38 protein-coding genes (2 of these 38 cut by a window edge) are annotated in these 57,671 nt (G+C 71.8%); 6 read left to right on the plus strand and 32 right to left on the minus strand.

Annotated features, from left to right (window positions below; genetic code table 11):
* The 11 genes from ACZ4WQ_RS42230 to ACZ4WQ_RS42280 all read right to left on the minus strand — a co-directional run.
* A protein-coding gene (locus ACZ4WQ_RS42230) for an HAD-IIIC family phosphatase (protein ID WP_311721778.1) crosses the window boundary here: on the minus strand, positions 1-955 show its 5' portion. The gene continues 71 nt to the left of window position 1, outside the view; the window shows 955 of its 1,026 coding nt (coding positions 1-955); the start codon lies at positions 953-955; its stop codon lies beyond the left edge, outside the window.
* Positions 952-2,067 carry an acyl-CoA dehydrogenase family protein gene (locus ACZ4WQ_RS42235; protein WP_398372940.1) on the minus strand — a complete coding sequence of 372 codons (1,116 nt, stop codon included), beginning with the start codon at positions 2,065-2,067 and terminating at the stop codon, positions 952-954. The genes ACZ4WQ_RS42230 and ACZ4WQ_RS42235 overlap by 4 nt, the downstream gene beginning before the upstream one ends.
* Positions 2,067-2,330: an acyl carrier protein gene (locus ACZ4WQ_RS42240; protein WP_358843065.1), complete on the minus strand. Its 264-nt coding sequence runs from the start codon at positions 2,328-2,330 to the stop codon at positions 2,067-2,069. The genes ACZ4WQ_RS42235 and ACZ4WQ_RS42240 overlap by 1 nt, the downstream gene beginning before the upstream one ends.
* Positions 2,331-2,367: 37 nt before the next feature.
* A complete protein-coding gene (locus tag ACZ4WQ_RS42245; RefSeq protein ID WP_398372938.1) occupies positions 2,368-3,372 on the minus strand; it encodes a 3-oxoacyl-ACP synthase in 1,005 nt (334 codons plus the stop codon).
* 1 nt (position 3,373) lies between these two features.
* Positions 3,374-10,279, minus strand: coding sequence for an amino acid adenylation domain-containing protein (locus ACZ4WQ_RS42250; RefSeq protein WP_398372936.1), 6,906 nt, complete (start codon positions 10,277-10,279; stop codon positions 3,374-3,376).
* Between the two features lie 14 nt (positions 10,280-10,293).
* Positions 10,294-19,854 (minus strand): amino acid adenylation domain-containing protein, encoded by a 9,561-nt coding sequence (locus ACZ4WQ_RS42255; protein WP_398372934.1) that lies wholly within the window; start codon positions 19,852-19,854, stop codon positions 10,294-10,296.
* Positions 19,855-19,987: 133 nt separating this feature from the next.
* Positions 19,988-21,025: a guanitoxin biosynthesis L-enduracididine beta-hydroxylase GntD gene (gene gntD, locus ACZ4WQ_RS42260; protein ID WP_398372932.1), complete on the minus strand. Its 1,038-nt coding sequence runs from the start codon at positions 21,023-21,025 to the stop codon at positions 19,988-19,990.
* A 15-nt stretch (positions 21,026-21,040) separates the two neighbouring features.
* Positions 21,041-22,168: a beta-ketoacyl synthase N-terminal-like domain-containing protein gene (locus tag ACZ4WQ_RS42265; protein WP_398372930.1), complete on the minus strand. Its 1,128-nt coding sequence runs from the start codon at positions 22,166-22,168 to the stop codon at positions 21,041-21,043.
* The gene (locus ACZ4WQ_RS42270) at positions 22,165-23,376 is read right to left on the minus strand and encodes a beta-ketoacyl-[acyl-carrier-protein] synthase family protein (RefSeq protein WP_361182084.1); all 1,212 of its coding nucleotides are present in this window, start codon (positions 23,374-23,376) and stop codon (positions 22,165-22,167) included. The genes ACZ4WQ_RS42265 and ACZ4WQ_RS42270 overlap by 4 nt, the downstream gene beginning before the upstream one ends.
* 46 nt (positions 23,377-23,422) lie before the next feature.
* Positions 23,423-23,698, minus strand: coding sequence for an acyl carrier protein (locus tag ACZ4WQ_RS42275; protein WP_311721769.1), 276 nt, complete (start codon positions 23,696-23,698; stop codon positions 23,423-23,425).
* Positions 23,699-23,771: 73 nt separating this feature from the next.
* Complete coding sequence (locus ACZ4WQ_RS42280) at positions 23,772-24,578, minus strand: AfsR/SARP family transcriptional regulator (RefSeq protein ID WP_311721767.1); 807 nt, start codon at positions 24,576-24,578, stop codon at positions 23,772-23,774.
* A gap of 255 nt (positions 24,579-24,833) precedes the next feature.
* On the opposite strand from ACZ4WQ_RS42280, the gene ACZ4WQ_RS42285 reads away from it, so the two are divergent.
* Entirely contained in the window at positions 24,834-25,460 is a 627-nt protein-coding gene (locus ACZ4WQ_RS42285; protein WP_398372927.1) for a class I SAM-dependent methyltransferase, read from the plus strand.
* Between the two features lie 21 nt (positions 25,461-25,481).
* Here ACZ4WQ_RS42285 and ACZ4WQ_RS42290 read toward each other — a convergent pair whose 3' ends face one another.
* The 6 genes from ACZ4WQ_RS42290 to ACZ4WQ_RS42315 all read right to left on the minus strand — a co-directional run bounded on the left by ACZ4WQ_RS42290 (position 25,482) and on the right by ACZ4WQ_RS42315 (position 33,317).
* The gene (locus tag ACZ4WQ_RS42290) at positions 25,482-26,486 is read right to left on the minus strand and encodes a glycoside hydrolase family protein (RefSeq protein WP_385338553.1); all 1,005 of its coding nucleotides are present in this window, start codon (positions 26,484-26,486) and stop codon (positions 25,482-25,484) included.
* 25 nt (positions 26,487-26,511) lie between these two features.
* Complete coding sequence (locus tag ACZ4WQ_RS42295) at positions 26,512-27,798, minus strand: transporter (protein WP_398372924.1); 1,287 nt, start codon at positions 27,796-27,798, stop codon at positions 26,512-26,514.
* A gap of 3 nt (positions 27,799-27,801) precedes the next feature.
* Positions 27,802-28,353, minus strand: a complete 552-nt coding sequence (locus ACZ4WQ_RS42300) for a hypothetical protein (RefSeq protein ID WP_311721763.1) — start codon at positions 28,351-28,353, stop codon at positions 27,802-27,804.
* Positions 28,350-30,482, minus strand: coding sequence for a hydantoinase/oxoprolinase family protein (locus ACZ4WQ_RS42305; protein WP_398372922.1), 2,133 nt, complete (start codon positions 30,480-30,482; stop codon positions 28,350-28,352). Before ACZ4WQ_RS42305 ends, ACZ4WQ_RS42300 begins: the two co-directional genes overlap by 4 nt.
* 85 nt (positions 30,483-30,567) lie before the next feature.
* A complete protein-coding gene (locus ACZ4WQ_RS42310; RefSeq protein WP_311721760.1) occupies positions 30,568-32,166 on the minus strand; it encodes an FAD-dependent oxidoreductase in 1,599 nt (532 codons plus the stop codon).
* A 41-nt stretch (positions 32,167-32,207) separates the two neighbouring features.
* Positions 32,208-33,317, minus strand: a complete 1,110-nt coding sequence (locus ACZ4WQ_RS42315) for a LacI family DNA-binding transcriptional regulator (protein ID WP_398372919.1) — start codon at positions 33,315-33,317, stop codon at positions 32,208-32,210.
* A gap of 242 nt (positions 33,318-33,559) precedes the next feature.
* On the opposite strand from ACZ4WQ_RS42315, the gene ACZ4WQ_RS42320 reads away from it, so the two are divergent.
* Positions 33,560-34,045, plus strand: coding sequence for a VOC family protein (locus tag ACZ4WQ_RS42320; RefSeq protein WP_311721758.1), 486 nt, complete (start codon positions 33,560-33,562; stop codon positions 34,043-34,045).
* Between the two features lie 7 nt (positions 34,046-34,052).
* Here the strand turns inward: ACZ4WQ_RS42320 and ACZ4WQ_RS42325 are convergent, their stop codons facing one another.
* The 8 genes from ACZ4WQ_RS42325 to ACZ4WQ_RS42360 form a co-directional block, all read right to left on the minus strand.
* Complete coding sequence (locus ACZ4WQ_RS42325) at positions 34,053-35,333, minus strand: ABC transporter substrate-binding protein (protein ID WP_398372917.1); 1,281 nt, start codon at positions 35,331-35,333, stop codon at positions 34,053-34,055.
* Between the two features lie 185 nt (positions 35,334-35,518).
* Positions 35,519-37,837, minus strand: coding sequence for an alpha-xylosidase (gene yicI, locus ACZ4WQ_RS42330; protein WP_311721756.1), 2,319 nt, complete (start codon positions 37,835-37,837; stop codon positions 35,519-35,521).
* 1 nt (position 37,838) lies between these two features.
* Positions 37,839-39,257, minus strand: a complete 1,419-nt coding sequence (locus ACZ4WQ_RS42335) for a GH1 family beta-glucosidase (RefSeq protein WP_398372914.1) — start codon at positions 39,255-39,257, stop codon at positions 37,839-37,841.
* Between the two features lie 105 nt (positions 39,258-39,362).
* Positions 39,363-40,178, minus strand: a complete 816-nt coding sequence (locus tag ACZ4WQ_RS42340) for a carbohydrate ABC transporter permease (RefSeq protein ID WP_311721754.1) — start codon at positions 40,176-40,178, stop codon at positions 39,363-39,365.
* Between the two features lie 5 nt (positions 40,179-40,183).
* Complete coding sequence (locus ACZ4WQ_RS42345) at positions 40,184-41,137, minus strand: carbohydrate ABC transporter permease (protein WP_311721753.1); 954 nt, start codon at positions 41,135-41,137, stop codon at positions 40,184-40,186.
* A gap of 8 nt (positions 41,138-41,145) precedes the next feature.
* Positions 41,146-42,378: a sugar ABC transporter substrate-binding protein gene (locus ACZ4WQ_RS42350; RefSeq protein WP_398372911.1), complete on the minus strand. Its 1,233-nt coding sequence runs from the start codon at positions 42,376-42,378 to the stop codon at positions 41,146-41,148.
* A gap of 256 nt (positions 42,379-42,634) precedes the next feature.
* Entirely contained in the window at positions 42,635-43,708 is a 1,074-nt protein-coding gene (locus ACZ4WQ_RS42355; RefSeq protein ID WP_398372909.1) for a LacI family DNA-binding transcriptional regulator, read from the minus strand.
* Between the two features lie 149 nt (positions 43,709-43,857).
* Entirely contained in the window at positions 43,858-44,436 is a 579-nt protein-coding gene (locus ACZ4WQ_RS42360; protein ID WP_311721750.1) for a Dps family protein, read from the minus strand.
* A 238-nt stretch (positions 44,437-44,674) separates the two neighbouring features.
* Here ACZ4WQ_RS42360 and ACZ4WQ_RS42365 point away from each other — a divergent pair, with 238 nt between their 5' ends.
* Genes ACZ4WQ_RS42365 through ACZ4WQ_RS42375 form a run of 3 tightly spaced genes read left to right on the plus strand, consistent with a single transcriptional unit; the run spans position 44,675 to position 47,983 of the window.
* Positions 44,675-46,042: a dihydrolipoyl dehydrogenase family protein gene (locus tag ACZ4WQ_RS42365; protein WP_398372906.1), complete on the plus strand. Its 1,368-nt coding sequence runs from the start codon at positions 44,675-44,677 to the stop codon at positions 46,040-46,042.
* A gap of 50 nt (positions 46,043-46,092) precedes the next feature.
* Positions 46,093-47,265: a low temperature requirement protein A gene (locus ACZ4WQ_RS42370; protein ID WP_398372904.1), complete on the plus strand. Its 1,173-nt coding sequence runs from the start codon at positions 46,093-46,095 to the stop codon at positions 47,263-47,265.
* On the plus strand, positions 47,246-47,983 hold the full coding sequence (locus tag ACZ4WQ_RS42375) for a YoaK family protein (RefSeq protein ID WP_398372902.1): 738 nt from the start codon (positions 47,246-47,248) through the stop codon (positions 47,981-47,983). The genes ACZ4WQ_RS42370 and ACZ4WQ_RS42375 overlap by 20 nt, the downstream gene beginning before the upstream one ends.
* Before the next feature lie 64 nt (positions 47,984-48,047).
* On the opposite strand, the gene ACZ4WQ_RS42380 is transcribed toward ACZ4WQ_RS42375, so the two are convergent.
* The 6 genes from ACZ4WQ_RS42380 to ACZ4WQ_RS42405 form a co-directional block, all read right to left on the minus strand.
* On the minus strand, positions 48,048-49,058 hold the full coding sequence (locus ACZ4WQ_RS42380; RefSeq protein WP_398372900.1) for an AraC-like ligand-binding domain-containing protein: 1,011 nt from the start codon (positions 49,056-49,058) through the stop codon (positions 48,048-48,050).
* 81 nt (positions 49,059-49,139) lie between these two features.
* Positions 49,140-49,943: a carbohydrate ABC transporter permease gene (locus ACZ4WQ_RS42385; RefSeq protein ID WP_398372898.1), complete on the minus strand. Its 804-nt coding sequence runs from the start codon at positions 49,941-49,943 to the stop codon at positions 49,140-49,142.
* A complete protein-coding gene (locus ACZ4WQ_RS42390) occupies positions 49,936-51,189 on the minus strand; it encodes an ABC transporter substrate-binding protein (protein ID WP_398372896.1) in 1,254 nt (417 codons plus the stop codon). Before ACZ4WQ_RS42390 ends, ACZ4WQ_RS42385 begins: the two co-directional genes overlap by 8 nt.
* 149 nt (positions 51,190-51,338) lie before the next feature.
* On the minus strand, positions 51,339-52,109 hold the full coding sequence (locus ACZ4WQ_RS42395; RefSeq protein ID WP_385338600.1) for an alpha/beta fold hydrolase: 771 nt from the start codon (positions 52,107-52,109) through the stop codon (positions 51,339-51,341).
* Between the two features lie 90 nt (positions 52,110-52,199).
* Positions 52,200-55,007: a helix-turn-helix transcriptional regulator gene (locus ACZ4WQ_RS42400; RefSeq protein WP_468022819.1), complete on the minus strand. Its 2,808-nt coding sequence runs from the start codon at positions 55,005-55,007 to the stop codon at positions 52,200-52,202.
* A gap of 280 nt (positions 55,008-55,287) precedes the next feature.
* Complete coding sequence (locus tag ACZ4WQ_RS42405; RefSeq protein WP_398372891.1) at positions 55,288-56,013, minus strand: alpha/beta fold hydrolase; 726 nt, start codon at positions 56,011-56,013, stop codon at positions 55,288-55,290.
* Between the two features lie 381 nt (positions 56,014-56,394).
* On the opposite strand from ACZ4WQ_RS42405, the gene ACZ4WQ_RS42410 reads away from it, so the two are divergent.
* On the plus strand, positions 56,395-57,231 hold the full coding sequence (locus ACZ4WQ_RS42410; protein WP_311721739.1) for an alpha/beta fold hydrolase: 837 nt from the start codon (positions 56,395-56,397) through the stop codon (positions 57,229-57,231).
* A gap of 179 nt (positions 57,232-57,410) precedes the next feature.
* Here the strand turns inward: ACZ4WQ_RS42410 and ACZ4WQ_RS42415 are convergent, their stop codons facing one another.
* Positions 57,411-57,671, minus strand: partial view of an adenine phosphoribosyltransferase gene (locus ACZ4WQ_RS42415; protein WP_311722335.1) — the 3' end only. Its footprint extends 297 nt past the window's final position; only the last 261 of its 558 coding nucleotides appear in the window; the start codon falls outside the window, past its right edge; the stop codon is at positions 57,411-57,413.

Below are 57,671 nucleotides of genomic sequence, written 5' to 3' on the forward strand. Positions count from 1 at the left end.
GCCGGTCGCCGGCCCGGTCCACCACGTCGAAACCGGCGAACCGCAGGGTGACCAGCATGATCCGGTTCACGCTTGTCGGTACGAACTCGGCCCTCGGGCGGCGGCCCGCCGCCAGCGCGCGCCGCACCAGGTGGTCGAGCAGCACCGCGCCGACGCCCCGCGAGGTCACCCGGCAGGACATCAGCAGCAGCTTCAGCACGCTCTCCGTCGCACCGATCTCGCTGATCGCCAGCCCGATGGTGCCGTACGGGCCGAACCGGTCCGTGAGGCTCGCGACCAGCACCTCGTGGTCGCCCGAGGCGCAGAGCCGGCGCAGCTCCGCCATATCGGCGGTCCAGCCGGTGGTGTTGAGCTGGTGCGTGCGTACCGTCAGTTCATGGGCCCTGGCCAGGTCGTCGGGGGTGGCCGGGCGGAGGGTCAGGACCAGGTCGAGGGAGGCGAGGAAGTCCGTCGCCGGCCCCGTGTGGTCCTCCTCCGCGGAGCGCCGCTCGGCCTCGACGCGGTACATCGTCCGACGCTGCCGGGACTCGGCGGTGACGAACTCCGGCTGGAACTCCCCCAGATCCGGAAGCCGCCCCGCCTGCTCGGCCGGGTAGCAGCGGACCATGGGCAGCGCCGCGGCGACCTCGGCACGCTCGACGGGGTCGTTGTCCACGAAGGCGAGGGTGTCCAGACCGATGCCCAGGGTCTCGGCGATCCGGCGGACGGCCGCGCTCTTGGCGCCCCAGCCCACCTCCACCACGGTGAACAGGTCGTCCAGGCCGTGCCGCCGGAGATGCGCGGCCGCGACCTCGTGCTCGCCCCGGCTGGCGACGGCGTGCAGGATGCCGCGCTTGTCGAGCGCGGTCAGGGTCTCGACGGCGGCGGATACGGGCACGGGGTCGTCGCCCTCCAGGACGACGCCGTCCCACAGGGTGTCGTCCAGGTCCCACACCAGACACTTGACGGTACTCACTCGCGAGGGCCCCCTTCTCCGGCCGCACGGCGCAGCAGATGGTCGGCGATATGCAGTTCGGACACCTCGTCGGAACCCTCGATGATCCGCATCACCTGTGCGTCCCGGAAGAACCGCCCGGCCCTGCTGTCCGGCGCGCACCCCGCCGAGCCCATCACCTGTACGGCGCGCCGGCTCACCGAGGCGGCGGCCCGGGCCGCCGCGTACTTGGCCATCACGGTCCGGGAGATCGCCTCGGGATCCCCCTCCCGCCGCAGCCGTGCGGCGACCCGGCACAGCTCGCGCGCCGCCTCGGTGTCCACGGCGGCGCGGGCCAGCGCCCCGCGGACCAGTTGGTGCTCGGCCAGGGCCACTTTGGCCTGGGTCCTGGCCGCGGCGTGCGCGGTGGCGTCGGCCAGGCACGCCTCGGCCATCCCGAGGCACCCCCAGCCGACGGTGAACCGTCCGTGGTCCAGCGCCGTCCCCGCCACATGCGAAAGGCCGAAGCCCGGGGGCGCCACCAGATGGTCTCTCTCCACCCGGACCGCGTCGAACCGTAGGTGCGCGATACGGGCCGCCCGCATACCCAGCTGGCCGCTCACCGGCTCACGTGTCACCCCGGGCCGGTCGGCCTCGACGAGGACCATGGCGGGACGGCCGTCCAGCCGGCCGAGGACCAGATAGACGGTGGCGAGCTCGCCGAAGGTGATCCACCGCTTGACTCCGGTGACCGTCAGCGCATCGCTCTCCGCGCCGATCCGCGTCTCGACGGCCGTCAGATCGCTGCCCGCCCCCTGCTCCGTGGCGGCGAATCCGGCGAGCTGGTCCCCGGTGGCAAGCCGCGGCAGCCACTCCGCTTGCTGCGCAGCGCTGCCCCAGCGGGCCAGCGCGGCCGCGACCATGCCCTGCACCGTCACCAGGCCGCGCAGCGCGCTGCATACGGAGCCGAGCCGCGCGCACAGTTCGCCGAGCTCCAGCGGGGTGGCTCCGCGGCCGCCGTAGCGCTCGGGCACATCGAGGCCGAGCAGCCCGGCGGCGGCCAGGTCCCGCACGGCCGACTCAGGCAGCGCACCGTGCAGGTCCCAGGCCGCGGCCTCGTCCCGCAGTGCCGCGAGGTCCGGCAGCGTGCGCATCAGGCCGCCGTCTTGCGGAGCACGAAGTCGGTGAGCCGGCTGACCGTACGGAAGTGGTCGAGGTCCAGGTCCTCGACGCCGACCTCCAGGCCGAACCGCCGCTCCACGAACGTGACCAGCTCCAGCGCGAAGAGCGAGTTGACCAGGCCCAGGGCGAAGTAGTCGTCGTCGGGTCCGATGGGCTGCCGGGCCCCGGCGGTGAGAAACGCCGTCAGCTCGCTGCTCACCTCGCCCGCCGCCGGCCGGCCAGTCTCCGTGCCCATCCGTTCTCCTCCCTACGGTTCCGTGTCCCTGCCGGTCCTACAGGTAGTGCGACGTGCCGCCGCCGTCTCCGTGCTCGACCAGCAGCAGGCTCCAGGCCGCCACCGGGCTGACGTTGATCAGCACCGCGCGCTCCCCCTCGGCCAGCGCGCCCGACTCGATGGCCGACATCAGGTTCAGCAGCACATCGCCCGGCCCGAGGTGTCCGTAGCGGCGCAGATTGCCCGCGCACACCCCGGCCAGCTCGACGCCGAGCGTCTCCTCGGTGAAGCGGAAGGAGCCGAGCGACAGGTTCTGGCTGAGGTGGCAGCCGACGTCGGCGGGGCGCATGCCGTTGCGGTCGAGCAGCGCGCGGTGCAGCTCGCGCAGGTGGTTGCGGGTCTCGATGGCGAGCTTGAAGGAATAACTGCGCACGTCCGCGCAGTCCTCGCGCCAGTCGGCGGAGGGGCGGTCGCGGTAGTCGACCGTGAAGAGGTTCCAGTAGTCGCCGTTGGTGCGCTGGGCCACGTCGAGCAGCCGGAGCGGTCCGCGCCGGGACACCAGTACGGCCTGGCCGCCGTCGCCGCTCACGGTGACCGGGTGGCGGTAGCGGCGCGGCGTGGCGGGCTTGCTGCCGTGGGCGATGAGCACGTTGTCGAGCGTGTCGTCGGCGGCCAGCAGCCCGCGTGCGGCCAACAGCGCCGGACCGATCGAGGCGCAGCCCAGGCCGCCCACGGAGAAGGTCAGGGCGCGGCGGGCGCCGAGAAGAGCCTGGAGCCGGGTGGCCTCCGAGCTCATCAGGGTCTCGGGCGAGCGCGCGTCGATGACGATCAGCGCGTCGAGCTCGTGCGGGCTGAGACCCGCGTCGGCCAGGGCACGCGAGGCGGCACCGGCCGCGAGCTCGGTGGCCGACAGGTCGTCGGCGCGGATCTCGTCGATGCCGAGCTGGAGACAGGTCTCCGCCTCGGCGGCGGGCAGCTCGTCGAGCTCCGGCAGGTCCGGGACCTTCAGCGTCCGTTCCGGCAGATAGTGGGCGACGGCCCGCAGGGCCACGGTCGCGGCCATCTCACCCCTCCCGCCGTACGCCGGGCAGTTCGGGCGCCACGCCGCTCAGCTCGCCGAACGCCTCGGCGAGGTGGTCGGCGAACACGGCCATGCCGGCGGCGTCGAGCCGCCCGTTGTAGACCAGCGTGATGTCCAGGACGCCGTCCACGACCGCCGTGACGACCACGATCGGCTGGACCTCCAGCAACGTCCGCTGCTGGGCGGGAAGCGGCGCCTGCCTGATCCGAAGGGCCCCGTCACCGACCTTGATGGCGTCGACGCCGCCGACCTTGTGCTCCACGAGCACCATCGGCTCCGCCAGCTCCCGCAGCCGTGCGACGGCGGCGGTCCGCGGGCTCAGCGTGCGGAGGATGCCGAAGCCGACGCCGTCGTGCGGGACGGCGCGCAGCGTGTCGACGACACCGGGCAGCGCGTCGGGGACGCGGGCGCCGGGCTCCACGGGGAGCAGCACCGGGAAGGAGTTGGTGAACCAGCCCAGCGACCTGGACCGGTCCGACGGCCGGTACGGGTTCGGCGAGCCGTGGCCGACGGTGCACAGAAAGGCGTGTGGCTGCCCCCGCCACCGGGCCCACGCACAGGCCACGGCGGCCAGCGCCGCTTCCCGGCTCGCCGGGCCCGAGACGGTGAGCGGGGCCGCGAACGCGTCGGCGGGCACCCGCCTCTGGATGACACCGGGCTCGGCGGACGACTCCGCCACCGCCTTCGCCTCAGGAAGGTCGTTCCCCTCCTGGCCCGCGCGGAGCACGCTCGTCCAGTAGGTGAGCTCGCCCGCGAGCTGGTCGGACTGGGCCATGGTGTGCAGCCGCTGGGCCCATGCGCGCCAGGCGGGCGGGCGGGTCTCGCGGCGCGGCGCGCCGGTGGCGGCGATGTCCGCCAGGGCCCCGTTGAGGTCCTCCAGCAGGGGGACGGTCGAGATCTCGTCGTAGGCGAAGTGGTGCACCACGAACAGCAGAACCCCGGGGTGGTGCGGGCCCCGGCTGTAGAACTTGGCCTGGAGCAGCGGGCCGCGCGCGAGGTCCAGCTTGTCGATCAGCTTGTCCATGTCGGCCTTGAGCAGGGCCAGTTCGTCCTCCGGGCCCATCGGTGGCAGCACGGTGGTCTCCAGCAGCTCGGCGTGTTCCGCTGCCGCACACTCCGCGCGCCAGCCGAGGCCGTTGTGCAGAAAGCGGTACCGCAACGGCTCCTGGAGCGCCACGAGATGGACCAGCGCCGTACGGACGGCCTCGGCCGCCACGCCGGGCGCGACCTCCAGGACCTCGACCGTGACGAAGTCCGTGGGCGCCTCGTCCCGGCCGTCCAGCAGGCGGTGGACCAGGGGGGTGAGAGGGAGGGGGCCAGAGGGAGCGGGGTCGTGCGGGCCGGTGTCCGCCGGGGCCTCGAGCTGTGCGCTGCCCGCCACCCCCGCACTCGCACTCGCACTCGCGACCTCGGCGAGGCCGCGCAGCGTCGGGTGGCGGAGCACGTCTTGGGGCGTGACCGAGACGCCGGCGCGGGCAGCCCTCGCGGCGACCCCGACGCTGAGGACGGAATCCCCGCCGACCTGGAAGAAGTTGTCATCGGGCCCGATGCCGTCGCGGCTGAGCAGCTCGGACCAGATCCGGGCCAGCACCCGCTCGGTCTCGGTCGAGGACAGGGCAGGGTGAGGGAGTTCGGCAGGCGGCATGGTCGGCTCCTGGGATTCCTGGCTCAGGCTGCGGCGGTCGATCTTGTTGCCGCCGGAGGTCTTGGGCAGGGCGGTGTGCGGAACGACGCGCGCGGGGACCATGTGCGGCGGCACCCGCTCGGCCACGGCGGCGAGCAGCTCGGCCTCGCCCGGCAGCGCCTCCCCCGCGATATGGGCGATCAGCCGCAGCGAGCCGGACGCCTGTCGCTCGGTCACGACGAGGGCCTCGCGCACACCCGGATGCGCCACCAGGGCCCGTTCGATCTCCGCGGGTTCGATACGGAATCCGCGCAGGGAGATCTGGTTGTCGGCGCGACCGTGCACGGTGAGGGTGCCGTCCGGCCCGCGGCTGGCCAGATCGCCGGTTCGGTACATCCGCGAGCCCGGTGCGCCGAACGGGTCGGCCACGAAACGGGCCGCGGTGTGGCCCGGCCGCCGGTGGTAGCCGCGCCCCACGGACGCGCCCGCGATATAGAGCTCGCCGGTATCCGCCGGGCGGCCGCGCTCGTCGAGGACATAGGCGTCGGAGCCCGCGATCGGGTGGCCGATGTCCGGGGCCGCGCTGCCCGATGCCGAGACGCGGGAGCAGGTGCACAGGACCGTGCACTCGGTCGGCCCGTAGAGGTTCAGCACCTCGAACGGCAGCCGGGCGGGCGGCCGTACGCGCAGCTGGTCCCCGCCGGTCCCCAGGGTGCGCAGCGCGAGTCCGGGGACGGGGGTGTACTCGCCGAGCAGCAGTTCCGCCCTGGGCGTGGGCAGCATGAGCACGGCGATCCGGTGCTCCGCCAGCCAGCTCAGCAGCTGCGCGGGGGTCTGGTTCTCCGGGAGGAAGTGGAGGGTGGCGCCGTGGTAGAGGGCGCCCAGGATTTCCATGACGGCGGCGTCGTATCCGGCGGCCGAGGACTGCGCCACCTGGTCCGAGGCGGACATCCGCAGCTGGTCTCCGTACCAGCGCAGCAGGGTGAGGAGGCCGCGGTGCTCGATCTCGCAGCCCTGCGGTCGGCCCGTCGAGCCAGAGGTGTACGCGATGTAGGCCAATCCCCCGGAAGTCTCCGGGGAGGCGTTGTGGCCGCTTTCGCCGCGGTCCGGCAGTACGGTCACGTCGTTGCCCTCGACCATGACCGGGGCCCGCAGTTCGCCCAGGATCGCGGCCCTGCGTGTCTCGGGGGCCAAGGGGTCGAGGCAGACGAAGGCCGCGCCGAGGGCGTGTGCGGCGAGCCAGCCCACGGCCAGGTCCGGGCCGCGTTTCGCGTACACCGGGATCAGTGGGCCCGCGCCGGATTGCCGCAGCCGCCTGGCGAGTTCCTCGGCGCGGCTGATCAGCTCGCCGTACGAGATATGTGTCCCGGCATCCACCAGGGCGGTTCGCTCGGGGGCGCGCTCGGCGTGCCGTCTGATGACCTCCCACGCCGGGTCCGGATGCGCCGTGGGATCAGTGCCCCTGCGGGGCGCGGCATCGCTGATCGGGCTGTCCGGGTCCGCCAGCGCCGCGGCGATGATGTCCTGGTGGAGTCGGAGCAGTTCGCGCATGGTGGACTCGTCGAACAGGTCGACCGCGTACTCCAGATAGCCACGCATCGGCTCGTCGTCCTGGTCGCCGATCCCGAGCGTCAGGTCGACCTTGGCGGTGCCGGGGGCGATGCCGTCGGTGCTGTCCTCCTCGAGGGGCGCGACTGTGACACCCTCCAGCTCCGCCGGGTGGGTCGCGGTGTTCTGGTGCGAATAGGCCACGGTGAACAGCGGGTGCCGGGACGCGTCGCGCGGCGGCTTCAGCGCGGCCACGATGTCCGCGAACGGCACCTCCTCGTGGTCCAGCACCCCGGCGACGGTGGCTTTGCAGCGCCGGACCAGCTCGCGGAACGTCATCCCGCCGTCGACCCTCGTACGGAAGGGCAGCGCGTTGTTGAAGTAGCCGATCAGCTCGTGGGTCGCCGGGTTGAGCCGTCCGGAGGTGGCGGAGCCGACCACGATGTCCTCGTGGCCCGCCCACAGATGCAGCAGCGCGTCGAAGACGGCCAGCATGGTGACGAAGGTCGTCACCCCCTCCTGGCGGCTGAACTCCCTGATCCCCTCGGTGTCTTCCGGGCTCAGCGCGAATTTGATCAGCGCCCCGGCGTGGGACTCCACCTCGGGGCGCGGCCGGTCCAGTGGCAGTTCGCGCGGGCGGAGATCCGCGAGCTGCGCGCGCCAGAACTCCAGGCCGCGCTCCCGCACCCCGGAGTCCAGCCGCCTGCGCTGCCAGGCCGCGAAGTCGGCGTACTGGACGGGCAGTTCGGGCAGGTTGGGGGGTCGTCCGGCCAGGCGTGCGGCGTAGAACTCGGCCATGTCGCGGAAGTAGATCCGGGGCACCCAGCCGTCGAAGACGCTGTGGTGCCAGGTGCACAGCAGCAGATGGTCCTCATCCGAGACGGCGAAGAGGACGGCGCGCACCAGCGGGCCGCGCGCCAGGTCGAACGGCGTGGTCGCCTCGGCCGCCGCCAGCTCCCGCAGCCGCTCCTCCGGGTCCGCCGCCCCGCTCAGGTCCACCACCTTCAGCTCCGGTTCCGGCACATCGGCGTGCACCCACGGCACGCCGTCGGCGTCGGCGGCGATTCGGCTGCGCATCACCTCGTGCCGCCGCGCCAGGTCGGCGATCGCGCCGCACAGGGCCGTACGGTCCAGGGGGCCGTGCAGGCGCAGATCGAGGGGGATGTTGTAGAGGGGGGTGCCCGGGGCGAGCTGGTCGATGTACCAGAGCTGCTCCTGGCCGACGGACGGGGGCAGCGGGCCTCCGTGCTCGCGCGGCAGCAGCGGAATTGTCCAGTCCGTGTTCGCGTCGTCGGCGCCGCGCCGCCCGCCGATCAGGGCCGCCAACTCGCTGACCGTACGGTGCTCATAGAGGTCGGTGAAGGTCAGCTGGACGGCGAATCTGCGCTCGACCTCGCGGAGGAGGCTGATGCCGGCGATGGAGGTGCCGCCCAGCGCGAAGTAGTCCGAGTCGGCCTGGATGCCCGGGGCCTTGAGCATCCGCTGCCACATGTCCGCGATGGACTGCTCGATGTCCGGGTTGTCCGGTGTGCTGGTGGAAGCCGCAGGAAGTTGACGGCTTCGACCGCTTTCGCCGCTCTGGGGGCCGCGGGGCGCCTCCTGCGTGCCGTACCAGCAGGGGACGGGCTCGAAGGGGTAGGTCGGGGCCTCGATGCGGCGGACGCCGGCGCCCGCGTGGTGCGCGCGCCAGTCGAAGGTCGCGCCCAGTTCGTACAGCCTCGCCATCGCGCCGAGGACCCCGCCGTCCGTACCGTCGTCCGACAGCAGCCGTACGAGCGGCAGCTCGGGCGCCTCGGTGGCCATCGCCCGCGACAAGGCGCCGCCCGCGCCCATCTCCAGCAGCACCGCGCCCTCGGCGAGGAAGCCGCGCACCGCGCGTCGCAGGCCCTCCTGGTCGACCTCGGCGGTCGGGGGCGTGTCGGCGGCCAGCCGGACCGCCTCGTCCTCGCCGATCCGGTCCCGGAGCAGCCGCACCACCAGGTTCCCCGGCCCGGAGCCGACCATCCGGGAGGTCTTCAGGCCGAGCCCGCTGACCAGCTCGTACAGCGCGCGGTGCCGGAGCAGCCGCCCCGTCTGCTCCGGGTCCAGCGAGGGGAACGCGGAGCAGAGCCGGATCCAGGTCGCGTCGTCCAATTCCGTGTCGCCGGAGAACAGAAGCACCACCGGGACCTCGGGGGCGACGGGCCGGTCCGGCGGTACGGCCGTGCGCAGCGCCTCGGCCAGCTCGCGGGTGTCGTGCGCGGTGCGGGCCCAGCGGAACGGGTGGTCGTCCCGGCCGGTGTTCAGCGCGAACGCGACCTCCGGCAGGGCGTGTTCGGTGGCCTCCAGGAACTCCGTGAGACGGGCGGCGTAACGGGCGAGCGCGGCGGGGGTCTTCGCGGAGAGGGTGACCAGGTGCGGTGCGCCGCTGAGCGCTTCCGCCCCCGGCAAGGGTTCCGGCGCCTCCTCGATGACGGCGTGCACATTGGTCCCCGTCAGCCCGAACGAGCTCAGCCCGGCCCGCCGGGGCCCCTCCTCCGGCGCCGGCCATGGCGCCGTCTCCGTCCGTACGTTCAGCAGGTCCGCGAACTCGATCAGCGGATTCGGCGTGCTGAAGTGGACGGTCGGATAGAGCGCCGTGTGGCGCAGTGCGGCCAGGACCTTGAACAGTCCGGCCATGCCCGCCGCGTGGTCCAGATGCCCGACGTTGCTTTTCGCAGCGCCGATGTCGAGCGGCGCACCGGGCCGTCCGCCGCTCGCCGCGAGGGCCTGGCGCAGCCCGTCCGCCTCGATGACATCGCCGAGCGGGGTGCCGGACCCGTGGCACTCGACACAGCCCGCCGTGCCGGGGCCGGCCCCGGCGTCCCGCCACGCCTCGGCGATGACGGCGGCCTGGGCGCTCGCACTGGGGGCGCTCATGCTGGTGGCCCCGGCGCCGTTGTGGTTGACGGCGACCCCGCGCAGCACGGCGTGGATGTGGTCCCCGTCGGCGAGCGCCTCGGACAGCCGCTTGAGGACGACATAGCCGCCGCCCTCCCCGAGCGTGGTGCCGTCGGCCTTCGCGTCGAACGGGCGGCACACGCCCTCCTGCGAGAACAGGCCGAGCAGTGGGTCATGGGCCCGCTTGGGCTGCAACACCGACTCGACCCTGAGCCCGCCGGAGACCGCGAGGTCGCACTGGCCCTCGCGCAACTTCTCGACAGCCAGCGCCAGCGCGCTCAGGCTGCCGCTGCACGCGGTGTCGACCACCAGCGCGGGCCCCGCGAAGTCGAAGAGATACGAGATACGGGCGGCCAGCGCGGCCGGTATCGAGCCGAGGATCTGCTGCGGGTCGTCCTCCGCGTACAGCCGCGCGTATGACGGCTCCGGCGCGCTGACGATCACGGCGGTGCGGGAGCCGCGCAGCGTGGCGGGGGCGTAGCAGGCGTTCTCCAGCGCCTGGTGCACCAGCTGAAGGGTCAGCCGCTGGTGGGGGTCCATCAGTTCGGCCTCGCCCAGCGAGATGCCGAAGAAGGCGTGGTCGAACAGGTCGACCCGGTCCAGATAGCCCAGGGCCTGATAGTCGGTCCCCGGGTGGCCGCCCGCGTACCGGATCCGGTCGGCGTCCGGTGGCCGCACGCTGTCCCGGCCCGCGGCGAGGTTGCCGTGCAGCCGCTCCAGCGTGTCCGCGTCCGGCAGCGCGAACGCGATCCCGGTGATCGCGACAGCTTCTCGGCTCTCGCGGCCGTCTCGGCCCATCCGATGCCCCCGTCTCACAGTTCGTAGTCGCCGTCGGAGTCGTGGTCGTTCCCGTACGGGGCGCCGTCGTGCCGGTCGCCGTCGTCCGCGTGCCCGGCGCGGCGCAGATCCAGGCGGACCGCCATCCCCTCGATGGTCGAGTGCTCCAGCAACTCGGCCATGCTCAAGGCGGGCAGCCGGTCGGCGAGCTGGATGAGGGTGAGCGAGGAGCCGCCCGCCTCGAAGAACTTCTCCCGGATCCCGACCCGCGCCCTGCCCAGCAGCCCGGTCCACGCCTCGGCCACGGTCCGCTCGCTGTCGGTGCGGGGCGGCAGATACGCGGGGTCCACCGTGGCGTCCGGCGAGGGCAGGGCCTGGCGGTCGACCTTGCCGTAGAGGTTCAGCGGCAGCCGTTCCATGGGGACGAACACCGTCGGAATCATCTGCTCCGGCAGCCGCGCCGCCAGGTGCTCCCGCAACTCCCCCGGCCCCGGTCCGGCCACGTCGGTCGCCTTGCTCACCACATACGCCACCAGGTGCCGCCCCGCGCCCTCCCCGGCGGCGACCACACACGCCTGCGCCACCTCGGGGTGCCCGGTGAGCGCGGCCTCCACCTCGCCGAGTTCCACACGCACGCCGCGCACCTTGACCTGGTCGTCGGACCGGCCGACGAAGCGGAGGGTGCCGTCGGGGGCCCAGCGCACCAGGTCGCCCGTGCGGTACATCCGCTCGCCCGGCTCGCCGAACGGGCAGGCCACAAAGCGCCCGGCGGTCAGCCCGCCGCGGCCCAGGTAGCCGCGCGCGAGGCAGTCCCCGGCGAGATGGAGCTCGCCGACGGCGCCCACCGGTACGGGCCGCAGCCACGGGTCCAGCACAAAGCACCGGGTGCCCGCGGCGGGCCTGCCGAGCGGCGGGGTGGCGGGCCCGGACAGCGGCGCGCTCATCACCGTGCATACGGTCGCTTCGGTCGGCCCGTAGCCGTTGAGCACCCGCCCCCTGCGCGACCAGCTCTCCACCGTCTCACCCGGCAGCGCCTCGCCGGCAGCGAACACGGTCACCCCGGGTACGGACGCGGCCGGCATGGTGGCCAGGACCGCGGGCGGTGCGACCAGATGGGTCACCCCGCGCTCCCTGATGAACCCGGTCAGCGCCGGCAGCGGCCCCGGCGGGGCCACCACGACGGCGCCCCCGGTGAGCAGCGGCGCGGCGAGCTCGAAGAACGCGCTGTCCCAGCCGGCCGAGAGCCACTGGAGCACCCTGCTGCCGGGCCCGATGCCCCCGTTCTGCTGCCCGGTGGCGGCCAGATTCGCGATGCCGCGGTGGGTGACAACGGTGCCCTTGGGACGCCCTGTGGAGCCGGAGGTGTAGATCACGTAGGCGGCGTTTTCGGGGTGGGCCCGCACCTTCGGCGCCGCCGTGTCCGGACGTCCGTCCGCCGCGCCCGTTCCGTCGAGGTCGAGGCTGAGGTCGAGGTCGAGGTCGAGGGTGAGCACGGGCACGCCCGGATCCCACCCGGAGTCCGCGGGCAGCAGCACCAGCGCGGCGCCCGCGTCGGCCAGCATCCACGCGCGCCGCTCCGCGGGGTGCGCCGGCTCGAGCGGCATCGTCGCCGCACCGGCCTTCCACACCGCCAGCTGGGCCGTCACCATGGCGACGCTGCGGGGCAGGCACAGGCCGACGATCGACTCGGGCCCGATGCCGCGAGCGGTGAGCGCGTGGGCCAGCCGGTCGGCCCGTCGGTCCAGTTCCGCGTACGTCACCTGCTCGGCGCCGTCGCCGCTCAGCAGGGCGAGCGCGTCCGGGCCGCGGCGGGCCTGCTCGGCGAACAGGTCCTGGATGCAGCCGAGGGGGACGGGGGTGAGCGGGGACCGGGTCCAGTCCCCGAGCACCTGCCGCCGCTCCTCGTCGGGCAGCATCGGCAGGTCCCCGACGCTCCGGTGCGGCTCCTCGGCCATGCCGCGCAGCACGGCCCGCAGTTGGGCCGCCAGCCGCTCGATGGTGGCGGCGTCGAAGAGCTCCGGGTCATAGCCCAGTTGCAGCACCAGCTCATCGCCCGGGTACGCGATCAGGGCGAGCGGATAGTTGGTGCTGTCGTCGCCGTCCAGCTCGACCACGCGCACCGCGTCGTGCTGGACGTCCGTCGGTTCACCGGGGTAGTTCTCGAACGCGACCGTGCTGTCGAACAGCCGGGTCCCGGCGGGCACTCCGCTGTGGGCCTGCTGCCGCGCCAGCGGATAGTGGCCGAACTCCCGCGCCACCGCCTGTTCCTCCTGGAGCCGGGCCAGCCAGTCGAGGGTGTCGGCCGCGGGGTCGACGGCGACCCGTACCGGCAGGGTGTTGATCAGCGGCCCGCTGATCGTCTCCACGCCGGGGACGGCGGTCGGGCGGATGGACACCGCGGCGCCGAACAGCACCTCGTCCACTCCGGCGTGCCGGGCCAGCAGCACCGCCCAGGCCGCCTGGACGACCGTGCCGACGGTGAGCCGGTGGCGCCGCGCGAAGTCTCCGATGTCCGGGGTGCCCGACAGCCGGAGGTCGAACGTCCGGATGTGGCCGCCGACCGGCCCCACGGGACGGTCGTACGGCAGCGGCGTGGGCGTGTCGAACCCGGCGAGCGCCTCCCGCCAGTACGCCTCGGCGGCCTCGTCGGCTCTGCCGTCCTGCCCGTGCAGCCACTCCACATAGTCCCGGAACGGCCTGCACACGAGGGGTTCTGGCGCCTCCCCCCGGGTGAGCGCGGCGCAGGCGGCGAGGGCCGCGTCCACGGTCCTGGTCAGGCTCCAGCCGTCGAAAAAGAGATGATGTGTCGTCAGCAGTACGTGCGCCCTGCTGTCCGACAGCCGCGAGATCGTCACCCGGAAGGGGATCGGGCTGCGCAGATCCAGCCCCTCGGCGCGGTCCCCGTCCTCCAGTCGGCGCAGTCGCGCACGCTGCTCGCCCGGCGGCAGCGACCGCAGGTCGTGGTGTGTGATCCGGGGCTCCGCGCGGTGCACGACCTGCACCGGCTCGGCGAGCCCGGACCAGTGCACCGTGCTGCGCAGTACGGGGTGCGCCGCCACCACCCGCCGCCAGGCGGCATCCAGCGCCCGCGGGTCCGTGACCCCGTCGATGACGAGCGTGAACCGGCGGCCGTAGACATCGAGCCGCTCGCCGCCGCTCAGCGAGTGGTACAGCATCCCGGACTGGAGAGGCGTCAGCGGATACACGTCCTCGACCGCGCGGCCGTCGCCGACCAGCGCGTCGACCTGTGCCTGGTCCAGCGAGGCGAGCGGATAGTCCGAGGGGGTACGCCCGCCGCTGCCGGGCGCCAGGCAGTGGGCGGTGAGCGCGCGCAGCGCGGCGAGCGTGCCGTCGGCGAGTCGCCGGATCTCCGTCTCGTCGTAGGCGGCGCGGGAGTAGTCCCAGGTGAAGATAAGTTCGCCGCCGGTGGTCTCGGCCGTCACCTCCAGCTCGAAGGGCCGGATCTCGTCCGGGTGGATGGCGTCGGTGAGCGGGAACTCCCGTCCGCTGTAGAAGCCACCGTGGGTGTCCAGGGGCGCGAACTGGCCGAGATAGTTGAAGTTGACGTGGGGCCGGGGCCCGTTCGGGGAGCCGTTCCGGCCCAGATAGCGCAGCGCGTCATGGCCCAGGCCGTGCCGGGGCACGGCCCGCAACTGCTCCTTGACGACCTTGAGGGCCGGGCCCCAGTCGGCGGCGTCCACCGCGTCTGCCGTATCAGCCATATCCGGCAGCTCGATGGTCACCGGGAACTGGGTGGTGAACCAGCCGACCGTACGGGAGATGTCCACCCCGTCGAAGAGCTGCTCCCGGCCATGGCCCTCCAGGTTGATCGCGACGGGCCCCGGGCCGAGCGCCCGCGCCAGCGCGGCCAGCAGGACGTCGTTCGGCCGGGTGCGGTAGGCGACGGGCACCTGGCGCAGCAGCGCCGCGGTCTCGTCCCGGCTCAGCCGGGCGGTCACGACCGCGCTGGTGCTGACGTCGGCGGGGGCGGCCATGCCCGGTGGCGGGGCCTGGACGGCGGTCCAGTAGGGCAGTTCGCCGTCGAGTCCGCCGGAGGCCACGTACTCGTTCAGCCGCCGCGCCCAGTCGGGGAACGACGTGGTCTTCGGGCCGAGGTCGATCGGGGTGCCCTCGGCGGCCTGGACGTAGGCGGTGCGCAGATCGTCCAGCAGGATCCGCCAGGAGACCCCGTCGACGACGAAGTGATGGACCATCAGCAGCAGTCGGGGGCTGCGCGCCGGGCCGAGGTCGATATAGACGGCCTTCAGGAGCGGCCCCGCGCGCAGATCGAGCGCGGCCTCGGCATGTGCGATGACGGTCGACATATCGGGGGACGGGGACGGGTCGTCGGCCAACTCGCCGCAGATCTGGAAGACGTCGCCGTCCCCCTCGGCCTCCACCTGCGCGATCCGCAGCCGCCAGGCCCCCTCGTCCCCCTCGGCATCGGCTCGTTCGGCCCGCGTCCGCAGCGCGTCATGGTGGGCGACGACCGCGTGCACGGCCGCCCGTACGGCCGTCACGTCCACCCCGGCGGCCAGCTCGACGCAGCGGGGCATGGTGAAGCGGTCGGGGCACGCGGTGATGTTCTCGAAGAACCAGTGCTGGATCGGGGTGAGCGGGAACGGCCCGAACACGGAGGCGTCGGACGCGTCCGCTGCCGCGGACGTATCACCGGAGGCACCGGGCGCGCCGGACTCGACGGACACCACGTCGGCCAGCTCGCGGATCGTCTGCCGCTGGAAGATGTCGCGCGACGCGATCCGCAGCCCTTCCCGGCCCAGTGCGGCGACGACCTGGACACTGAGGATCGAGTCGCCGCCGAGGGCGAAGAAGTTGTGGTCGATCCCGGGCCGTTCGACGCCGAGGACCGCCGTCCACGCCCGGGCCAGCATCCTTTCCGTGCGGGTGCGCGGCGCCGCGAAGCGGGTTCGGGCGGCGGGCAGCGCCGGATCCGGGAGGGCCGGGCGGTCGACCTTGCCGTTGCGGTTGACGGGCAGCTCGTCCAGCACCACGAAGGCGGACGGCACCATGGGCGCGGGCAGCACCTCCGCGACAAAGCGCCGCAGGGTCTCGGGGGTCGGCCGCCCGTCGGCCGACTGCCCGTCGGCGGCGACATACGCCACGAGGCGCTCGTCCCTGACCACCACCGCGACGCCACCCACCCCGGGGTGGGTGCCCAGCACCGCCTCGATCTCGCCCGGTTCGATCCGGAAGCCCCGCATCTTCACCTGCTGATCGACCCGGCCCCGGAACTCCAGCACCCCGTCGGCCCGCCGGCGGACCAGGTCCCCCGTGCGGTAGAGCCGCTCGCCGGGGACGTAGGGATCGGCCACAAAACGTTCGGCGGTGCGGCCGGGACTGCCCACATACCCCCGCCCGACTCCGGACCCGCCGATGTACAGCTCCCCGTCCATCCCGACCGGCACGGGCCGCAGATAGGGGTCGAGCACCTCGATGCGGGCGCCGTTGACGGGCCCGCCGATGGGCACGGCCCCGGCGACCGTGCCCGGGTCCGTGCCCGCGGGCAGCAGGTGCGCGGTGGACATGACGGTCGTCTCCGTGGGCCCGTACGCGTTGACGAACGTGCGCCCCGGCAGCCAGCCCGCCGCCAGCTCGGGCGGGCAGACCTCGCCGCAGGCGAGGACCGTTTCAAGCGCCGGGACCTCGTCCGGGGCGACCGTGGCGAGCAGCGCGGGCGTCAGCAACAGCAGCGTCACGCCGTCGCGGCGCAGCTGCTCGGCGAGGCCGAGGGTGCCGTCCCGTTCGCCCGCCTCGCTCAGGCACAGGGTCGCGCCGGAGAACAGCGGCGTCAGGGCCTGCCACAGCCCGCAGTCGAAGCAGATCGACAGATGCAGCAGCGTCCTGGTGGCCGGGCCGAAGCCGAACATGCGGCGGGCGTCCTCGGCGGCGAGCGCCAGGGAGCCGTGGGTGATCATCACGCCCTTGGGGCGGCCGGTCGAGCCCGAGGTGTAGAGGACATACGCCAGATTCGACGGCCCCACCTCGGTGCGCGGCGGCGCGGCCGCCCGTGCCGGCGGCTCGGCCCCGCCCGGATCCAGGCAGGTCACGGTCGTATCGCCGGGCAGCACATCGTGGAGCGGCTCGCGGGTCAGCACCACCCGCGTGCCGGTGTCCGCGAGCAGCAGCGCGAGGCGCTCACGCGGATACCCGGGGTCCAGCGGCACCATCACGCCCCCGGACTTGAGCACGGCGAGCAGCGCCACGATCAGGTCCGGGGAGCGCTCCAGACAGATCCCGACGGGTGTCTCGGGGCCGACCCCGCGCGCCACCAGCCGGTGGGCCAGCCCGTTGGCGCGTTCGTCCAGCTCGCGGTAGGTCAGCTCCGTCCCACCGTGCAGGACGGCGAGCTGCTCGGGGGTGCGCCGCGCCCACTCCTCGAACTGCTCATGGGCACCCCCGGACGGCCGTTCCCGGGACGAGGGCAGGGGCGGCGCGGAGAGCGCGGACGACTCCCGGCCGTCCCCGCCCATCGGCAGCAGCCGCAGCGGCCGCTCGGGATCGGCGGCGATCTCCGCCAGCAGCGCGGTCAGCTGAGCGCTGAGCCGTCGCACCGTCGCACCGTCGTAGAGATCGGTGTTGTAGTTGGCGTACAGCCGCAGCTCATCGCCCCGTTCGCGGAACTCCAGGGTCAGGTCGAAGTTGGCCGCGACCGTGGGAAGTTCGAGGTCCTCCGCGGTCAGCCCGGCGAAGTCCGGCTCTCCGGCGGGCGCGTTCTGCATCACCACCATGGCGCTGACCAGTGGCGAACGGGCCGGGTCGCGCTCCGGTGCCAGCGCCCGCACCACCCGCTCGAACGGTACGTCCGCGTGCGCGACGGCATCCAGCAGCGTGTCCCTGACCTGGCCGAGGAAGTCGCCGAAGGCCTGCCGCTCGTCCACCGTCGAGCGGATCACGACCGTATTGACGAAGTACCCGACCAGATCCGCCCACTCGGCCCGGCCCCGGCCCGACTCGGCGGTGCCGACCGCCACATCGGCCTGGCGGCAGTGGCGGGAGAGGAGGAGCTGGGCGGCCGCCATCAGCGTCGTGAACAGGCTCACCTGCCGCGCCCTGCTGAGCTCCTTCAGCCGGCCGGTCACCTCGGCCGGAACCGTGGCCCACTCCGCGGCACCCGCGGTGCCGCGGGTGGCGGGGCGCGGCCGGTCCGTGGGCAGCTCGGTGGGCGTCAGCCCGTCCAGCCGCGCACGCCAGTAGTCGAGCCGGCGATCGGCGTCGGCGCCGACCAGGTGTTCGCGCTGCCAGCGCGTGAAGTCGGCGTAGCGGGCGGCGAGCGGGGGCAGCTCGGCGGGCTCGCCGCGCACGGCGGCGGAGTAGCAGTGGGCGAGCTCCGAGAGCAGGACCTCGTTGGCCCAGCCGTCGGTGATGAGGTGGTGCATCGTCAGCGCGAGGACGTGTTCCTTGTCGCCGAGCCGTATGAGCAGGGCGCGCAGCGGCGGCGCCGCCCGCAGGTCGAAGACCGTGCCGTACTCTTCGCGCAACACCTGCTCCAGCGCGTCCTCCACGGATGGACCGGCATCGGTGTCCCGCAGGTCGACGGACTCCAGCGCCACCTCGCCCGGCGCCACCACCACCTGCGCACCCTGCCCGTCGACCTTCTGGAAGGTCGTACGGAGCGCGTCCTGCCGCGAGACCACCTCGGTCAGCGCCTTCCGCAGCGCCGCGACATCCAGCAGGCCGGTCAGCCGGAGGGCCTTGCCGATGTTGTACTCGGCGCCCGGCTCGTAGTCGTGCAGAAACCACAGTGGCTGTTGCGCGAACGACAGCGGCAGCCGCTCGTCGGCGCCCGCCCCGGACGGCGGCGCGCTCCGTACGGGCGGCCCGGCGGGCTCGGCGGGTGCCAGCACGGCGGCCAGCTCCGCCAGCGTCGGCCGGTCGAACAGGGCGCGGTACGGCCACCCGACGCCGAGCCGGGACCGGGCGAGGGCCGCGGCCTGGATGCCGATGACGGAGTCGCCGCCCAGGTTGAAGAAGTTGTCCTCGGCGCCCACCCGTTCGACGCCCAGCACCTCGGCCCAGATCCCGGCGAGCGCCCGCTCGGCGTCGGTGCGCGGCGGAACATACGCCGCCCCCCGCTCCGGCGCGGGCAGCGCACGCCGGTCCAGCTTCCCGCCCGGCAGCAGCGGAAGCCGGTCGAGCACGACGAACGCCGCGGGGACCATATGCGCGGGCAGGCTGTCGGTGAGAAAGACCCGTAACGCGTCGCCGCTCGGCCGTACGGGCGCGCCGTCGCCCGTCTCCGGCTCGACGTATCCGACGAGCCCCTGCCTGCCCTCCTCCCCCGCGGTCACGGCGGCGCGCCGCACCCCGGGGTAGCGCAGCAGGACGGCCTCGATCTCACCGGGCTCGATCCGGAAGCCCCGGACGCTCAACTGCTCGTCCGTACGGCCCAGATACTCCAGGTTTCCGTCGTCCCCCCACCGCACCAGGTCCCCGGTCCGGTACATCCGGGCCCCGTCCGGCGCGAACGGGTCGGCGACAAAGCGCCCGGCGGTCAGCGCCGCACGCCCGTGATAGCCGCGGGCGACCCCGCTGCCGCCCAGATACAGCTCGCCCTGCTGCCCGTCCCGCACCGGTCGCAGCCCGGAGTCCAGCACATAGGCGGCCGTACGCGCGAGGGGCCGCCCGATCGGCAGATACCGGCCCTGGACGGCCCGTACGGCCTCGGGTGTGGGGCGAGGGAGCAGCGCGCAGGAGTCGATGGTCGTCTCGGTCGTCCCATACGCGTTGACCACGACCGTGTCGGGATGCAGCCGCCCGGCGAGCTCCCGGTAGTCCCGGGCGGCCCAGCCCTCCGAGCCGACCGACAGCAGCCGCAGCGGCGGCATGCCGCGCCCCGCCCGCCCTGCCTCCCGCACCAGCTCCGTGGCGAGCCCCGGCATCGTCTCCACGGCCGTGCCCCCGTGCCGCTCGACCAGCTCCAGCAGCCGCGCCGGCTCGGTGACCGCCTCATCGGGAGCGATCACCAGAGCGCCACCGGCGAAGACGGAGCGCAGCATGTCCGCGAAGAACAGGTCGACGGACAGGCTGGTGACCGAGACGAAGCGCAGCGGCTCCGCGCGCAGCCCGTACAGCTCGTCCCAGGCCGCCCAGATATGGGCCAGCTGGCGGTGTTCGACGGCGACGCCCTTGGGCGGTCCTGTGGAACCGGAGGTATAGATGACGTAGGCGAGATCCTCGGGGGCGGGACGCGCCGCCGACGGCGCCTCGGCCTCTCCCCCGGCCCGGGCACCGGCCGTGTGATCCATCACCGTCAGCCCGGCCAGCCCGTCGAACAGCCCCGCCGTCCCCGGCTCGGCCACCACCACCCGCACGCCCGCGTCCTCGGCCATCCACCGCAGCCGGGCCCTCGGGTGTGCCGGGTCGAGCGGCACATAGGCCGCGCCGGACTTGAGTACGCCGAGCACGCCGACGGCCATCGCGGCGCCACGCCGTACGCTGAGGCCCACCAGCCGCTCGGGACCGGCTCCACGCTCGGTCAGGGCGTGGGCCAGGACGCCGGCCCGCCGGTCGAGCTCGGCGAACGACAGTTGCTCGTCCTCCGCGATGACCGCGGGGGCGTCCGGTGTGCGTGCCAACGTTTCCGCGAACAGGTCTAACGGCGCTCGCAAAGATCCTCCCCCGTCGCCTCACCGGCCGTTGCACGGACTTCATGTTTTCGCACGGCGTCAGGCCGCGGAAGATTTTTAAGTTGTGCGGTAAACAGCCAGGTCAACCGGACAGGAATGCCCGAGCGGTGCGCCGGGTGGCCGTGACGCCCGCGTCGGCCATCCGCCGCAGGTCGCGGGTCACACTCACCCGTTTCAGCCAGCGATCCGTACCGTCGAACCGCGGCCGGAAGGACCTGCGTCCATGGACACAGCGCTGGTTGTCCAGGAACAGGTAGTCCCCCGGCTCCAGGGCCAGGTCGCCGAGGTGCCGGCCGATCTCCTCCTTGAGCTCGTCCAGCGCCGCCCGCGCCTCCGGATCGTCCCCGGAGACGACGGTGAAGTCGGCGTCGACGCACAGCGACTGGTTGCCCGCCGGCCCCGCCAGGATCCGCGCCGGCGCCGGATCCGCCCATGCGCCGGCGTCGTCGCTGCCGGTGGGGCTGTGCGAGGTGTCGGGCAGGTGGTGGAAGCGCGGCATGCTCAGTACGGACCGGGTCCGCTCGGTCAGCCGCAGCGAGCGCAGCTCGGTGAGCGTGGTCGGCACCCGGTCCGGATTGCGCAGGCAGGCCAGCCCCAGATAGTGGGCCCGGTGCGGGTGGAAGGCGTCCTCCGTGTGCCAGCCGAGTTCGGCGGAGCTGCTCGCGCTGGTCTGCGAGCTCTGCGCGTACTCACTGGGCACCACATCGTGCACCAGGCGCCCGGCCTGCTGGGTCTCCCAGCCGAACACGTCGCCGAGCAGCACGCCGAGCAGCACCAGGCAGATCTCGGGCACCAGCGCCGGCTCCCTCGGCCGGCGTTCGAACTCCGCCGGAGTGGCGCCGAGTTCGTCGTCGCGCAGCCGGTGTCCGCGGACACGGAACGCGCCGATGTCGTCGCTGAACCGGACCCGTTCCAGCCACTCGCGCAGGCCGTACGGCAGCCGCTGGGCGTGCAGGCGCGCGTTGGCGATGAAGCGCGGGTCCTCCACGCTGTCATAGGTCCCCGCGACCTCGGCGGCCACCTTGTCCAGCAGCTCGCTTTCGGCCGCGTCGAGCCGGTAGACATCGCTCGGGTCCTCGACGGCCCTCTCTCCCGGCCGCGCGTCCTGGCTGTTGGGCATGGCCTCCTCTTCTCCTCAGGCGGGACGCCCGAGCAGGGCGCAGCCGACCGTGCCGTCCCGATCGATGCCGGTGACCAGGGCCAGATCCGCGGGCTCTGACCAGTGCCGCCCGGCGGCCAGGGCCGCCGACAGCTGTAGCCCCGCGGACGCGGCGAACGCGTCGCCCAGCAGCGGACGGCAGTGCAGCCAGTGCATGGCGGAGCGGCCGGTCACCGCGCGGATACCGGCTTCCTCCTGCTCCGAGTGCTCGCCCAGTGGCGCCACCAGCCGGATCCGGTCGGCGGTGGCGCCCGCCTTGGCGAGCACGGCACGCACGCACTCGGCGAGCTCGGCGCCACCCGTCTCAGGCTCCGGGGTCGCCCGGAAGTGCGTCGCCGGCACCGTGGCCACCGGGACGCGTCCGGCCGCCGCCGCGTCGGCTGCCGACTCCATCAGCGCGACCAGACAGCCCTCGCCCAGCGGCGCAGGGGTGTCGCTCGGCCCGCTTGCCGCGTCCACCAGGAGAGCCCGCGCCTGCGAATACTCCTCGGTGGCGCCGACCAGCAGCCGTCGGCAGTGCCCGCCACGGCACAGGCGGGCCCCGTAGCCGATCGCCAGCAGCGCGGACAGCCTGCCGCCGGCGATGGTCGTGTTCGGGCCCTTGAGGTGGTGCCAGATCGCACTCTGCCCCGCGGCCCGGTTGAGGAACGTGTCCGGGAACCGCATCGCGTCCACGTGATAGGGCCTGGACGCGGTGAGCGCCTCCCGGGTGAAGTCCATGGCGGCCTGCACATTGCCCTGGCCGACGCCGAGCACCAGCCCGATCCGTTCCGGGTCCTCGGTGACTTCGGGGCCGAGCTCGCGCAACAGCACATCGATGGCCGTCACGGCGAACGCCGTGGAGCGGCTCATCGTGCGGGTCCCCTTGCGCCCCAGGTGGTCCGCCGCCTTGAACCCCGGCACGACCGCGGCCCGGGCGGGCCCGGGGAACCCGGCCGCTTCCAGATCCGCCACCGCCGAGCGTCCGGACAGCAGTCCGTCGCGCAGGGCGTCGCGGCCCACGCCGTAGCCGGTCACGGTGGACCATCCCGACAGCACCAGGGCCCGGCTGTCCGCGTCCACCCCGCGCGGGCGCAGCGGCCCTGTCGCCTCGACCGTCGTCATGTCGTCTCCCGGGTCCGACCGAGCAGCAGAACCACGTTGTTGCCCGCGAACGCGAGCGCGTTGTTCTGCACCACGTTCAGCACGGCGGGGCGCGCCTGGTTCGGCACGCAGTCCAGCCCGCAGTCCGGGTCGGTGTTCATATGGTTGATGGTGGGCGGGATGAAGCCCTCGTGGATGGCCAGCGCGCAGGCGACCGTGGCCAGCGCGCTCGCCGCGCCCATCGCATGCCCGATCATGCTCTTCACCGACACCGTCGGCGGTGGGGCGGCGAACACCTGGCGGATCGCGCTGGTCTCGACCACGTCGTTGGTCGGGGTGCCGGTGCCGTGTGCCGAGATCAGGTCCACGTCCTCGGGCTTGATGCCGGCGTTGCGGTGCGCGAGCCGGATACACCGGGCCAGGCTGTCCCGGTCCGGGGCGACCGCGTGTCCCGCGTCGCAGTTGAGCCCGTAGCTGAGCACCTCGGCGTAGATCCGCGCGCCGCGGGCCCGCGCCGAGCGCAGGCTCTCCAGGAGCAGTACTCCGCTGCCCTCGCTGGCGAGCAGGCCCTTGCGGTCCCGGTCGAAGGGCTGGCACTTCTCGGGGGCGATGGTGCCGAACCGGTAGAAGCCGGTGAACGTCTTGCGGCACACGGCGTCCGCGCCACCGCACAGCGCGAAGTCGACGTCGCCGGCGCGCAGGGCGTCGAACGCGCTGCCGATCGCGTAGTTGCCCGCCGCGCAGGCCGTCCCGATCGTCATCGACTCGACGTCACGCAGCCCGAGTTCGCGGACCATGCCCGAGGTGAGCTGGTTCGCGTCGGCGCGCCTGGCCAGCGCGGGGTCGAGCCCCCCGGCACCGTCCGTCAGATACTGCTCGGTCAGGGTGTCCAGGTCACGCGTCTCGCCATCGCTGGTGCCGACGGACACGAGAGCCCGACGGCGCCGCAGTTCCTCGACGTCCAGTGCGGCGTCCGCCAGCGCCATCCGGGCACCCGCGACCGCGAACTGGGTGGCCCGGCCGATGCCCTCCGGTTCCAGTCGGTCCAGCCACTCGTGCGGGTCGAACCCGGTCACCTCGCACCCGATCGAGTGCGCGAAGCCGGTGGTGTCGAAGGCCGTGATCGGCTTCGCCCCGCTGCGCCCCTCACGCAGCCCGGCGCAGAAGTCGTCGACCCCGATGCCGATGCTGCTGACCACGCCGAGACCCGTGATCACCACTCTCTCCATGTCCCCGTCCGCGTTCACTTCGCCCTCCTCGCGTCGTGAAACCGGATCAGCGACTCGTGGCGAGGGCCTCGCCCACCACCACGAACACGTTCTTGAGATCGTCCATCAGATCCACCTTGGAGTCCTCGATCTCGACGTCGAAGGTGCGCTCCAGCGACGCGCCGAGTGCCACCAGCGCCATCGAATCGGCGCCGTACTCCTCGGTGAACGACCCGGTCAGGGTGATGTCCTCCGGTTCGATGTCGAGAACCTCGCACACCACGTCCTTGATGCGGGCCCGTTCCTCGTCCCCCAGCGCGGTCTCGGGCACAGGTGCGGTCATGACGTTGCCTCCAGTGGTGTCGTTCGGGACGCGGGCGGGATCCCACGCCACGGGTGGTCGGTCCGGCCACCGCTCAGAGAACGGCGAATCCCGGAAACGCCGAGCGGCCGACACCGGCCGTCGAGCGTTCGCGGACCGGGCCGAGCAGCTTCGGATCGGAGTTGAGGATCGCGAGCATGACCTCGCGCAGCAGCGCGCCGGGGTCGACGCCCAGCGAGCCGGTCAGCATCCTCCTGCCCTGCTCGTAGAGGGCGAGGGCGTCGGCCTGGCGGTCGCAGCGGTACAGGGCCGTCATCAGCTGCGCGCGGAACCGCTCCTGAAGCGGGTACTCGCGGACCAGCTGAGTCAGCCTCGGCACCAGCGAGGCGTGCCTGCCGAGCGCGAGTTCGGCCTCGAACCGGCCGGTGAGCGCCGTGATCCGGGCCTCCTCCAGCTGCGGTCGCACCGCTTCGGCGAGATGCGAGGACACATTCGCGAGCGCGGGCCCGCGCCACAGCGACAGGGCCGAGGACAGCAGCGAGACCGCCCGCTCGTAGTCGCCCGCGTCCAGCGCCTCGTGGCCGCGCTGCGACTGGTCGGTGAACTCGTCCAGGTCGAACCACGAGGACCCGATCTGCATCAGATAACCCGGCGAACGACGCATGATCCGGGCGTGCGGACCGAGCGTCTTCCGCAGCCGCGAGACGTAGGTGTATATCTGAGCGTTGCTGGTGGCGGGCGCCTTCTGACCCCACAGGTACTCACCCAGCTGCGAGTCGTACACCACCAGGTCGCCGGCCAGGAGCAGAGCGCTCAGCACAGTGCGCTGTTTGGCGCCGTGGAGCGGCAGCTGCTTCTCCCCGTGCCGCACCTCGACCTGTCCGAGAATCCGATACTCCATGCACCCCTCCGGTGTCGGCACCCGGACGACAACTCGCGAGCGGCACTACCGGTGACGCGGCACACCACCCACGTGAAACCAGCGGAAGACTACGAAGGCCCGATGACACGCCAGTGACTCCGCACTGACGGCCTGTCGAGCCCGTTGTCGTCCGTCGCGGGACCCATGAGGCCCGTCTTGCCGTTATGGCAAGTTTTCGTGCCAGGTCATGGTGCGCCTGGCAAGACTGAGGGTCCACCGACACAAGGAGTCCTGATGAGCACCACCGATGCGGTCGCATTCTGGGACAGCGTCTACGCGGCCCGGCCGGCAGCCGGCGACCCGCGGCCGAATGCTCGCCTCACCGAGATGGTGACGGGCCTGCCGCCCGGTGACGTGTTGGACCTCGGATGCGGCGAGGGCGGCGACGCGCTGTGGCTCGCCGGCCAGGGGTGGCAGGTCACCGCCACCGACATCTCGGCCGTGGCGGTCGAGCGGCTCGCCGCCCTCGCCCGCTCACACGGCCTGGGCGACCGCGTCAGCGCCGTACGGCACGACCTGCACACGTCGTTCCCGTCCGGCCGTTTCGACCTGATCTGCGCCCACTACCTGCACACCCCTCTCGACCTGGACCGGGCCACCGTCCTGCGCTCGGCCGCGCACGCACTGCGCCCGGGCGGGCGGCTGCTGGTCGTCGACCACGGCTCGACCTCGCCATGGTCGTGGAACCAGGACCCCGACCTCCGGTACCCGAGCCCGCAGGAGGTCGCCGCCGGTATCGCGCTGGCGCCGGAGACCTGGACGGTCGAGCGGGCCGACACCCCCCGCCGGATCGCGACCGGCCCGGGCGGGCGCACCGCCGAGGTCATCGACCATGTCCTCCTCATCCGCCGCACCGCCTGACCCGGTGGCCGGCGCCGCCCTTCAGCCCCGGGCCACCGCGATGGAGCCGGCGAGGCGCTCCCCGGCCTCGTAGACCATGTACGGCACGCCGCCGTCCGTGCCGAAGGTCGGAGCCGCCGAGCGCCCGTTGTCGGGCGGCGCGGAGCGGGAGTTGTAGAAGACGCCGAGGTGCTTGCGGAGCGAGAAGTCCGCCCCCACCTCGGTGATCATCATGTCGCCACCGCTGGACTTGTCCTTGTTGTAGACGACGAACGCGGAGCCGTCGCGCGTCAGCAGGTGCGGGCCGCCGATGTTCACCGCGCCCACGTCCGAGTGGCGCACCAGGGGTGTCTGGGCGAAGGTCCAGTTACGGCCGTCAGCGGACCAGCCCCAGCCGATGTCGCGGTGGTCGGTGGTGTTGTTGATCATGAACAGCATGACGTAGCGGGCGCCGCGGGAGGGCAGGTCGTACCGGAACACCCGGGCGTAGGACGTTTCGCTGGTGCCCGCGGGCATCATCGACGTCGTCAGCACCACCTTGTCGTAGGTGAAGTCCACCCCGTTCTTCGACCGGGCGAGCCGGGTCGTGGTGTTCTCGCCGTGGAAGTACAGCCAGAACTCCTTGGCGTCCTGGTTCCACAGCACATGCGGCGAGGAGACATGGGTGACCGAGTAGTGCGGGTCCCACTTGTTGGACACGATCGGGTTGTCCGGGTACTCGGTGAACGGGCCCTCCATGGAGTCGCCGTAGGCCAGGCAGATGCCGCCGGGCGCGTCGTGCGGCGCGTAGTACAGGTAGTAGCGGCCCAGCGGCGAGGAGAGCTTGTCGTAGACGCCGCGCACGGTGGGGAAGATGATCTCGCCCGTCGGGTTGTACTTCAGCTGCGACGGGGTGAGCAGCGTGCGGACGTAGGTGTAGTCGGGAAATCCGCCGGGCGCGGCCGACGCGGAGGGCGTCGCCAGCCCGCCGAACGTGAGCGCCGCGCCGGAGAGGGCGGTGGCGCGCAGGAACATCCGGCGGTCCGGGCCGGACTGCGGCTCATGCATGATCGGCTCCTGAAGTCGGTTGCTGTCAGAGGTAGGTGGCGGCGGTGACCCACAGGCCACCGAAGGCCACGGCCCACACGTAGGGCAGGGTGCGCACCATCACCTGGTGCGGGGAGACGCCCGCGTACTGGGCGCTCCACACGGTCTGGGTGCTGGTCGGGTCGGATACCCCGAAGACCTGGTTGTACGAGGCGGTCATGCCGAGGACGGCGACGGCCGGGTAGATGCCGGTGGCCACCAGGACGCCCGCGATGCCGGCGCCGAGGCCGAAGACGTTCAGGGGGCCGCGGAACAGGCACAGCGGCACCAGCAGGGTGAAGACGAGGACGAACAGCACGGCGTTCTGCGGGCTGACGGCCTTGACGAGGGGTTGCAGGGCGTCGATGGCGCCGGGCAGCTTCACCGCGGCGAGCAGGATGCCGATGGCCACGAAGAGGGTGATGGGCGGTGCGGCCACCTCGAACCCGCCGTACAGGGTGCGCAGCAGGCGGCGGTTCATCTCCCGCGGCCGGGTCGTCGTCACCAGCGCGTACAGCACGCCGCCCAGCAGCGAGGGGATGATGGCCACGTCCAGGCCGAGGGCGAGGGTGAGCGGGACCGCCGGGGTGAGCAGGGCGTACCAGGGGGCGTCGCCGAGCAGCCGGCGGCGGTCGCCGCGCGACGGCCGGGCCTGCACCGACTTCAGGGACCAGGTGTGCTCGACGCCGCGGCGCCGGGACTCCACGAGGACGTAGGCGACGGCGGCCACCAGCGCGAACGGGAACAGCTTCACCATGAAGCCGCGCACCGTGTCGACGGGCAGCTCCAGGGCGGTGGAGAAGAACTGCCACACCGGCAGTTCGAAGGGCACGCCGACGGCGATCCCCATGAGGACCGTGCCCGCGGCCGTCACCTTCGGGATGCCCACCGCGATCATCGCGGGGATACCGATCAGACCGGCGAGCATCGCCGCGGGCGCCGATCCGGTCACGGTGCCGACCAGCGCCGACACGGCGAGCACGCCGAGCGCCACGAACACCGGCCGGTCGCCGCCGAATTCGACGATCTTGCGGACCAGGGTGCCGGCGATACCGGTCTCCTCCAGGAGCTTGCCGAGCCATGAGCCCAGCAGGATCGCGATCATCGTGGCGGCGAGCGCGGGCGCCCCCTCCTGGAGCACCGTGTCGAGCACGCTGCCCTTGCCGGAGAGCGGCGCACCCGCCAGGAACGCGATCACCACGGCGAACAGCACCAGGGCGAACGCCGTGGGCAGCTTGCGGCTGAGCATGGCCGCGACCCCCGCGGCCATGACGAGCAGAATGACGACACCCATCGATCAGTTCTCGCTTTCACAGGACACGGCGGCGGCCAGCGCCTCCGTGAGCAGCAGGGGGCTGCGGCCCAGGCCGCAGGCGGCGTGGGCGTAGGCGTGCGCGGCGATCTCGTCCGCGCCCGCGACGTACGCGTACAGCCGGCGCCGCCCGAGCCGCAGTGCCGTGTGGCCCAGCGCCCGCTTGAACTCGGCGCGCACCGCGGCGTGGTGCAGCCAGGCGTGTGCGCGCTCGTGGGCGAGCGCCGCCGCGCGCACCGACCCCGCGGGGTACCAGTCCCGCCATCCGCGCTCGGCGACCAGCCGCTCGGCCCGCTCGACGGTGTCGACGTACACCTCGACCACCGGCGGCCGGGACCGGTACCGGGCCAGCAGCCCGGCGTCCAGTCCGCCGTCCCGCTCCACGACCCGTACGGCCTCGACACGCGGGGTCATCCGGCGGCCGAACTCCGTCGCCGTCACCGCCCAGTGGCGCAGCAGCACGGGATCGCGGCCCTCATGCGTGGGTGTTCCCCCGAGCAGCCGTACCGCGAGGTCCACATCGTGGTCATCGCTCATGTCCGCGACTCCACGACGGCGACGACCGGCTCCTCGGTGCCGCGCGGACGCAGCTCGGTGCGGGCCAGGGCCAGCAGCGCCTCGGGCTCCAGGACACCGGAGAGGTCCGCGATCCGGCCGCCCACCAGAAGCCGCACGGCCGGGGCCCGTACGCCTCCGTCGCCGTAGGAGGTCGCGTCGCGGACCAGCGCGGCAAGCGCCTCGCCGGAGCTTCCCACCGTCATGACCTCCACCCGCGCGTCGGCCGCGCCGAGCCGCACCACGCCGTCCGCGTCCACCACCCGCACCGGATGGCGGTCCGCCCGCAACCGGCGCCGCACCTCGGTGCCGTACACCGTGTACGCGTCCGTACCGGCCAGCGTCCGCACACGTGTCTCCGGCGCCTTGAGGCTGGTGGCGGCCGCGCGCAGCCGCTCGTCGGCGTCGGCGCGGTGCGCCCGGTCCTGGGTGCGCAGCTCGGTGGCGCCCGTCGCGACCGCCCGCACGGTGTTGGTCTGCGGGTCGACGGTCACCTCCACCTCGACGCCGTCGGCGGCGGCGCCCTGTGCGACGACGGCCCGCTCGGCCTCGGCGCGCACCGCGAGGATCTGCTCCTGGGTGGCGCCGGGCACGATGCGCTCGACCTGCTCGCGCACCAGCGCGAGCGCCACCCCGACGGGGCTGATCACCTCGCTGTGCCGGGCGATGCGCCCTTCGAGCCCGGCGGAGGCGGCCAGGTGCGGGGTCACCGCCGCCGCGCCGCCGCCCCCGCCGACGACGAGTACCGTGTCCCGGTCCAGGCGGTAGTCGCGGATCATGGTGTCCACCACCGACCTGACCTGCTCCGTCCCCGCGTCGAGGACCGCCCGGGCCGCACCGGCCACATCCGTGCCGAGGGCGGCGGCCAGCGGGGCGAGGGCGGCCCGCGCGACCGTCTGGTCGCTGCGCGCGAAGTCCTCCTCCCCGACCCGCCCGAGCGCGTTCGCCGCGCATGTCATCGTCACCGCGAACCGGCCGCCCGCCGCGTCGAGGACCAGGTAGTCGTCCGGGTCACCTGTCATCGGCCGGATCGTCGCCACCCGGGCGTCCCGCAGATCGTCGAGCGAGGCGAAGCAGGCGTAGGGCAGGCCGGCGATGTGCGCGCTGCGCGGACCGACGCCGGTCACCCGCCCGTCGGAGACCCGCACCATGGAACCGCCGCCGACCCCGACCGTGCGGACGTCGAGGGCGCTCAGATAGGAGGTCCTGCCGAGGATCGTCGCGTGGCGCACCGCCACCTTTCCCCGCCGCACCACGCTGATGTCGGTCGAAGTACCGCCCGTCTCCAGGAACACGCCCTCGCTGATCCGCTCCTGCATCAGCGCCCCGGCGACGCCTGCCGCCGGGCCCGACAGGATCGTCAGCAGCGGACGCCGGCGCATCTCGTCCAGCGACATCACACCGCCGTCGCAGCGCATCACCATCAGCGGCGCGGTCACCCCGGCCTTCGTGATGGACGCGTCCACCAGATCGGCCGTCGCCAGCATCCGCGGCAGGATCGCGGCGTTCACCACCGCCGTCCGGGTCCGCTTGTGCAGCCCGTACATCGAGGTGATCTCGTGGGCGGCGGCCAGCGGCAGCCCCGTGGACCGGGCCGCGTCGAGCACGGCCTGCTCGCCCTCGGGCCGGTCCACGCCGAACGGCTCCGTGGCGACGAGCACCTCGGCCCCCTCGGCGCGCACCCGCTCCACGGCCGCGCGCACCTCGGCCTCCTGGGACGGGTCGGCCACGTGGGCGTACGCCAGCGGAAGCCGTTTGCCGGGGGTGAGTTCGAGCTTGCCGAAGGCGGCGAGCCGCCGGGTGATCACCGCGCCGGGCCCGCCGCCGATCCCGATCAGCCCGACCGTGGCCACGTCGCCCTCCAGCAGGGCGTTGGTGGCCTGGGTCGTGCCGTGTGCCAGGAACACCACGTCGCCCGCCGTCCGGTCGACCTTGGCCAGGAGCTGTTCGAGCGCCTGGACGATGCCGTGGGCGACGCCGTCCTCGTGGTGGTGGCTGGTGGGCACCTTCACCTGGCCCACCAGCGTGAGCGTGGCGGCGTCCACCGCCACGGCATCGGTGAACGTGCCACCCACGTCGATGCCGACGCGGATGCGGCGGTCTGGTGTCATGGCGGGCACCTCCTTGTGTGTTGACGTGCTTGCGTGGTCGATGACGTGGGGGGCCGGAAGAACGTGGAAGTGCTGTCGGACGGGGTCAGTAGCCGCGGACGTCGGGCCAGCGGCGCTGCACACCCGCCCGGTCCAGGAGGCGGCCGAACTCCTCGAACCGCTTGTCGTCGGCCTGCACCTGGTGGGGCTCCACGCCCTCGTCCAGGCAGTGCGCGGCGAGCGCGCCCGCGACCTCGCCGACGTTCCACTCGACCGGGTGCAGCCGGTAGCAGCCGTTGGTGATGTGGGTGGTGCCGATGTTCTTGCCGGCGGGCAGCAGGTTCCGCACCCGGCGCGGCACCAGCGCGCCGAGCGGGATCTCGAACGGCACGGAGCCGACGTCGATGTAGGTGTCGCCGCCCGTGGAGGGGTGCAGGTCGATGCGGTAACCGCCCACCCCGACCGAGTCGCGGTAGCGGGTCCCGCCGTACGGGCCGACCACGTCGATCGCGACGTCCTGCTCGACGACCGTGGTCACCGCCTTGATGCGCCGCGACTCGCGCACGTAGGCCGCCTTGGCCAGACCGTCCGCGGTGCCGGTGACGTCCGGGCGGATCCGCAGCCCCGGGAAGCCGGTGCCGCCGTCCGCGCGCGGCGCCTCCGTCTGAAGCCAGTACAGCACCGACAGCGACAACTGGCGTGCCCCGCGCAGGGCTTCGACCTCCTGCCCGACGTAGGGCTTCAGCCAGTAGTCGTTCAGCGGCCAGTTGACGAGGGTGATGTCAGAGCCGAAGGCGCCCGGCCGGTGCAGCTTGCGGGCGAGGATCCGGCGGAACCCCCACAGCTCCTTGTCCCCGGCGTCGGCGCTCTGGTCGGCGCTGACCGCCAGCGGGTCGAGGTCCGGGTTGGGCACGAAGGTGCGGGCCACGGGCTCCAGGGTGCGCGGGTCGGGCGCCTCGAAGCCGAGCAGCGGACCCGGCCAGAAGTCGGGTCGGTAGGCACGCCAGAAGTCGTAGTCCTCGGGCCGGTCCACGGTGTGGTCCTCGCCCTCGTGGTGGGAGAGCGCGAAGCACACGGTGATGCCCTGCTGGTTGTCGGGCCGCGCCTCGGCGGGGGCGTGCGGCTCGCCGAACTCGTCCCGCGCCTCGGCCCCGTTGGCGTGCTCCACATCGGCGAGGTCGAGCAGTTCACCGGTCTCGGTGGCGTCGACGACGTACCGGGCGGTGAACGTGGTCAGCGCGCCGCCGCGCAGGTCGCGCACGGTCACCGCGCGGATCAGGTCGCCGTCCGTCTCGGCGGACACGGCGCGGTGCTCGGTCAGGACGGTCAGCAGGCCCGCGGCCCGGTACGGGGCGAGCAGGCTCTCCAGGACGGCGAGCGCCACCCGCGGCTCGTGGCACAGCTTGCTGACCCTGCCCGCTCCCGGGTTCAGCTCCGCGAGCCCCAGCGCCTCGGCGCGCAGCGGGTACCACTGCCGGTAGTAGGCCCGGATCCCCTCGCGCAGCGCCCGGTACGACGCCGTCGTACCGAACTGCTCCACCCAGGGGTGCTCGTCCGGCGGCACCGCCTGCGCGGTGAGCTGACCGCCGATCCAGTCCGTCTCCTCGGTCATCACGACACGTCGGCCCGCCCGGCAGGCACCGAGCGCGGCGGCGACCCCGCCGAGGCCGCCACCGACGATCAGGATGTCCGTTTCCGCTGTCACAGTGCTCCTTGTTCTCGTGTCCGAGTGTTCGTCAGGGGGCGTCATGGCCGCCGCGGACCGGGCGGGCCCGCCGTCTCGCCGGTGCGGAACTCGCAGGCCACCAGCGGTTCATGGGCTTCCTCACCGGCCACCAGGGCGGCGAGGAGCCGGACGGCGGCCGCGCCGAGCTGGTGCCGGGGCACGTCGAACCCCATGGGTACGGGCGCGGCGGCCAAGTCCGGCGGCGGGCCGCCGAGCAGCCCGAGCGAGACGTCCCCCGGGCAGCTGAGCCCCGCCTCCCGGACGGCGGCGTCCAGCGCGCGCCAGGCCGCGCCGGTGTCCGTCTCCTCCGCGACGAACGCCGTCACGCCGTCCGCGACCAGCGCGCGCACCCGCTCCGCCGTCACCTCGCCCGCCGGGTCGGCGCAGCGCAGCACCGCCTCCGGCCCCGCCTCGGCACCGACGGCCGCCAGCCCCTCCAGAAAGCCCCGCTGACGGTCCGCGGACGCCGGGGCGTCGTCGTCCTCGCGCACCAGGACGATGCGCCGGTGACCCAGGGCCGCCAGGTGCTCCACGACGGCGCGGCTGGCGCTGACATAGTCGGCGCCGACCCAGGCCGGCCCCTCCCCCTGCTCGCGGCGGCCGAGGTGGACCACGGGGAAGCCGTCGGCCACGAGCCGTTTGAGCTCGGCGCCCGGCGCGTGGCGGCCGAGGAAGAGGCAGCCGTCGGCCAGGCGCACCCGGCTCAACGCGTCCGGCCCGGCCGCGCCCGCGCCGCCGCTGCTCGACCCGGTGAACAGCACCAGGTCGTAGCCGCGGGCGGCGGCCTCCTGCTCCACACCGACGAGGAACGGGTAGTACGAGTGCTGCACGTCCGTCGGGAACGTCGCGGTGAAGCTGAAGACGCCGAGGAGGTTGTTGCGGGCGGCGGCCAGCCGCCGCGCGGCCGGGTCGTGCGTGTATCCGAGGCTGCGGGCGGCGTCGAGGACGCGCTGCCGGGTCTCCTCGGAGATCGTCGCCGCCTTGCCGTCCGTGCGGGCCGACAGCACCAGCGACACCGTGGCCTGCGAGACTCCGGCGAGCTGAGCCACCTCGGCCTGCCGCGGGCGTGACGTACGGCTGCCCGAGCCCGGATTCCGTCCCGGCTTCGCCCGTTTCCTCGACTGCTCCACGCTTGATTCCTTCTCGCCACCGCTGAACCATTGGTAATGCGCATTACCTATGCGCATTACCGAGCACTCTGCGGGTGGCGCGCGGAGTAGGTCAAGACGTGTGCGGCAACTTTGCGAACCGCGGTGCCTGCTGACGGAGGCGAAGAAGGTCGCAGCGGGTGCGGAAGCCGGAGGAAAAAGGCAAGCTGGTCATGATCGATCTCGACTCCCGAGTGCCGAGCCGACCCGTCCTGAGGTGAGCCATGAGCGTGGAAGCCGACATCCCGAGCCTCGTCGGCGTCCACCACCTGAAGCTGCCGGTACGCGATCTCGCCCGCTCCGAGGCGTGGTACGGGCGCACGCTCGGCTACCAGCGGGCAGCCGAGTTCCTCGAGCAGGGGGTGCTGATCGAGATCGTGCTGAGCCATCCGGCCGGCGGACCGGACCTGGCGCTGCGGCTCGCCCCGGACCGGGCGGAGGCCGCCGCCGGCTTCGACTACTTCGCCATCGCGGTGCCCGACGGCGCCGCGATCGAGGCGCTCGCCGCTCGCCTGGAGGCGCTTGGCGAGCCGCACGGCGGCGTCTGGCGCGGCCTGCGCGGATGGGTGCTGCCGTCGCTGCATGACCCCGACGGCCACGAGGTGCGTTTCTACACCATGGAGGAACACACCTCGCACGAGCCCGGCGAGGTCATGCGCATGGTGGACCCCCTGGAGAGCGCCGAGCAGGTGCGGCCCGCCGCGCCGTAGCTCCGTACTACTTCCGCAGGTCCTGTTGCAGGGTCCTCAGCGCCTGCTCGCTGCTCTTGACGCCGGTCAGGGCGGCGTATGCCTGCTGCTGGATGGCCGAGGTCACCTCGCCGTACCGCACGACGCGCGGACGCGGCACCGCGGTCTCGATGGACTGCTTGAGGACGCGCAGGTACGGATACTCCTTGGTCAGCGACGCGTCGTCGTACAGCGCAGCGTAGGGCGGAGCGAAGGCGGCGTCCTTGAGGAACGTTCTCGCGCTGTCCTGGCTGGTGAAGAACTTCATGAAGTCCATCGCCGTGGCCTTGTTCCTGGCGAAGGAGGAAAGGGCCAGGTTGTGCCCGCCCAGGCTGGCGGAGCCGGGCCCGTTCAGACCGGGCAGCGGCGCGACCGCGAACTTCCCCGCCACATTGCTCTTCCGCGCCAGGGAGTACACGTACGGCCAGTTGCGCAGGAAGATCAGCTTCCCTGACTGGAACGCCCGACGGCTGCCCTCCTCCTGGTAGGTGAGGGCCTCCTTGGGAATCGTGCCGTCCTTGAAGGAGCCGACCAGGAAGTCCAGGCCCTTCTTCGCCTCAGGGGTGTCGACGTCCGGCTTGCCGCCGGCGTCGGTCACGACACCGCCGGCCGACTGCACGGCCTCGGAGAAGTTCACCGTCAGGCCCTCGTACTTCCGGAACTGCCCTGCGTAGCAGGACATGTCCTTGGCCTCGGGCAGCCTCTTCACCTTGGCGCAGTCCGCCTTCATCCGCGACCAGGTCGTCGGGGGCCCCGCGATGCCGGCCTTCTTCAGAAGATCGGCGCGGTAGTACAGCAGACCGCCGTCCGAACTGAACGGCACGGCGTACAGGGCGCCACGATACTCAGCCGTCTCCACCACCGGCTTCAGCATCTTCCGCAGGGGAAACTGGTTCTCGGGCAGCTTTTCGATCCACCGGTGGGCGGCGAACTCCGAGGTCCACACGACGTCGAGGGAGAGCACCGTGTAGGCGTCGGACTTCGTCTCCGCGTTCTGGATCATCTCCCGGCGCTGCGAGTCGGCGTCCGTCGGCAGCTGGATGAAGCTGACCTGCTCCTTGGGGTGCAGCCTGTTCCAGCGATCGAGCGCCGCCTGGACTGTGCCCGTCGTGTCCTTGCCGGCCACGAACGTGATGGGGCCCCGGCCCTCGAACGACGGGTCCCCGGCCTGCTCCCCGGAGTCGCTGCCCCCTGAGGAGCCGCAGGCGGTCAGGACGAGCGCGGCGGCGACAAACCCGGCCGAGCGCCGCAGTGCTCTGATGGTGACCATGAGATTCCTCCGCCATCCTCCGCGCGCAGCGTGTCCGTCGCACCCACCCTCGCCCACGGGTACGGCGAACCGGCCGCGACACGACTCCAGGTCGCTGACGGCCGGCTGGACATCACCCTCGCCGCGCCACGGAGGCCTCCGCGATCATGGCCGGGCCCGCTCTGTCAGCCGGGCCCGGCCCATGCTCACATGGCGGCCGGAACGACCAGGCGGTGCGTACCGGGCGGGGCCGCGTACAGTGGCCCGGCCGGGTGCGCCCCGGCGTCATCGGCCGGGGTGGCCCCCACGACCACGACGTTCCAGGGCAGTTCACTCTCGGTCTCGATGACGGTCTCGCCGCCCGAACGCCGGACGGTGAAGACCGCGGCCGCGGTGCCCGACCGTGCGGGGATGGTGGTGACGGTCACGGAGCCGTCGGCCCCGCCCGGGTACACATGGAGTGTCACGCCGTCCGCCCAATCGGATCGCGGGCTGTCGTCCACCGCGCCGAAGGGGACCACCGAGCCCGGCCGGGCCAGCAGCGGCAGCGTCCGGAAACCGTGCCGCTCGCGCCTCCAGCCCGGACCGCTGACCCGCTCGCCGGTGATCACATTGGTCCAGCTGCCCTCCGGCACGTAGTACTCGACCGTGCCGTCCTCGCTGAAGACGGGGGCCACCAGCAGATCCGCGCCGAGCATGTACTGACGGTCGAGCGAGTGGGTGCTCAGGTCCTCGGGGAATTCCAGCAGCATGGCCCGCATCACCGGTGTGCCGGACTCCTTGGCCTCGACCGCCGCGTGGAAGAGATACGGCATCAGCCGGTGCTTCAGCCGGGTGAAGTCACGGGTGACCTCGACCGCCTCCTCGCCGTAGTCCCACGGCACCCGGTAGGACTTGCTGCCGTGCAGCCGACTGTGCGAGGAGAGCAGGCCGAACTGCACCCACCGCTTGAAGACGGCCGGCGGCGGGGTGCCCTCGAAGCCGCCGATGTCGTGGCTCCAGAAGCCGAAGCCCGACAGGCCGAGGGACAGGCCGCCGCGCAGCGACTCGGCCATCGCCTCGAACGTCGACTCGCAGTCGCCACCCCAGTGGACCGGCATGCGCTGGCCGCCGGCGGTGGCGGAACGGGCGAAGAGCACCGCCTCGCCCTCGCCGCGCTCTTCGACCAGCAGGTCGAAGACGGTCTCGTTGTAGAGCTGGGTGTAGTAGTTGTGCATGCGCTCCGGGTCCGAGCCGTCGAACCAGACGACGTCTTCGGTCGGCACCCGCTCGCCGAAATCGGTTTTGAAGGCGTCCACTCCCTGGCCGAGGAGGTGTCGCAGTTTGGCGGCGTACCACTCGCGGGCGGCGGGATTGGTGAAGTCCACCATGCCCATTCCGGCCTGCCACTTGTCCCACTGCCAGACGTCACCGTTCGGCCGCTTCAGCAGATAGCCGGCTGCCATGCCCTCGGCGAACAGGTGGGACTTCTGCGCGATGTACGGATTGATCCAGACGCAGACGCGCAGCCCCCGCTCCTTCAGCCGGGACAGCGTCCCTTCGGGATCAGGGAAGACCGCCGGGTCCCAGATGAAGTCGGACCACTGGTACTCCCGCATCCAGAAGCAGTCGAAGTGGAAGACGCTGAGCGGGATGTCCCGCTCGGCCATGCCCGCCACGAACCGGGCGACTGTCTCCTCGTCGTAGGAGGTGGTGAAGGAGGTCGACAGCCACAGCCCGAACGACCAGTCCGGCGGCAGCGCGGGCCGGCCGGTGAGACCGGTGTAGCGGCGCAGCACGTCCTTCGGGGCGGGTCCGGCGATGACGAAGAACTCGAGGGACTGATCCTCAACGCTGAACTGGACCCGGCCGACGTTCTCGGAGCCGATCTCGTAGGACACCTTGCCCGGGTGGTTGACGAAAACGCCGTAGCCACCGCTGCTCAGGTGGAACGGCACGTTCTTGTAGGCCTGTTCACTGCTGGTGCCACCGTCGGCCTGCCAGATGTCGACACTCTGGCCGTTCTTGGTGAACGGTGTGAAGCGCTCGCCGAGGCCGTACACGGTCTCGCCGACGCCGAGCGACATCTTCGCCAGCATGTAGTGGCGGTCGTCGGCGTCGGTGACAAAGCCCAGGTCGCGGGGGCCGAGCGAGGTGATGACCTTGCCGCCGGAGACAAACCTGAGGGTGCAGGAGCCCTCGGTGTCGGCTTCGAGGGACAGCGCGCCCGAAACGAGCTCGACCGTCGAGCCTTCGCGAGCGGTCTTCGCATGACCGCCGTCCGGGTCGGGGTTAAGGGGGAACGCCGGGGTGCGGGGGCGCGTGCCGCCGTGGTGCCACACCCGTACACCGATAACGCCCTCGGCGGGTGACCACGCCTCCACGGTCACCAGCGGGCCGTTGAGCGTGTCGCCGCGGTGCCGGACGCGGGTGACCGGCGCGTAGAGGGTGAAGCGGTCGTCGGCGACGTCCACGTCGGCGACGGAGGTGGCATAGCGGGCCGTCACGCCCGGCCGCATCTGCCAGTAGCCGTCGGTGAACTTCATCTCAGTGCTCCTGCGTGGACGCGCGGTTGACGGTGATCAGCTCGCGGAACCAGTGGTAACTGTCCTTGGGCGTGCGTTCCTGGGTGTCGTAGTCGACCCGTACGATCCCGAAGCGCTGACCGTAGCCCCGGGCCCACTCGAAGTTGTCCAGGAGCGACCAGCAGTAGTAGCCGCGGACGTCCACCCCCGCGTCGACGGCGGCGGACACGGCCGCCACATGGTCGCGCAGGTACGCCACCCGGTCGGTGTCCCGCACGGCTCCGTCCGGCGAGACGGTGTCGGCCTCGGCGGAACCGTTCTCCGTGATGTAGACGGGCGGCAGGTTCGGGTACCGCGCGGACAGGTCCACCAGCAACTCGGTGAAGGCCTCGGGGACGACGGGCCAGCCCATGGTGGTGTGCCGGGTGCCGTACGGGTCGCTCTCGGCGACCCGGATGTCCATGGCGGTACGCCGGGACGCGTCGGCCTCCGCGTACGGTGCGTCGGAGACGGTCAGCGGGCGGTAGAAGTTCAGCCCCACGAAGTCCAGTGGTGTGCCGATGGTGTCCAGGTCACCGTCGCGGCGGTACGAGCCGTCGGCCAGCTCGCCCCAGGTTTCGGACTCGTCGGTGGGGTACCGGCCGTTGAACAGAGGCTCCGTCCAGACCTCGTTGTGCAGCGTCTCGGCGCGCCGTAGCGCGGCCAGGTCGGCCGGGGAGGAACTGGCCGCATGGATACGGTCGAGATTCAGTGTGATGCCGACCTGGGAGGCGCCGGCCTCCCGCAGGACCCGCACCGCGTTTCCATGGGCGAGCAGCAGGTGGTGCGCGGCGGCCAGGGCTCCGGTGCCCTCGCGGGCGCCGGGAGCGTGCCGTCCTTCCGCGTATCCCACGAAGGCGGAGCAGAAGGGCTCGTTGAGGGTGATCCACCGGCCCACCCGGTCGCCCAGTCGCTCCACCACCAGCCGGGTGTACTCGGCGAAGGCCTCGGCGGTCTCCCGGACCCGCCAGCCGCCCCGGTCCTCCAGCGCCTGCGGCAGGTCCCAGTGGTAGAGCGTGACGGCAGGGGAGACACCGGCTTCGAGGAGCGTGTCGGTGAGCCGGTCGTAGAAGTCCAGCCCCTTCGCATGGGCCGGGCCGGTGCCCTGCGGCTGGATCCGCGGCCAGGCCACGGAGAAGCGGTAGGAGTCGACACCGAGGCGCCGCAGCAGTTCGACGTCCTCCGGGTAGCGGTGGTAGTGGTCGCATGCGATGTCACCGGTGGCACCGCCCTGGGTGCGGCCGGGAGTGTGGCTGAAGGTGTCCCAGATCGACGGTCCGCGGCCGTCCTCGTCGTGCGCGCCCTCGATCTGGTAGCTCGCGGTCGCGGTCCCGAAGACGAAGCCGGGTGGGAGGACGGGGAACCGCGCGATGTCCGGTGAGTGAGGTGACGTGCTGCTCATGCTGTAAAGCGGACCTTCCGGGTCTTGAGAGGTGTGCGTGGCGTACTCGGGGAACGGGCACGAGCGGCTCGGTCCGGCCGCTCGTGCCAGGGGGTCGTCCGCGTACTACTTGACCGAACCGCCGGTGATTCCGGCGGCGACGTACTTCTGGGCCAGTATCAGCAGGATCGCCGCCGGGACGGCGGAGACGACGGCCGTGGCCATGACCGCGCCCCAGTCGCTGACGTGGGCGCCGATGTACTCGTACATGCTGAGGGTGATCGGCTTGACGTCGTCCGTCGTGTTGAGCGTCAGCGCGAACATGAAGTCGGACCAGGCGAAGAGGAAGGTGAAGAGCCCGGCCGTGATCAGCGAGTTACGGCTGATCGGGAGCACGATGCGCACGAAGGCGGTGAATCGGTTCGCCCCGTCGACCATCGCCGCTTCCACGATCTCTTTCGGGATCGACACCATGAACGCCCTCAGCAGCACGATGGAGAACGGCAGCCCGAGCGAGGCGTCGGCCAGGATCAGCCCGGGGAGCGAGTTGACCAGGTTCAGGTCGACATAGGCGCTGTAGAGCGCGTTGGCTATCACGATGCCGGGCACCATCTGGGTGATCAGGGTGCCGAACACGATGGACCGGCCGCCCCGCAGGCCGAGCTGGGCCAGGCCGTAGGCGGCGGGCGCCGCCATCGCGAGACAGACCACGACCGCGCCGAGCGCGACGACCAGGCTGGTCACGAGCGAGCCGCCCTGGCTGTCCAGCGCCCGCTCGAAGTTCGACCAGCCCGGCGAGGTGGGGAACCAGCTGGTCGAGGCGAGACTCTCGCCCGGCTGAAGGGCGATGTTGAGCATCCAGTACAGAGGGAAGAGCAGGATGAGCAGAACGACCAGCGCGATGACGGTGTTGCTGCCCCGTCGCAGGGTGCGGGCGGACATGGTGATCACTTCCCCTGACCGAAGTCGGACCGGTTGGCCCGGAGATAGAACACGGCGAACACCGCGCTGATGAGGATGAGGACGTTGCCGACCACGGCGCCCTGCCCGAAGTCGAGCTGTTGGAACGAGAGCTGGTAGGTGGCGGTGCCCAGGGTCTGCGTGGAGTCGGCCGGCCCGCCGCCGGTCAGCGCGAGGATCAGGTCCAGGATCTTGATCGTCGACATGAAACCGAGGACCAGGACCACCGTGATCACCGGCCGCAACTGCGGCAGCGTGATGCTGCGGAACGTACGCCAGGGACCGGCGCCGTCGAGCGAGGCGGCCTCGTACATCTCACGCGGGATCTCCTGGAGCCCGCCGTAGAGGATCACCATGTTGAACGGGATGCCGACCCAGATGTTGACCAGGATCGCCGACAGCAGGGCGACGCTCGGACTGCTCAGCCAGGGCACCGGCTCCGAGGTGAGGTGCAGGTTCATCAGCAGGGTGTTGAGCACCCCGGTGTCCTGGTCGAGCAGTTTCCGCCAGACGACCGACGAGACGACCATCGGGATGAGCCACGGAAGCAGCAGCACCGCGCGGGCGAAGCCGGACAGCCGGAAGCGCCGGGAGAAGAACACGGCCAGCGCCAGGCCCAGCACGAACTGGCCGAGCAGTGAGCCCAGCGTGAAGAGGACCGTGTGCCAGAGAGATTTGGTGAACAGCTCGTTGCCGAACACCGCGGTCCAGTTGTCGAGGCCGTTGAAGGGTGCCTCGCCGGTGAAGAAGGTACGCGGTGTGTAGTGCTGGAAGCTCATGACGACGTTGCGTACGAGCGGATACCCGAAGAAGGCCAGCATGTAGAGGACGGCGGGCGCCACGAAGAGCCAGCGTGTCAGCGTGGCGCGGGACGCTCGCCGGCCCGGGACCGCGGTGCTCGCCGCCACGGACTTGGCGGGCGCGGCAGTGGTGGTACTCATGGTGGCTCTCACTCTCCGCCGGCCGTGGCCTGCGACTGGGCACGCTTCAGCGCCGCTTCGGGCGAGGCGCTGCCGGTCAGAACAGACTGGAAGGCGCCCGCCAGGGCGCTGGAGACGGCCGGCCACCGGGCGCCGACCTTGGCGGTACGGGAACGGGCGGTGGCGACCGTGTCGGCGAAGCCCGCGAGCTTCGGATTGTCGGCCTTGTACTGGGCGGCGGCGGAGTCCCTGGTGGGGATGTTGTTCACGCCCGCACCCCAGCCCACCTGGTTCTGGCTCTTGTTCAGGCAGTTGAGGATCTTGGCGGCGGTGGCCTGGCGCCCGGTGTCGTCGGTACGGGGCAGGGTCATCACGGTTCCGCCCATCGGGGCCACCGGAGCCTTGCCGGCCACGGGCACCGGGATGGTGGTGACCGCCCAGTGCAGGGACTTGTGCTGGCTGAGCACGGGAACCTGCCAGGGGCCGTTGACCATCATGGCCGTACGGCCCGCGATGAACTGATCGTTGACGTCCTGCTGGTTCCAGGTGACCACGGCGCTTGACGCGGACCGGGCGGTGACCAGGTCCTTCCACAGCTTGAGCGCCTGTTCGCCCTTGCCGTTGTCGATGTGGGCCTCGTCACCGCCCGCGGACCAGAAGAAGGGAAGGAACTGGTACACCCCGTCCGCGTCGGGAGTCGCGCTGAAGGCCATCCCGAACGTCTTGCCCCGGGTGAGCTTCTTGGCCGCCACCTTCAGCTCGTCCCACGTGGTGGGCGGTGCCACCCCCGCCTCCTTCAGCACGTCCGTGTTGTAGAACAGCGCCAGGGTGTTGACCGAGCGGGCGATGCCGTACGCGGTGCCCTTGAAACTCCCCATGCTCACGGCCCCTGGCGAGAGCCCGTCCACACTCACGCCCGCCGTCTTCAGCGGGACCAGGCCGCCGGTGTCGGCGAACTGCGGCAGCTCCGATCCGTCCAGCTCCAGGATGTCGGTCATCGAGTGTGACGACGCCATCCGCAGCGCCTTGGTCGCCACCTGGGCGGCGGGAACACTGGTCTGCTCGACCTTCACCCCGAGGGGCTTGGCACACCGGTCGAAGAACTTCTGCTGTTGGTCGTGCTCATGCTGGTCCGTGGCGGAGTTCAGCACCGTGATGGTGTCGGGGTCGGCCCCGCGCGCGCACCCGGTGAGGCCGGCCGAGGCCACAACGAGGGTCAGGAGCAGGACCGGCGCCGGCGGGCGGCGGCGAAGCAATGGCATGTGGTGTCTCTCAGTTCGTGCTACGGCTCTGCAAGGGGAGACGGAGGTCGTGCGAGATCGGCGTTCCGGGGGACAGCCCCATGCCACTTCATTGTCCTGGAACGTCGCATCGAATCGATTCGACGAAGTGGCCAGCAGTGATGTTAAAGGCATGTATCCGATGGCGACAAGAGTCTCAGGAGAAGAAAACAGCCACGGCTGCGCCGGGCAGGCCCACGGCAGCGTCGGGCAGGCGCGCGGGGAAGGCTCGCGGAGTTCAGGCCCGCGGGGCGGTGAGCGGCGCGTCCCCCGGCAGCAGGACCGGAGCGATCAGAAGGTGGCCGACGGTGTCGGCGAGCAGCCGGGGACCGGCCTCCGCGTCCCCTTCGACGGTCTCGCGCAGCGCCGTGGCGGCGGCCACGGCGAGCCGGGTCACCTCGCCGGCCAGCGTTTCCACCGGCAGTTCGACACGAGGCAGCCGACGGCCGGCCGGGTCTCCGGGCAGGGCGCCGATCACCACGACGGTGAGATCCTCGGGTATGCGGAGCCCGGCATCGGTCACGGACGTCAGGATGTGGTGATGCGCGGAGGGGTGCTGCACGATCAGCGCGGTCGGCCGCCCGCCCGCCCCGTCGTCCGCGCGCTCCGCGAGCAGCGCCCGGAGCCGGCGGGCCAGTCCGGCCGGATCGTTCACCGCATGGGCCACCGTGACGGCGGCGCCGGCGCTCCGGCCGCCGCGGGTCGCACCGGCGATACCCCGGAGCGCGTAACTGCGCCTGGCCGCCACTTCCGCCTCGGTGGGTGCGAGGTACACCATCTCGCGGTGTCCCGCGGCGGCCAGCTCCCGCACCACCAGGGCAGCGGCCTCCTCCCAGTCCAGGTCGGTCCACGGCAAGGCGTCCTCGTCGGCCGGCCGCCCGATGAGCGCGGCGGGAAACTCCAGCTCCCGCACGACATCGATCCGGGCGTCCTCCATATCGACGGCCATCAGCACCGCCGCGTCGGCAAGGCCGCTCAGCGCCACGCGGCGCAGCCCCTCGGCCTTGTCCTGGGACGTGGTGAGCAGCAGGTCGTAGCCGAGTCTCACGGCTGCGTCGCTGACCTCGATCGCGAAGGGGCCGTCCACGGCGTTCCGCCGGCCGGCCGGGCGGGGCAGCGCGAGAGCGATCACATGGGTGCGGCTGCTGCGCAGGGTCCGGGCGCTGGCCCGCGGGTGATACCCGAGTGCGTCCACGGCCTCCTGCACGCGTCGGCGCGTCTCATCGGAAATGGGCCGGGAGCCGTTGAACACGTAGGAGACGGTGCTCGGCGCGACCCCTGCGTGCTGGGCGACATCCCTGATGGTAGGCAACCTCGACCCCTCGGTGATGCGGGCACGACGACGAAAGGCCTGAGCGGCGAACCCCATCATATAAGGGACGCCCGGAGACCCGTCGCGGCAGGTCAGGCCGCGTCGCGCCGGCCGAGGAACCCGTCTGCCCCGGTGGGAGGTGCCATTCCTCAGGCGCGGACCAGGGGGGTGTCGACCAGATGCTCGGCGAGGAACCACGCCTGCAGTTCGCCGGTCCGGATCACCTGGGAGACCAGCAGATCGTTGGTGCCGTCGTCACCGCCCTCGGCGGTCCGGGCGGCGGCGTCATGGGCGTCGATGAGGATGGTCTCGTGGGCCTCCAGCAGTCGGGACAGCATGGCCGGCACCTCCTCCACTCCATCCGGGGGCCGCGGGATCGAGGTGATCTCGGCGACGTGCCGGGGATCTCCCACCGCGACACCGCCCAGCGACTGGACGCGTTCGGCGATGGTGTCGATGATTTCGAGCTGTTCACCGGCGTGCTTGTCCAGGACCAGATGCAGCTGGTAGAAGGTCGCGCCGCGCATCAGCCAGTGGTGCTTCTTGTAGAGGCCGTAGAGGATCTGCGTGTCCGCGAGGGCCTTGTTCAGGCGCTGGCAGGAGTACATCCGTGCCTCGTAGGACAGGGCGACGGGGAACTGCTTGACGGTTCCGAACTCCTGGATCACCTCGCCCTTCTGGTGCAGCCAGGGCTGGCTGCCGTGCGGGGATGTCGCGTTGGTGGTCATGGGCCGCCTCCTGCGGTGCCGTGTGGTGCGTACCCCGGTGACGCTAGGTGTCCGGCCGGGGGCCGTGTTGACCGGCAGTGCATGCGGTGGTGCCCACCAGCGCACTGTGCCCCGTCCTCGTCCTCGGCGTTCACTCTCGGGCAAGCCTCCGTGCACGGGCGGACTCGGGCCGTTCTCCCGGCGCTCTAGCGTCAGCGGGACGGTCCATGCCCGGAGAGCCGGCGGAACGAGGAGAGGCATGAGCGTGAACGAGCAGGCGGATGTGGTGGTCGTCGGGCTGGGGCCGGGCGGTGAACACGTCGCCGGCACGCTGGCTGAAGCGGGACTGGATGTGGTGGGGGTCGAGGCGGGGCTCGTCGGCGGCGAGTGTCCGTACTGGGCCTGTGTGCCCAGCAAGATGATGATCCGGGCCGGGAACCTGCTCGCCGAGGCGGGCAGGGTGCCCGCCCTCGCCGGTGCGGCGGTGGTGACTCCCGACTGGACCAGAGTCGCCGAACGGATCCGGAACGAGGCCACCGACGACTGGAACGACCAGGTGGCCGCGGACCGCTTCGTGGCGAAGGGCGGTCGGCTCGTCCGGGGGACGGGGCGCCTGACCGGGCCGCGCCGGGTGACCGTCGGTGAACGCACCTTCGAGGCCCGGCGCGGTGTCGTGCTGGCCACCGGTACCCGGCCCCGGATCCCCCCGGTGCCGGGGCTGGAGGAAACGCCGTACTGGACCAACCGCGACGCCATGGCCGCCAAGGAGCTCCCGGCGTCCATGGTGGTACTCGGCGGGGGCGCCATCGGCGTCGAACTCGCCCAGGTCTTCGCCCGCTTCAACTGCGCGGTCACCGTGGTCGAGGGACAGGACCAGTTGCTGTCGCAGGAGGAGCCGGAAGCGGGGAAGCTGGCCGCGGAGGCGCTGCGCGCGGACGGTGTCACCGTTCTCACGGGCGCCCGGGCGCGGCGGGTCGGCCATGACGGCACCGAGTTCACCGTCCGTCTCGAGGGCAGTGAACAGCCGCTGAGTGCCGAACGGCTTCTGGTCGCCACCGGACGCGTGGCCGACCTCAGTCCGCTGGGGGTCGACTCGGTGGGGCTCGATCCGGCAGCGGGAGCCGTTCCCACGGACGGGCGGATGCGGGCCGGGGAAGGGCTGTGGGCGGTCGGCGACATCGCCGGCCGGGGCGCCTTCACCCATGTGTCGATGTACCAGGCCGGTATCGCCGTCCGGGACATCCTCGGGCAGCCCGGTCCCGAAGCCGACTACCGGGCGCTGCCCCGCGTCACGTTCACCGATCCGGAGATCGGGGCCGTGGGGCTGACGGAGCGCCAGGCGCGGGAGCGGGGGCTGCGTGTGCGCACCAGCGTGGTGGCCGTCGCCTCCTCCACGCGCGGCTGGATTCACGGGCCGGGCAACGAGGGGTTCATCAAGCTCGTTGAGGACGCCGACCGGGGCGTGCTGATCGGGGCGACCTCGGCAGGACCGGTGGGCGGCGAGGTGCTGTACGGGCTGAACGTGGCCGTCCATGCCGAGGTACCCGTCGAGCGGCTCCAGCACATGATCTACACCTATCCGACCTTCCACCGGACGATCGAGGCGGCCCTGGGAGCCCTCCGCTGAACGCCACCCCGACCACGCGGGCGGACCCGGGCGCCGGGCGGTGGCGCACCATGGTGGGCCGCAATCCCGGCGAGCCGCATCGGTCCGCCACTTCGCTGGAGCTCTTCTTCGACCTGTGCTTCGTCGTCGCGGTGGCGCAGGCGTCCATGAGTCTGCATGAAGCGTTCGCTGAAGGGGAGCACGGCAGCGGCGCGCTGCGCTTCGCGCTGGTGTTCTTCACCATCTGGTGGGCGTGGATGAACTTCACCTGGTTCGCCTCCGCCTACGACCCGGACGACGTCACGTACCGGCTGACGGTGCTGGTGCAGATCACGGGATCGCTCATCCTCGCCGCCGGTGTCGGGCGCGCGTTCGAAGACGGCGATCTGCACATCATCACGCTCGGGTACGTCGTGCTGCGGTCGGCGTTGGCCGCGTTGTGGCTGCGCGCCGCGCTGTCCGATGCCGCCCGGCGGAGGACCGCACTGCGCTTCGCCGCGGGGGTGACGATATGCCAGCTCGGCTGGCTGGGGCTGCTTCTCGTGCCCGCTCCGGCGCGGCTGCCGGGCATCGTGGTGATGATCGTGGCCGAGCTGTCCGTTCCCGTGTGGGCGGAGTCCGCCGGGAGGACCCCCTGGCATCCGCACCACATCGCCGAGCGCTACGAACTGTTCACCCTCATCGTCCTCGGCGAGTCGGTCGCGGCCGCCACCGTCGCCGTTCGGGGCGCCTTCGAGCGGCATCACGGCACCGGTTCGCTGTACGCGCTGGCGGCGGGCGGCCTGCTCATGGCCTACGCCATGTGGTGGCTGTACTTCGCCCGCCCCGCGCACACGCTGCTCGCCACGACGCACCAGGCGCGCCGCAGGAGATTCCCGTGGGCCTACGGCCACTACCTGATCTTCGCCTCGGCGACCGCGGAGGGCGCCGGTCTGGCCGCGTACGCCGATCACGTCACGCGTCACACCGGGTCCTCGCCGACTGCCGCCGGCGCCGCGGTCACCGTTCCAGCGGCGATCTTCCTGATCACGGTCTGGCTCGTGCACCTGCGGCCACACCAGAGGAGCCTGGCCGAACGGGTTCCGTTCCCCCTCGCCGCGGTCGGTGTCCTGGCGGCCGCCTGGTCCCCGGCACCCGCGCTTGTCGCCGGTGTGCTCCTGGCGGGCCTGGTCGTGGTGGTTACGGTGCCGCGCCACCCACCCGCCGCAAGGGAAAGGAAGCAGTATGCGCAGGCTGCTGAGTGACGCGCTACACACGCTCGCACCGCCCGGCCAGGATCGCCATGGCCCGCTGCCTCCCCTGCTGCTGACGCTGACGGTGGTCACGGGGCTGGTCGACGCGGTGAGCTATCTGACACTCGGACATGTGTTCGTCGCCAACATGACCGGCAATGTGGTGTTCCTGGGGTTCGCTCTGGTGGGCGCCGCGAGCCTGTCCGCGGTCGCCTCTCTCGTCTCCCTGGCGGCGTTCCTCGCCGGCGCGCTCGCCGGGGGCAGGATCGGCACCCGGTTCGCCACGCACCGCGGCAAGCTGTTGAAGACGGCCACCGCCGTGCAGACGGTGCTGGTCACCGTCAGCGTGGCCACCGCCGCGGTCACGGACGGCCGGGTCACCACGGGCGTCCAGTACACGCTGATCGTGTTCCTGGGGCTCGGCATGGGGCTACAGAACGCGGTCGCCCGGCGCCTCGGTGTCCCTGACCTCACCACGACCGTACTGACCCTGACCCTGACGGGGCTGGCCGCGGACTCCACTCCGGCCGGCGGCGCGGCGCCACGGCCCGGCCGCCGGATCCTGTCCGTACTCGCGATGTTCCTCGGCGCCCTCGTCGGAGCCCAGCTGGTGCTGCACGGCCACCTCGTGCTCACCCTGAGCCTGGCCCTGCTGCTCCTCGGCCTCACCTCCGTGGCCACCCACCGCCTCTCGGCCGACGACCCGGACTGGACCCGGCCGCCGTCCTGACGCGGTGCACCGGACATGTCTGAGCCCCCCCTGCACCAGAGGGCTCAGGCGTATCCGGCGGGGGCTACGACGCCAACAAGCCCTGGGTGTCGCGCCACTCGCGGGGGGCCATCCCGTAGGCGGCCCGGAAAGCCCGGCTGAAATGCGCGGCGCTGGTGAAGCCCCATCGGTGCGCCACCGCGGCGATCGTGGAGCTGCTCGCGCGGCGCGAAAGGTCGCGTCGGCACTCCTCCAGGCGACGCCGCTGGATCCACCGGCCGACCGTGACGTCTTCGCTCTCGAACAGCTTGTGCAGATAGCGCAGGGATATGCGGTGGGCTCGGGCGATGGACTGTGGGGTGAGATCGGGGTCTGCGAGATGACGGTCGATGAACGCCTGGATCCGCAGCAGCAGTGCCCGGTTCCCGCCGGGCGTGTCCTCGTTCGATCGGCCGAGAACCTCTCCGGCCAGCGCGCCGAGCATGTCCACGACGTTGCGGGCCATCAGCTCGCTGGTGCGCGGCGAGTAGGTTCCCGCGCCGTCCACGAGCCCGGCCAGGAAGGGCGAGAGCAGACTGCCGAGGGGCGTGTCGGGGCCGAGCGGGGAGGCCGTGACATGAGCCATGTCGGACTCGCTCAGGCCCAGAATCTCTCTCGGCACGACGAGGGACTTCGTCCGGAAGGACTGGGGAAGATTCAGCCGGACGGGGCGCGCCATGTCGTAGACGAAGATGTCTCCCGGCCCGAGGACCGCTTCACGGCCGTCCTGCTCCAGCCGGGCGACTCCCCTGTCCAGCAGTTTGACCACCACGTACTGGTCTTCGACACCCTGCGTGACCAGTCGGCGCGTGCGCAGGGCGGACAGGCAGTCGCCGTCCACGGTGACGGCCTGAAGCGGGCCGAGCGGTGCCGTACGGATCGTGCCGGAATACACCTCGTCGGGGACGGTCATGTCCACGGCGCCGAACGTTTGCGACAGGGCTTCACGCCAGTACGACCGTCTGCGCGGGACGGGCAGCGAATCGGTGGTGTGGAAGCTGCCGGAGGCGCTTCGTTCGAGCCGCACACGTTCCGGCCTCGATGAATCCAGCAACATGATCCCTGTCCTTCAACCGGTGAGCCTGCTGCATCACCGTGCCAGCGGCCCGGGAGCGGCACATCGCGTGAATCCGCTAGATCACGGCTGCGGGACCGCCCTCACCTGCCGGCTCCCGTGGTGGCGCCGGCGGTGACATGGCGCTGGGCGACGACGAGCAGTACGGCGGCAGGGACGGACGCCATGACTGTCGTGGCCATGATGGCGTTCCACTGGTTCGTGTGGGCCCCGATGTACTGGTAGATGCCCAGAGTGATCGGTCGAACGGTGTCCGTGGTGGTCAGTAATTCCGACCCAGATGTTGATGAGGATCACCGACACGAGCGCCTGGGAGGTCCCGGTGAGCCAGGGGACGCCGGACGACGAGAGATGGAGGCCGCGCAGCGCCGCGTTGACGACTCCCGTGTCGGGGTCGAGCGTCCACTTCCACGTCGTTCCGGAGACGACCAGCGGCAACAGCCACGGCAGCAGCAGGAGCGATCGCAGAACGCCGCCGAGCGGGAAGCGGCGCTGGAAGAACAGGGCGAAGGCCAGGCCGAGCGCGAACTGCCCGATGATCGATCCGGCGGTGAACAGGAGGGTGGTCAGCAGGGCCTGGGAGAACAGGTCCGACGAGAGGATCGCCGAGTAGTTCCGCAGCCCCACGAACGGCGCGGAGCCCGTGTAGAACGTCGTGGTCGTGTACTGCTGGAAGCTCATCACGACGTTCCTGAAGATCGGGTAGCCGAAGAACAGCAGCAGGTACGCCGCGGCGGGCGCGATGAACATCCACTGGGCCGTGCGCTCCCGAAAGCGTGCCCGGGCCGCGGCCCGGTCCCCCGCGACGACGGCGCCGTCGTCCTGCCCGGTGCGGGGCTTCGGCAGGGCCGGGGACGGGTCAGTCACCGGTCGCGAACCGCTGCGCACGCCTGAGGGCTTCCTCCGGTGTCTGCTCGCCCGTCAGCGCGGACTGGATCGCGGTGTATATCCCGGTCGCCGCCTTGGGCCATCTGACGCCGAGCTCACTGGTGCGGGCGCGTGCCGCTTCCAGGCTGCTGACGAAGGCAGCCATCGACGGAACCCGCTCCGCGTGCCGGGCGGCCACCGCGGTGCGGGAGGGCACGGTGAAGTGCTGCTCGGCCAGGGTGAGCATGTTCGAGGAGTTGTTCAGGCAGGCGAGAACCTTGGCGGCCTTGTCCTGCCGGGCCTTGGAAGGGCTCTGCGGGACCGTCCACACCTCACCGCCGAGCGGGGTGACCGGGGTCTGCCCCGTCCGGGGGACGGGGATGGGGGCAACCCCCCAGCGCAGGTTCTTGTCCTTGTTCAGGGCGGGGATCCGCCAGGGGCCATTGACCATCATGGCGGTCCTTCCGGCGGCGAACTGATCGTGGACATCGGCCTGTGTCCAGTTCAGCACCGACTTCGACATGGATCCGCTCTTCACCAGGTCGACCCACAGCTGGAGTGCCTGCGCGGCCTGCGGGGTGTCCAGCCGCCTCTCGTCCCCGCCGTTGGACCACAGGAACGGCAGGAACTGCCAGGCGCCCTCGAAAGTGGCGTTCGCGTCGACCGCCATGCCGTAGCGCCCGGGACGGGTCAGCTCGGCCGCGGCCGTCTTCAGTTCGCTCCAGGTCCTCGGCACGGCGACACCGGCCTTGGCGAGCATGTCCTTGTTGTAGAAGAGGGCGACCGTGCTGACGTAGGGGGCCAGTCCGTACACCTTTCCCTCATATGTGCCCGCCGACAGGATGCCCGGGGCGAGGCCGCCGGGTTCGATGCCGTACTGGTCCAGAGGGGTCAGCGCGCCGGTCCGGGCGATCTGCTGAAGGTCGGGGTTGTCCAGCATCAGCAGGTCGGGAAGGGTCCGCGACGACGCCTGCCGCAGGACCGTGGGGATGAGCGACGCCCCTGGCACGCTCCTCTGCTCGACCTTCACCCCGGCGGTCCTGCCACAGGCGGTGAGCATCTCGTCCCACTGGGTGTGCTCAGGTTCGTCGGTGTAGTAGTCAAGCGCGGTGATGGAGGTCACCTTGCCGGTGGCGGACCCGCCACCGGTTCCGCCACCGCACCCGGTGGCGCCCGCTATCAGAATGATGGTTCCGGTCAGGAGGGCGGCGATCCGCCGCGCCGGCGGACTGGCCGGTGAGATCATTCTGATGCCTTTACCGAGTGACGTCTGTGGCTGGAGTCGGCAGCGCGAGGATGGCGGACTCCAGGGCGCCGTCAAGATGACCCATACCGGCATCTTCCGCTCGAAAGCATGTTACAGGGCGGCCTTGACCGGCCGATGGCAGGGAAGTTTCAGAAGAGCGACATCGGCAGGCCCCCGGTGGCGCTACCGTCATCGCCCTGTTCGGCGGCTTCCCGGATCATCGCCACCACGGCGTCGGGCTGCGACAGCACCACGGCGTGTGAGCCGTCCAGCGCGTATTCGGTGGCCGCCATGCGTTGTGCCATGAAGCGCTGAGCGGTGGGGTTGAGTATCCGGTCGGCGGTCGCGATGGCGTACCAGGACGGCTTGGAGGCCCATGCCGGCGGGCCCGATCTACTGGTCAGCGCGGTCCAGGCGATCGGGCGTTGCGCCACGGACAGCACCTCCCTGACGCTGGTCGGCAGGTCGGCGGCGTACACCTGCGGGAACTGTTCCTTACGGATGTAGAGCTCGCGGTCCGGGCCGCCGGGGATCGGGGCGGGGAGGGCGGCGGTGAAGGTCGCGTCGGCCCCCGGCGCGGGGGCGAAGCGGTTCACGATGTCCAGGACGCACTCGCCCGTGTCGAGTCCGAACGCGGCGACGTAGCACAAGGCCACGACGTTGTCGGCGTCGGTGGCGGCGTGTGTGATGACCGCGCCACCGTAGTCGTGGCCGACCAGGACGACAGGGACATCGATCTCCCGCACCACGCTTCCGATGTAGGCGGCGTCCTGCGCCAGACCACGCAGCGGGTTCGCCACGGCGCGCACGGGCAGTCCGGCGGTGTGCAGGCGGCTGATGACCCCCGCCCACGACGAGGCATCGGTGAACGCCCCATGGACAAGCACGATGGTCGGCGGTGCGGGGGTGGATCGGTGCATGCCGGTGACCTCCGACTGAGTGTGAGCGATGCGCCAGCCAAGCCCGTCGAGGCGTGGCAGCGCATCGCGTGAACGTACCAACTGGTCCGCTCAGTTGTCGGGCAAGGCCATGACCACGTTGGCGAGCTGAACCCGGGAGTTGATCGACAGCTTCTGGAAGACGGACGTCAGGTGGGTGTTCACCGTGTGCGGGGAGACGACGAGCAGGTCGGCGGCCGACCGGTTGGTGTGACCCTCGGCGACAAGGCGTGCGACCTTCTTCTCCGAGGCCGTGAGCGCCTCCCATCCCTGGACGGGGCGCTGCTTGGTCACCGCCCCGCGGCTGCCGGCTCCCGCACCCTCCAGAGCACGCCGTACGCGTGCCGCCTCGGCGTGGGCACCCGACTCGGCGAACGTGTCACGGGCTTGCGTCAGCGCGGCCGCTGCCTGACGTTTCCGGCCTGCCGCCAGGAGCGCCTGTCCGAGATCGGCGTGTGCGGCGGCCCGCACCAGCGGGCGAGGGCCTGCCTTCAGCAGCTCCGCGGCGTGTTCGAGCATGGCGAGATCGTTTTTCACGAGCCCGAGGGCCTGCGCCGCGATGCCCGTGGCCGTCGGCACCGCGGCGTTGCGTTCGGCGTGGGCTTCGGCCTGTGCGGCCAGGTCCTCGGCCAGCTCGTGCTCCGCGCCGCGCAGGGCTATGCGTATCGCGGAGTCGACCCAGTCACGCAGAAGCCGCCACCGCATGAAGCGACCTTCGCGCTGCACCTGCCGAATCCTGTCGACGGCACGCCCGATGTCCCCGTCGGCCTCGGCGTGGACCGCCTCCAGGAAGCGCACCGCGGCCGTGTTGCCCGGGTTCGGTTTGGCCGCCAGTCTTTCCCGCGCCGCGGCCAGGTGCTCCCGCGCCGCCTCTCGGTCGCCGCGCAGCAGGGCGATCCGGGAGCGGATCACGCGGCCGTTCACCTGCTGGACGGGCGTCTGCACCTCGTCCTCCAGGCGCTCCATGGTCATGAAGCCTGCGTCGGCGTCGTCGAGCCGGCCGAGCCCCAGATCGTACTGGCCCTGCGCCCACAGCATCATCGCCTGACGCATCCCCCCGGCTTGCTCCGCCGCTTGCGAGAGCAGCCGTTCGCCGGACGCGAAGTCGTCCATGTGCAGGTGCGCGACGATCTCTTCGGGAAGGAAGGCGGAATCGATGGCGCTCAGCGCGGCAAAGCGCTCCAGCGCGCCCGCGTTCTCGCCCGCGTTCTGCGCGATCTCGCCGAGCCCGGACAGGGCCAGGATGTGTGCCTCCCGATCACCGACCGCGGTGGCGGCACGCAGCCCGGACTCGCCGATCTCACGCGCCGCTACGAGATCATGGTCCCGGGACAGGGCCAGTGCGTGCAGGGCGGCCAGCCTCGCCCCGATCTCCGGGGCGGCGCCCCCCATGGCGAGGGCGGTTTCGGTCCGGCGGCGCAGGTCGCCGGCGAGATCCATGTTCCACAGCGCCCCACCGAGGGCAGCCTGAAGCCGGCTGAACGCCTCCAGCGGTGGTTGGCCGGCCAGTAGCCGGTCGCCTGTCGACAGCGCCTCGCGGTTCCGGCCGGCCCGTGTCAAGGAGAGGATCGTCCGCTCACCCACGGTGAACCTCAGCGGCAGTGCCGGGGGCACCAGATCCAGCGCGCGTGTCATCAGGTCGGCCGCGAGGCCCGGCATGACCGACAGCACGTCGTCGGCCACTCGCTGTAGCAGCACTACGCATTCCTCGTCTCCGGGCAGGGCTCCCCTGAGGATGTGCGGCACCGCGTCGATCGGCTGGTGGCCCGTGGAGACAAGGTGGCGGGCAGCTTCTCGGTGAAGTGCCTTCCGGGCCGACGGCGGGATGTCGACGTAGACCGCCTGGCGCAGCAGATCATGCCGGAACACCAGATGGTCGCCGTCGTCGTCCAGGAGTCCGGCGCGCACGGCTTCCTCGAGCGCCGGGATCAGCGTGGCGGCCGGCCGGCCGCAGAGCGCGGCGGCGTCATGGAAACCGAAGCTGCGTCCCAGCACCGCTCCCATCTGGAGGAAGCGCAGGGTGTCGGGGTCCAGGGACCTGAGCCTGCCACGCACACCCACCACGAGCCCGGGGGGCACAAGCTCGTCCGAGGCCTCGGCGGTCCGCAGGCCCGCGAGCATCTCGACCGCCAGAAACGGGTTCCCGCCGGCCCCCTCGAGCAGGTCCCGCACCTGCTCGTCAGCCGCTGCCCCGAGGGTGTCGCCGACCAGTTGATCCATGGCCGCGCCGGACAGTGGCCCCAAGGGCACAGTGACCGTCGGGAGGTTGCCGGTCGCGGCGGCGACGACCTCTTCCGCCGGGCCCGCGGGCTCCCGTCGCGCGGTCAGCAACCACAGAACCGGCGAGGTCCGCAGGCGTGTCGGAAGCTGTTTCAGGGCAAACCGGCTCAGCGGATCGGCCCACTGCACATCGTCCAGGCCGATCAGCACCGGCATGCTGCCCGCTCTGGCTTCGATCGCCTCCGCCAGGCGCTCCACCAGCCAGATGCGCTGATCATGGTTGCGGGCGAGATCGGCAAAGGCATCGCCGGACAGCAGCGGCTGATCGCCGTGCAGGACGCTGGCCGCCAACGACGAGAGCGGCACGATGTGATGAAGCTCATCGGCCTTGCCGACGCCGACCGAGAATCCCGCCGCCCTGGCTCCGGAGACGGCCTCGGCGAGCAGCGTGGTCTTACCGATGCCCGGTTCCCCCTGGATCAGGGCCAACCCGCCGCTCCCTGTGCGGGCCACCGAGGCGATCAGCGCCTGAAGCGCTTCGAGCTCGGCCTCTCGGCCGCGCAGACCGCTACGGGTCAGCCGCCCACGCCGGGCGGCGGATCCCGGCGGCTGTACGCCACCGGCTCCGTCCGTCGGCCATGGCTGCTGAGAACGGTCCAAGTGGGGTCCTGTGTCGGTGCGTGTCCGGAAGAGCGCCGGAATGCCTGCGGCGGGATCAGTGGCAGCCTACCGGGTCACATCTCCCCCACCGCCGGGCACCCGCTCCGCACGCGAGAGCCACCCCGGGCGGCAGGACCTACGGCGCGCCGACGACAGCCGACCTCACCGGCGTCGTCGGCGAACCACCCCCCGACCGCGGCATGACCTTACGTGGCCGGCCCGGTGCCCAGCGTCAGCCGGGGATGGCCGCGCCGATGAGCGCCGGCCGGGGGCGCCGCGCTCAGTGGGCGGTGGCCCGGATGGCATCCTCGATCAGCTGGATGACGCGCTCCGGGTGGGCGAGCATCACCAGGTGCGAGGAGTCGACCTCGACGGTGGCCATGTCGGCCCGCTCGTAGCCGTAACGCTGCACGTCGGGGTTGATGGTGTGGTCGGCCGTGGCCACCAGGCCCCAGGAGGGCTTGGTCTTCCACGCCGCCTCCGGCGCCTTCTCGGCGAAGGCCTGCGCGGCCAACGGACGCTGGGAGACGGCGAGGACGGCCGCGATTCGCGGGTCGACGTCGGCAGCGAAGATGGACGGGAACTTGTCGATCTCGACGGACACATCGGTGCCGGGAGTGGTGGAGCCCTCGATCGGGAAGGGCGTGTAGACGAGCGCGGTGGCGAGGTCGGAATCCGGGAAGCGACCCTGCAACTCGCCCAGGCTTTCGCCCTCCTCCAGGGCGTAACCGGCCAGGTAGACCAGCGCTTTGACGTTGTCCTCCGCACCGGCGACGGTGATGACGGCACCGCCGTAGGAGTGTCCGACCAGGACGACCGGCCCGGGAATCTCACGGACGATCGAGGCGATGTAGGCGGAGTCGCCGAGCAGACTGCGGTTGGGCACCGCCGGCGCCACCACGTCCAGGCCACGGGCGATCAGTTCGGGGATGACACGGCCGAAGCTGGACGCGTCGGCGAAGGCGCCGTGGATCAATACGACGGTCGGGCTGTCGGAACGAGACAAGGCACAACTCCCTGTTGATGTATTCGCGATCGGCCGATGCGGGGGGGAGGCCGGGGCGGAGCCCAAGGCTCTTCGTGGGGCCGGACCGGCACAGGCGGTGTCCGAACCGGACCACCGGCCGCAGGCGTGAACAGCAGCACAGTACGGGCGGCCGGTGGAGCCGCCTTGTCTGTCGATGCACCACGTGTTGTCCGACCGCGCCACCGAGGGGTGCCGGTGAGGGACCCCCCTTCCCTCTTCCTGACACTCCCAGGCAACAAGCGATGCACTCGAGGACAACAGGCGGCGAGACATTCGCCCTAGCGTGATGACTCCCGGTGCCGCGAACACCCCGACGCTGGCACTGCGGGCGTCAGTCACTCCGCACGAAGGAACGAGAGCTTGCCGTACATCACCGTGGGTCAGGAAAACTCCACCACCATCGACCTCTACTACGAGGACCACGGCACCGGGCAGCCGGTCGTCCTCATCCACGGGTTCCCGCTCGACGGCCACTCCTGGGAGCGGCAGAGCGCCGTGCTGCTGGACGCGGGCTACCGCGTGATCACCTACGACCGCCGCGGCTTCGGACAGTCCAGCCAGCCGACGACCGGGTACGACTACGACACCTTCGCGGCCGACCTGAACACCGTGCTGGAGACCCTCGACCTGCGGGACGCCGTCCTGGTCGGCTTCTCCATGGGCACCGGTGAGGTCGCCCGGTACGTGTCCGCCTACGGCTCCGCGCGGGTCTCCAAGGTCGCTTTCCTGGCCTCACTGGAGCCCTGCCTGCTCAAGACCGACGACAACCCCGACGGGGTCGCCCCGAAGGAGTTCTTCGACGGCGTCGTCGCGGCCGTCAAGGCGGACCGCTACGCGTACTACACGGCCTTCTACAAGGACTTCTACAACCTCGACGAGAACCTCGGCACCAGGATCAGCGAGGAGGCCGTACGCAACAGCTGGAACGTCGCGGCGAGTGGCGGCTTCTTCGCCGCGGCCGCCGCACCGTCGACCTGGTACACCGACTTCCGGGCCGACATCCCGGCCATCGACGTGCCGACCCTGATCCTGCACGGTACGGGCGACCGGATCCTGCCCGTCGAGGGGACCGCGCGGCCGTTCCACAAGGCGCTCCCGTCCGCCGACTACGTGGAGATCGAGGGCGCTCCGCACGGCCTGCTGTGGACCCACGCGGAGGAGGTCAACACCGCGCTGCTCACCTTCCTGGCGAAGTGACCCCGTCGCAGGTCCGCCCGGCGGGCCTGCGACGCGCGAGCGCCGTAGGGATCCCCGCCCCAGCGATCCCTACGGCGCCCATGCGTGGTGACCCTGACGCCAACGCGCCCACGGATCCCGCCATGCCGCCTACAACCCGCGGCGACGCGTTTCCGAGCGGCGCGGGTTCCGTGCGTGCGTCATACGGACATGAGGGCGTGCAGCGCGGCGCCGGCGAGCGTCGGCTCGAGCCGTGCCCGTCCGTCGAGGAAGCCCAGTTCCAGCAGCACGGCCAGTCCGGCCACCGTCGCTCCGGTGGCTCGGATCAGATGCAGGACGGCCTCCGCGGTCCCGCCCGAGGCCAGGACGTCGTCGATGACCAGGACCCGGTCGTGTGGAGCGAGAGCGTCGTCCTTGAGCTCGATGACCCCGCTCCCATACGCGAGGTCGTAGGGACGCGA

The sequence above is a fragment of the Streptomyces sp. NPDC028305 genome (genome assembly GCF_055569495.1).

Excerpts from the sequence above, each read along its gene's own strand:
- ACZ4WQ_RS42235 (WP_398372940.1), bottom strand. The coding sequence starts at position 2,067 with ATGCGCACGCTGCCGGACCTCGCGGCACTGCGGGACGAGGCCGCGGCC.
- ACZ4WQ_RS42240 (WP_358843065.1), bottom strand. The coding sequence starts at position 2,330 with ATGGGCACGGAGACTGGCCGGCCGGCGGCGGGCGAGGTGAGCAGCGAG.
- ACZ4WQ_RS42245 (WP_398372938.1), bottom strand. The coding sequence starts at position 3,372 with ATGGCCGCGACCGTGGCCCTGCGGGCCGTCGCCCACTATCTGCCGGAA.
- ACZ4WQ_RS42250 (WP_398372936.1), bottom strand. The coding sequence starts at position 10,279 with ATGGGCCGAGACGGCCGCGAGAGCCGAGAAGCTGTCGCGATCACCGGG.
- gntD (WP_398372932.1), bottom strand. The coding sequence starts at position 21,025 with ATGCCCAACAGCCAGGACGCGCGGCCGGGAGAGAGGGCCGTCGAGGAC.
- ACZ4WQ_RS42265 (WP_398372930.1), bottom strand. The coding sequence starts at position 22,168 with ATGACGACGGTCGAGGCGACAGGGCCGCTGCGCCCGCGCGGGGTGGAC.
- ACZ4WQ_RS42270 (WP_361182084.1), bottom strand. The coding sequence starts at position 23,376 with ATGGAGAGAGTGGTGATCACGGGTCTCGGCGTGGTCAGCAGCATCGGC.
- ACZ4WQ_RS42275 (WP_311721769.1), bottom strand. The coding sequence starts at position 23,698 with ATGACCGCACCTGTGCCCGAGACCGCGCTGGGGGACGAGGAACGGGCC.
- ACZ4WQ_RS42280 (WP_311721767.1), bottom strand. The coding sequence starts at position 24,578 with ATGGAGTATCGGATTCTCGGACAGGTCGAGGTGCGGCACGGGGAGAAG.
- ACZ4WQ_RS42285 (WP_398372927.1), top strand. The coding sequence starts at position 24,834 with ATGAGCACCACCGATGCGGTCGCATTCTGGGACAGCGTCTACGCGGCC.
- ACZ4WQ_RS42290 (WP_385338553.1), bottom strand. The coding sequence starts at position 26,486 with ATGCATGAGCCGCAGTCCGGCCCGGACCGCCGGATGTTCCTGCGCGCC.
- ACZ4WQ_RS42295 (WP_398372924.1), bottom strand. The coding sequence starts at position 27,798 with ATGGGTGTCGTCATTCTGCTCGTCATGGCCGCGGGGGTCGCGGCCATG.
- ACZ4WQ_RS42300 (WP_311721763.1), bottom strand. The coding sequence starts at position 28,353 with ATGAGCGATGACCACGATGTGGACCTCGCGGTACGGCTGCTCGGGGGA.
- ACZ4WQ_RS42305 (WP_398372922.1), bottom strand. The coding sequence starts at position 30,482 with ATGACACCAGACCGCCGCATCCGCGTCGGCATCGACGTGGGTGGCACG.
- ACZ4WQ_RS42320 (WP_311721758.1), top strand. The coding sequence starts at position 33,560 with ATGAGCGTGGAAGCCGACATCCCGAGCCTCGTCGGCGTCCACCACCTG.
- ACZ4WQ_RS42325 (WP_398372917.1), bottom strand. The coding sequence starts at position 35,333 with ATGGTCACCATCAGAGCACTGCGGCGCTCGGCCGGGTTTGTCGCCGCC.
- yicI (WP_311721756.1), bottom strand. The coding sequence starts at position 37,837 with ATGAAGTTCACCGACGGCTACTGGCAGATGCGGCCGGGCGTGACGGCC.
- ACZ4WQ_RS42335 (WP_398372914.1), bottom strand. The coding sequence starts at position 39,257 with ATGAGCAGCACGTCACCTCACTCACCGGACATCGCGCGGTTCCCCGTC.
- ACZ4WQ_RS42340 (WP_311721754.1), bottom strand. The coding sequence starts at position 40,178 with ATGTCCGCCCGCACCCTGCGACGGGGCAGCAACACCGTCATCGCGCTG.
- ACZ4WQ_RS42345 (WP_311721753.1), bottom strand. The coding sequence starts at position 41,137 with ATGAGTACCACCACTGCCGCGCCCGCCAAGTCCGTGGCGGCGAGCACC.
- ACZ4WQ_RS42350 (WP_398372911.1), bottom strand. The coding sequence starts at position 42,378 with ATGCCATTGCTTCGCCGCCGCCCGCCGGCGCCGGTCCTGCTCCTGACC.
- ACZ4WQ_RS42360 (WP_311721750.1), bottom strand. The coding sequence starts at position 44,436 with ATGACCACCAACGCGACATCCCCGCACGGCAGCCAGCCCTGGCTGCAC.
- ACZ4WQ_RS42365 (WP_398372906.1), top strand. The coding sequence starts at position 44,675 with ATGAGCGTGAACGAGCAGGCGGATGTGGTGGTCGTCGGGCTGGGGCCG.
- ACZ4WQ_RS42370 (WP_398372904.1), top strand. The coding sequence starts at position 46,093 with ATGGTGGGCCGCAATCCCGGCGAGCCGCATCGGTCCGCCACTTCGCTG.
- ACZ4WQ_RS42375 (WP_398372902.1), top strand. The coding sequence starts at position 47,246 with ATGCGCAGGCTGCTGAGTGACGCGCTACACACGCTCGCACCGCCCGGC.
- ACZ4WQ_RS42380 (WP_398372900.1), bottom strand. The coding sequence starts at position 49,058 with ATGTTGCTGGATTCATCGAGGCCGGAACGTGTGCGGCTCGAACGAAGC.
- ACZ4WQ_RS42390 (WP_398372896.1), bottom strand. The coding sequence starts at position 51,189 with ATGATCTCACCGGCCAGTCCGCCGGCGCGGCGGATCGCCGCCCTCCTG.
- ACZ4WQ_RS42395 (WP_385338600.1), bottom strand. The coding sequence starts at position 52,109 with ATGCACCGATCCACCCCCGCACCGCCGACCATCGTGCTTGTCCATGGG.